Source organism: Paenibacillus sp. ALE3, from assembly GCF_054113405.1.
Genome location: NZ_CM134214.1, coordinates 4,592,672 through 4,650,342 on the forward strand (window position 1 = coordinate 4,592,672; position 57,671 = coordinate 4,650,342).

The following is a 57,671-nucleotide window of genomic DNA, read 5'->3' on the forward strand; positions in this document are numbered from 1 at the left end:
CTTATTACTCATGTAAGTGATTTGAATATGGAGTCCGAGCGTATAGCATTATCGGATTGGGTAACAACCAACTATCCAGAAGTAAATGTGTTAGTTAACAACGCCGGTATCCAACAACGCTTTAACGTTCTAAAAACGGATGCAAAAAACAATTGGGATTATTTCAGTAAAGAAATCACAACTAACATTGAAGCACCTTTCCATCTATCCATGCTGCTGGCTCCATATTTTGCAACAAAAGAAGAGGCGACCATCATTAATGTCACTTCTGGGTTAGCTTTTACGCCGTTTGTGATTGCTCCGATTTATTCAGCAACGAAAGCGGCACTTCATTCATTTACAATTAGCCTAAGACACCAACTTTCTGATACGTCTGTAGAGGTAATTGAAGTTGTCCCTCCGGCAGTGAATACAGATTTAGGTGGAGCAGGATTGCACACGCAAGGAGAACCATTAGATGACTTCGCAGATGGAATTTTCAAAGGATTAGAAGAAGGTAAAATAGAAATCGGATATGGTACTTCTGTGGCTCGCTTACGCATGTCACGAAATGAAGTCGACGAACACGTAGAAAATATGTACAAGGCAACGAAAAACTCAATTGAATAACTTGCTTAATGAGCCATCCTTTTGCGGGATGGCCCTTTCCTTTATTTCGCTTTTTATTGATTTACCTTGTAGAATTTGCTGGCACGTTATCATAATTCTCAAATCTCATTTCTCACGATTCGTCTTTGTCGAAATAATCATCTGGCAAATGTAGTTCTCGCAAACAACCGATAAATTTTTCTTTGAAATTCGGATTTTTTTTATATTCCGGCCATACCGCCTTATAGTAAGGCAGCAACTTCTCATGTGGAATAATGCCCCAGTATAAAATCATGTTTTTCAGAACCTGCGGGTCGCCCCCTATCAACATCTGTTCAATGATCTGCCAGCTTCCCTGCTTGTTTTCGCAACTACGCGCGGCATAGATGGCAGTGGTCTGCATTTTCGGGTCGGCGTGACACAAGAAAGGCGCAAAATTTCGGAGCGTAATCTCACCGTAATCCTCTAAAATATATCCTGCATAACGCAACGTTTCCGGGTCATGAACCCTGTCAAGACTTTGCAAAATCACTGGAATAAATTCCGTTAAATTTGCTGTTTTACTGGAAGCGTGCAGAATCATTAAAGCTTGCAAAAACTCCTCATGTTCATCCGATTGTAACAGCTCCAGAATATATTTCCCACCCGTATCAAAAGAAGTTTTACAGATTAGCCGAATGGCTGTGGCCCGATTTTTTGGCCTTTGCTCCGCAATATTTTTCAGAAAACCAAGGGTTGGCTGCGAGACTTTCTTAAACTTGAACATAGCCTCAAGTGCTTTGGCTTGGGTTTCTTCGTTTGGAGTGCTCTGGTAAATCTGGATCAGCGCATTCTCATCGCCTGGCATTCGACTGCCAAACCACCCGATATCATAATCCAGAATAATTTCATCCAGCCAGCGCTCGTACCAGTCCAGAAAGCTGTCTTCATAGACAAAGAAAAAGGGATGCTCGGGATAAAAACCGGAGGTGTACACAATTCTCCCCCTGTGTTTGCCTTCAAGTACGAGATACATGTCGTATTCGCAGCCTTGGGTGCCTATGCACAACATACCGCCCAGCACCTTATTACGGACGTCGTCGTATTCTTCATCAGGGATGTCCTCATCCTTGGTCAAGGGCTCAATCAGATGGTTCCATTCCTCTTTGGCCATCCCGGGATGCAGAACGGATTTTGCAAGGAGTGCCTGGTGCTCGGTATAGGAAGTTGCCTTCTCAATCGGATAAACTCCATAATAGGGTCCGGCACCTCCGTTGCCGATGTTTGTTAAAAACAGCGCGTAAGGCTCGGGTAGGGTGACTTGATTGTGGGCTTGCCAGTCCGCCAGCTCTTTTGCTGTAAGCTTCTCTTTAACCCTGTACTGATGTGAGGATGCTCCAAACACCGAGAAATCCTTGTCTTTGCGCATGGCCTGATTCAGTTTGTCTTTTATTCGATCCAGTTGCGTTTCTTTCTTCCCAAACCACATATCTGCACCCTCCAGTTGACTTAGCCAGTTTCCTTTATTTGCTTATCCAGCAATTTCATTCTTTATGGGTCTTACCTCTTTACATTGATATGTATCTTTAAGTAAGTTTTTATAATACGGTGGATACTGTTTAATTGAAGTATGAAAAGTGATCGCGCATAAAATGAGTTAACGTGTCCTCCAAATTGTGATGCTGTTTCATATATTGGAACAAGATGGACGAGGTGAGCATGATTTCAGAATCCTCGATACTAATAATCCATGACGGTGGCTCCTCAGGATTGTAACTGAATTCGCTAACGATACCGTATGCTACAGTTCGTCAATCAATAGATAGTTTAAAATCAACAATCGTTTGCTCAGCCGTAACCTCATATCCTAATCCTTTGTAAAGTTGTACAGCAGCCTGGTTCTCCTCCAGTACTCCCAGATAGACATCTGATGATAGCGTTCTACCCAGTTTTGTAAGTTGGCTCGTCAAGTGCTTTGCTAGTCCTTTCCCCCTGTGAGCAGGGCTTGTATATATGTTTCCGAGCTCTACGAGCTTAGAATCATAAAAGTGGAAGCCGCCTGCGGCAATAAAATGGCCACATTCTTTGATCCCAAGGAAAGGATAATGTTCGAGTTCGCTGCTCGTAAAAAATTTCATGCCTCCATTTCGTAAAAAATCCACTATATCTGAAATGTCATTTTCCTTAACTAACTCAGCCCAGTTTGAATCGAGCAGTTTCGATTGATCCCTATGCTTCATTGTTAAGAAACGTTGTGGGTTACCCGTTATGAGCCCATGAGACTGAAAAAGTTGTAGGTCACAATCACAGAGGATTGTACCACAAACGGTATTTTTCTTAAGTTGAATGGTTTCCTCAGTAAAAGCGATAAGAGCTAGAAAGTTAAGCTGCTCTCGGTTGATGCAGTGGAAAGAAAACGCAGGGAAAGGAAGCCCCCAAAAATATGCTAAAACCGCCGTCAGCTTGTCGTCTACATATTGACCAACGAATTTAGCCTGCTCTTTACGTTGAGTTAAATAGCTATAGAATAACAAGTGTTGATCCCTATGAATCTGATCCGTTAATTGATAAATAGTTTCATAGGTAAGCAGTCGATGAGAAATCATGTATTAGTCCCTTTCATTTCCATGTGGGTAATCTTCTTATGGGCATGATACCACAAATTGAAACTATCCTTCCCGCTTACCCCATATAGCGTTAATAATCTTGGGTTATACATTTCAAAAAATATATGAAGATTGCTTGCCACCAGAGTATAAAAATCCATAATTTAAGGATGATTTTCTCCGAAATTCATTGTATGGTTCCTGCCTCGCCTCTAATTTATGATGAAATTAAAGAGAGGTGAGGTGCCAAAAAACGAATACCAAATATTGAAAACGTATACAAATGAAGAAAAAACACTTAAAAGTGCAAGCTGGTCCTTAATCACCTGTCATCGATTACTTCACAGCGTACTTCATATGTACACAAAAATGAAAGCGTTTTCCGCAATGTATGTTGCAGGTCAATTGAGGCGGTAACAACTACTAATTCAAGGAGTGAGTCATATGCCAGATCCATGGAAAAAAAGGTTTTTCAGTATTCTCAGTTTTGTTCTCTTATCCTTTTTGTTGGTATCTCTTGATTTAATTCCAAGCTTTGCTAAAGCAGAATCAGCTCACTTGGTCACCGATGTTGAAGACCGAACGTTGATGAATGCAAGTCAAGATTCATCCACTAACGACAATTCCTCTTCTATCGTCGTCAGCTCCAAAGATGCAATTCTTCAAGGTTACGGTGTAGAAAAACGGGATACCCCCTATACCGGCGATACGCTTTATAAAGGCGATGGCTATGTATCCTTCTTTTATGACTACGACCCAAATTCCGGCAAGTCTGACGGGACGGCCACGTTTAAAGTGAACGTGCCTACAGCAGGTCTTTATAGACTGAGCCTCGGCTACTACATTCCGGCGGGCACTGGCTCCAAGGATACCAGCATCGAGGTCAATGGCACAATGGCTGAGAACATAACGCTGGCTGCTCCTCCGAAGGGTGCGGCAGTGAACGAGAAAATGTTAACCAAGATCATGCTGAATGCCGGCACAAATGAGCTTACTTTTGCAAGAGGCTGGGGATATTACGGGATCGAATACGTGAAGGTTGAATTCGCCAATCTGCCTGCTGCAATTAGCAAAATGGAAGCCGAAGACGGAGTCATTACTGGTGAGGTCAACATCGAAGCCGCTGATACAGGCTATTCGGGTAGCGGTTACGCAGCCTTCAAAAGCACAGGTTCGTTAACCTTTGCCTATAACGCACCTTCAAGCGGGCTTTACAATCTTGCAATCGGTTACAGTAACCCCAATGAAGACAAAAAGACCCAATTGGTGGTCAACGGCCAGACCAGCGAAATATTACTGCCGACAACAGCAAGTTACACAGAGGTATCTGGCGGTAAACTAATGCTGAATTCGGGAAACAATACTATACAGTTCAATGTCGACTCGGATCAATATCATATCGACTACGTCAAGCTATCAGCAGTGTCCCCCCCGAAACTGCATCAAATTGAGAAAAAGCCAGTAAACCCGAATGCGACTGCGGAAACCAAGGCACTCATGGGTTATCTCGTGGATAGTTACGGCAGCCACATTCTTTCCGGTCAGCACACTTTGGAGGATGCACAGTGGATTAAAGACCAAACTGGAAAGTATCCTGCCATGTTATCAATGGACATGATGGATTATTCCCCCTCTCGCATCGAGCATGGCGCCACCTCAACTGAGGTGGAAAAGGCAATTCAATGGGCCCAAGAAGGTGGACTTGTCACATTTGCATGGCACTGGAATGCTCCTAAGGGACTGCATGATATTCCCGGTAAAGAATGGTGGCGCGGGTTTTACACGGACGCTACTACATTCGACGTTCAATATGCACTTAGTCATCCCGAGTCGGAAGAGTATCAGCTTATCCTAAGGGATATCGATGCCATTGCTGCTCAGTTGAAACGCCTCCAAGACGCTCACGTTCCGGTGCTGTGGAGACCGCTGCACGAGGCGGAGGGCAAATGGTTCTGGTGGGGCGCCCAAGGTCCAGACTCTGCCAAGCAGCTGTACCGTATCATGTACGACCGGCTAACACACTACCATCACCTGAACAACCTGATCTGGGTATGGAACTCCGAGAGCCCCGAATGGTATCCGGGGGACGATGTCGTCGATATTGTAAGTGTGGATATTTACAACCAGGCGGCTAATTATAGCCCAAGTATTGGCAAGTACGACAGTTTGGTGAATCTCGTGCAGGGAAAGAAGCTGGTTGGTCTGTCTGAAAACGGCCCGATTAGCGATCCCGAATTACTTCAAACATATTCAGCGCATTGGCTCTTTTTCACGACGTGGACGGGCGACTTCATCCGCAATGGACAATATAACTCCCTGGATCATCTCATAAAAGTGTTCAATAGCGATTACGTGCTCACAAGGGATGAGCTTCCTCAAGACCTGTTTACTTTATCCGAAAATAAAGCGGAGTAAGGCGCTTTTATGGGAATTACCATATCCGTAACTATACCGTCCCGTCAGCGTCATGAAGTAACGAAGTAGCCTACTTTAAACAAACAGCGGCCACCTCTAAAATATCCGGGGTAGCCGCTGTTTGTTTGTGCCTTGAGCAAAAGTCTATGGCAAACCATTATGAAAAAGGACCGTCTCCTTTCCGGCAGGAAAGTGGAAGCGGCCCCGTTCTTTTATGTGAATCAAGTTAGTTAGTGGACCACAGCTTAATTCGGTCTTGGATATGCTTGGTAAAAGATTCTTCCATTTCTTGTACTCCGGCTTTCTCCAGTTCTGCCATATAGGCATCCCAAACCTTGTCGAAGTTTTCCGGCTTGGTCATGACAGCTTCCGGAATTCGTTTCCATGTAATATCCTTCATCTTGGCTCCGAGAATAACAGCCGGATCGTCATTGGGGAGAGACATCGTGTAAGCTGCTCCGTATGCTCTCGGTTGGAATTCATCTTCCTTCGGGAATAGATCCTTCCAGTGCTCAATCTTATAGCCCTTCAGAACTTCCTTCTCCGACTTGTTATAAGTCGCCGTCAGCAGTTCCGGATAATTACGAGTAAAATAGTTGCCAGTTGAGTCCTTGATGCCATCACCATAATGGACCATCAAGTTCCAATATAGACCGATTCCGGACTCTTTTTGGAAAGCCGCATTGTCATTGTTCATCCGTTCAAGTACTGCCGGAATAATCGTCCGTTTGCCATCTTTAACTGTGTAATGCTTGCCTTCAATTCCCCAGTTATTCAGGACTTGACCCTCTTCTGATGCCAGAAAGTCGAGGAACTTAATAGCGCGTACCGGGTCCTTGCACTTGCTTGAGATCGAAATTCCGTATCCCCCATCAAAACCAGGCAGCCAGAAGTTGGTATCCTTGTACTCCTTGCTCATGGTGACTGGGTAATGACCGTAAGTCTGGTCGAATTTGCCTTCCGCCTTCAGTGCATTTTGTCCATCGCCATAGTCCCATTCTGGATCGGCTAGACCCAGTACGCGGCCAGAAGCCACTTTTGCCTTAAACTGATCGGTCTTCTGCACGAAGCTTTCCGAATCAAGCAATCCAATGGCATTCATGTGATTTAACCAACGGAAATATTCCTTTTCTTCCGGTCGGCGGAAATGATAAGTCGCTTGGTGTGTTTTTTGATCAATGTAGTACTCGCCGTCGTCTGGTCCCCCGGTCGTTTGGAAGCCTGAGTTGGTTACCTGGTACATATGCCAATCGTCGGCATTTAGGGACAGTCCGATATTTTTGTTGCCATTTTCGTCCGTCGGATGCTTGGTTATATAGTCCTTAATGACTTTTTCGAAATCCTGTACTGTACGAATGTCCGGGAATCCCGCTTCCTTGACGACACGGTGCTGGAGTTTAAATCCTACGTCGGGTTTGATTTTTTCTTCTTCGACAGCGGACCAGGTCGGAATAACATAGATGGATTGGTCATCTAAACTGTACTTCGCCCGAACAAGCTTGTCTCCTAGCATTTTTTTGATGTTTGGTGCATGTTTGTCGATCAAATCCGTCAAATCAATGATTGCGCCAGCATCGACAAGTTTGCCGACATCCGCCTTAGCAGCGATTAAATCAGGATAGTTTCCTGTGGCTGCAATCAATGAAATCTTTTGGACCGGGTCGCCGACAGCGAATTCAGCATCTAGAGTTACTCCGGTTTTTTCCGCGATGACCTTGCCGACTTCATCCTTCATATTATTCCAATTCGTGCTGGAGTCTTCCGAAAAATAAGTAAGCGTGATGTCACCTGTAGTTACGGCCTTGGTAGCCTCAGACGGATTATTACCGCTGCACCCTGCTAGGGTAGCCACTAAAGTCAGTGACATTACGAAAGATACGATCATTCTGTTTTTTCTTGACTTCATGGAGCGAAACCTCCCTGTATAATGAATGTTTGCTGCTTCGTTTTAGCTTTTTACCGCTCCAAGCGTCATACCTTTAACAAAATATTTTTGTAAAAAAGGATAGACGATAAGAATCGGCACGGTAACAATGATGGTAATTGCCATTTTAACCGATTCCGGGGATACCTGTGCCATACGCTCCGCCATATTGGCAGCGTCCTGGGAATTGGTTGCGCTTGTTGTCGTACTTTGCAAAATTTTCATCAATTCATATTGCAGGGTCGTCAACGATTCATTGGACCCATTAAACAGATAAGTATCGAACCAAGAGTTCCATTGCCCAACGGCCAAGAAGAGCGCTACGGTCGCTAATGCCGGTTTGCAAAGAGGAAGTATAACGCGCCAGTAGATTGTGAAATCGTTGGCACCATCCAGCTTGGCTGATTCCTGTAACGCATAAGGCAGGCCGTCAATGAAGGAACGAATAATGAAGACGTTAAACGCACTTACAAGACCTGGTAAAATATAGACGGCAAATGTATCAATTAAATGCAGTTCCTTCATCAGGATAAAACCTGGAATTAATCCCCCGGAAACATACATAGTGACGGCAAGAAAGATGGAGATGAACCTTCTAGCTTGAAAATCACTTCGGGCAAGTGTATAGGCAAGCATCGAGCCGCTGACCAAACCCGCTACGGTGCCAATGATGGTCCGCAGAAAGGAGATCTTGAATCCAGTGATTAACCCCTCATAGGTGAAAATCAAATCGTAATTCTTCAACGTAAATTGCCTTGGCCAGATGGTGATTCCCCCTCTAATGGTGTCTACCGAATCGTTAAAAGAGATAGCCAGCACATTTAAGAACGGGTAGATCGTCAGAACGGTGACCACAATCATGAAAAGATAAACAACTACCCCCAGGATTCGGTCTTGTGGCGATTTCGCCTGAAGCTTGTTGTTTAATCCGCCGACCGGCGTAGTGCTTTTGACAGCCTCCATGTCCATTCTCCTCCTTACATAATGCTCTCGTTGGTATAGCGCTTAAAGATTCCGTTAGCCGCAAACAATAGGACTAGGCTGATCACCGAATTGAAAATATTAATGGCCGTTCCGAAAGAGTAACGTCCCATCGCCAGACCATAATTAAGCGCATACAAATCAAGTACTTCAGAGTAATCGATGACCAGGTGATTGCCCAGCAGAAATTGTTTCTCGAATCCCGTACCGAGCAGATGGCCAATAGACATAATCAGGAGAATGATAATGGTCGGCCGGATCCCCGGCAGCGTAATGTGCCACATTTGCTGGAATCGGCTAGCGCCGTCCACCCGCGCAGCCTCGTATAATTCAGGACCAATACCGGCGATAGCAGCCAGATAAATAATGGCGTTCCAACCGGTTTCCTTCCAGATGTCTCCGAAAGTTACAACCCACCAAAATAATTTACCTTGGGCCATAAACTGGACTGGCTGGTCGATGATGCCTAGACCCATGAGCATATCGTTTACGACACCGCCATCCGCTGAAAGCATTTTGGTGACGATGCCTGCAGCAACCACCCATGAAACAAAGTGTGGCAGATAAGATACGGTCTGAACAAATCGCTTTATCACTTGTATGCGAACCTCGTTGAGCAATAGAGCAAAGACAACCGGTACAATAAAACCAGCGACCAGTCCCATAAGACTCATAGCCAACGTGTTCCGCAGTACTTGGTAGAAATGATCATCTTGGAACAAAGTACGAAAATGCTCCAAGCCCACCCACTTCTGTTCAAAAAAACTCAAACCGGGTCTGTATTTCTGAAATGCCATTGTCCAGCCCCATAGCGGCAAATACTGAAAGACGAAGACCCAAATAACGAACGGAATAGACATGTAGTAAAGATACCTTTGGCTTTTAAATACCTTCCAAGCATTCCTCTTCGGTTTTTTGTATACGTTTTCCGAATTTGCTGTTACCGCTTTCATTTTCTCATCCCCTCTCTTAAAATCCATCATAAAACAGAGGAGAGTCAGAGCCCAGATAACGGATTTCGGGAAAAATCATCCACAAATTATGGATTTCTATATTCCGACGGTGAACAGCCTTCGTACCTTTTGAATTTGCTGTAAAAGTAGTTGACGCTTGTGTAGCCCACGCTTTCAGCGACTTCGTAAACTTTCATTCCCTGATCCAGTAGCTCCTTTGCCTTGTGGATACGGACTCTGTCCAGATAGGTGTTAAAGTACTCCCCTGTCTTGTTCTTAAAGAGCTGGCCCAAATAGGCGGTACTGTAGTTTAGTAGTCCGGCTAACGCTTCCAGCCTCAGGTTGTCTGCATAATGCTTGTGAATAAAGTCGATCATTTTTTTGAATTCCTGCTCCTTTCCACGAGGTTCGGAGTCTTTCGCCAAAGCTAGCAGGAAACGGTAGGTCTCTTCCAAAAGGTCATCTAGGTGATCATGCTGGTATATCCCATTCAAAAAACGGGAAACTTCCTCCGTCTCTTTCAACTCGATACAGAACCCCGCGGTCAGCTTGTGAATGATCGCATTGGATAGAAAGAAGAACGACTCTTTGATCGACTTTTCATCTTGCCCCTGTTGGAGAAAAAATGCTGCCACCTCGTTCAACAATGGTAGTATGACATTCTGGTTTCCTACTTCCAGACTGTAATACAGGCGGAAGATGAATTCCTCCATCGTTTCTTCAGCTTTATCGACAGACAATCCGGGGGAAGCCAGCGAAGGAGAAAAGAAAGGATACGGATCTAGCAGTCGGTTCTTCTCGCTGAAAAAGGATCGTTTTACCGCTTCCTGGGCCTTTAAAAAAGATTTGCAAATATCTTCGGGAGCAGTTACTCCCCCTCCGGTTGCAGCGGCGAACCGGACCTTATCCGCAGCGTTACGAATCTCGTTGTACAGAGTTTCGCGTCGTTGTCTTCCACGCAGCGGCTCGTTGAGCAAAAGGACCGTATACGGCGGGATTACTGTGACAAGTCCCATCATCTGCCCCTCGATCGTTGCCTTCAATCCATTCGAAAGCTGGTGTGCGATATCGGAACGGTCCACTTCGGAAACGCGCGGATACACGACCACAACTTCGTAGTGGGTCCACAACAAGTCTGCTTCTACTGCCTTACTTCTCAACTTGGTGGGATCTTCCGTCTTCTCTTGAGAGACGAGCAGGCTGTGCAGGTATAAATCCCGATTTATAACCTCCTTCTTACGCCACTCCCGTTGAAGGCGCTCCTCTTCGATCCGCTCGCGTACCTGCTTTAAACTGGCCGACATTTCAACAATGTCCACCGGTTTAAGGAGATAGCCGCACACCCCGTATTTGATCGCTTGCTTGGCATACTCGAAGTCGGCATATCCACTGAGGATCATAAAATGTAAATGATGACCGTCAGATCTCAAGTGCTCAATCAACTGTAAGCCATCCATAACCGGCATGCGGATATCGACGATTACGACATCGGGGGACTTTTCCTGGATGACTTCCAATGCTTCTTTTCCATTGGCTGCCGTAGCTGTAACGGTAAACCCAAGACTCTCCCATGGAATCAGCGTTTGAAGGCCTTGACGAAGCTTCGGCTCATCGTCAACGATAACTACCTTAATCATTTGGATTCACCCCCAGGTATGAAAAACTGAATACAAGTGCCTTTCCCCGGCTCGCTCTCAATGCTTAAGGCACTAGAGGTCCCATACAATAAGACAAGACGATCGTTTACATTTCGCAATCCAATTCGCTGGACCTCCTGCTCATGTACGGATGCAGCAAGCTCTTCTCGTACAAGGGCGAGACGATCACCTGTGAAACCGGCGCCGTTGTCACATACCATAACTCGGACCCCTTCTGGGATTTCCTTTACTTTCACTTCAATGACAGCTCCTTCTGCTTGATTATCCAGACCGTGTACAATAGAATTTTCCACCAATGGTTGGATAATCAGAGGTGGAACCAACATTTCCTCCAAATCCGGATCAATCGTTAAGCGATACTCCAAACGCTCTTCATACCGGAACTTTTGAAGATCAAGATAACAGCACACCCGCTCAAGCTCTTTACGCAGCGGAATCTTGTCGTTACCGGCCTCCAGACTGCTGCGTAACAACGCGCTCAACTGCCATACTGCTTTGGCGATATCGTCCTGTTTGCGAATGTGGGCTTCCATTCTGATGGACTCCAAAGAATTGAAGAGAAAATGCGGATTAATCTGGCTTGCCAGCATTTTAAACTTGATCTCGTTTTGCCTTTGCTCCACCAGACTTTTCTGACGATTCGTTTCTTGAACCTCCTGGACCAAATGGTTTACGTTACTGACGAGCGCGTTAAATTCTCTCGATAGTAGACCAACTTCATCTTTTCCGTCGATATGGAGATAGGTTTGCCATGAGCCCGCCCCTACTTGGGTCATATGCTTGCTCAAGCGGAGAATCCTTCTGGATAATAGCGAAGTAGAAGCATAGATAAGTAAGGCTGCAAATATCAGGCTGGCCGTGATCACGACTCCACCGAGCCATATCACTTGATTAGCATCTCGGGTAATCTCGGAAACGGAAAAAACGGAAATAATGCGAAGTCCATTCCAGCTGTTCTGTGGCGTTAGATTTGCGATCACCACTTTTGACGCTTTTCCGTTAATGAGTGTGTTGTAACTTCCCTCCTGTTGGAAAAGTATATTCTCGTCGGCATGAATTTCAGATAGATTCTTTCCGAACAACTCTGCTTCATTGGACGCGACGATCTGATTCCGGTTATCCACGATCAAGGTAGGGAACGATTCCTGATTCAGGATTGAATTTAATTGGCGCTTACTAACATTGATGACCAATACTCCTTTTTGCCCTAGTGAATTCACTGCGAATGAACGAATCAGGCTGAGATAATCGGCATCGTCCCTCTCATCCTTGATTAAGTTCCAGCCAGCCAATCCTTTCTGCTCTATAGCCTCCTTGTACCAATCTGCGGTTGTGATTCTTTCGTCCGGCTGAATAAATTCCCAGTTGTTCAATGCTCCAGGATTAGAGACATAGACTCGGATGCCGGATATCTCTTTGTACAATTGGAGGTAGTCACGAATACCTGTATACTCCCGATAAGCCTGAATGACTTCGATGTAGCTGTCATACTTTTGGCTAGCCACCATTTTCATCCGATTGTCATTGGTTAGCCGGTATGAGATGTCCAGCGGCACTTTAATCAATTCTTCTGTACGATTTCGGACCCGCTCGACATTGTTGGATACTTGCATAAAAGCGTCCCTAATGACGGCCTCTCGGAGCTTTCCCGTCAGAAACAGGCCACATAACAGCAAGGGAAGAACAGCTACCGAAATGAATGTAAGCGTCATCTTCTTCCTTAGTTTCATATCATTCATCATTCGTATAAAAAACATGGCTTGCCCTCCCCGATCAGTACGCTGATACGCGCAAAATACCCCTTTTCATACAAAAAGGGGCATGCATAACTCAATCAATTGTTTTCTATCTTTCGCCAATTGTACTGTTGTACTGATCCTTTAAGCCCTAAGCCTTGCTGGACCTTATGGCCCGAAGCCTGAACCATCCACTTTCATAGTCTTTCTGTCTATAGACAAGAGGGAGGCCCAACTTCATAAGCCTATCCCCCCCATGGATAGACTTTTGCCCGCTATTTCCTGACTGAACTTCATATTCGAGCTCTGGATTTAGTCCATCAAGGCGCAGAGCTCGCCAAGGCGCGTTCGGGACAGCCATCACTTGGAAATAGTAGACGATGGCATCCTCTTGGTCTTCGGAAACAAACATCCAAGCCGACTCGTTATGTTCAAACGGACTCTTTAAGCGATACAAGTCACCCTTCTGTACTAAGCCACGAATCTGCTTGTATGCTGTGACTTGACGTTTAACCGTCTCTTTTTCCTCATCAGTAAATTTCGTGAGATCAAGCTCATATCCAAAATTTCCAGACATGGCGACATCACCTCGAAAATCAAGGGGCGTTATGCGTCCAACTTGATGGTTCGGAACGGCCGACACATGGGCTCCGATGGCGCTTACGGGATAGACAAGGCTAGTTCCATATTGAATCTTCAGGCGTTCCACCGCATCGGTATTATCACTAGTCCAGACTTGAGGCATGTAGTAAAGCATGCCTGGATCAAAGCGTCCTCCACCACTTGAGCAACTCTCAAAAAGAATATGCGGAAATTCGGTGGTGACGCGCTCTAACAGCTCATACAATCCAAGAACATAGCGATGGGCAGTCTCGGATTGGCGTTCCGGCGGCAGATCAGCGGAACCAATTTCCGTCAGGCACCGATTCATATCCCACTTCACGTAAGAGACTGGAGCGCTGGAGAAAATGGCAGCCAGCGAATCGTAGATGTAATCGCGCACTTCCTTGCGAGTATAGTCCAGTACCAACTGCCATCTGGCTTCGCTACGCCGCCGTCCTGGAACGTGAAGGCACCAGTCTGGATGCTTGCGGTACAATTCGCTGTCTGGAGAGATCATTTCCGGCTCGAACCAGAGCCCGAATTTAAGCCCCAATTGATTGATGCGTTTCGCGACATCGGCCAGTCCGTCTGGCAGCTTCCGACGATCCTCGTACCAATCACCGAGAGACGAATTGTCAGAATCCCGTTTGCCGAACCAACCGTCATCCAAGACAAAGAGTTCGATGCCTAGCTCAGCCCCCTCTTTCGCTATCGATACCAACTTATCCGCATCGAAGTCAAAATAGGTAGCCTCCCAGTTATTGACCAGAATAGGGCGTTCTTCATCCCTATATGTCCCTCGGCAAAGCCGAGTCCGATACAAGCGATGATATGTACGCGACATTTCTCCCAGTCCTTGACCGGAATAAACCATAACGGCTTCTGGCGTTTGGAAGCTCTCCCCTGGATTCAGTAACCATGAAAAGTCAAACGAGTTTACGCCAATGCTAAACCGTGTAGAGCCAAATGAATCTAATTCTGCTCCCGCCTCAAAGCCTCCGCTGTACACAAGGCTAAAGCCGAATGCCTCACCCTGGCTTTCCGTGGTCTCCTGCGTGACTAATGCAGTAAAAGGATTGAGTTGATGGCTGCTCATGCCCCTTTTACTATCAATTCGGGTTTCACCTTGAAGAATCGGTTTGCGGGTAATATTCCCTTCCCGTGCCCATGCTCCCGAAAGATACATGAACTCTAAATCGCTTTTCCCCGCGAAATCGACACTGGCGCTTAGTGCACGGAGGAGCCGAAGATTTTGTCCCCCCGCATTACTCAAACGAGCCGAACGAGCGATTACATTTCGATCCGCGAAGACGGTGTAAAGAAGAACCACTTTAAGACCTGAAAAGGCATCTTTTAATTCCAGTTCCAACGTATCCGCTTCAGCTTCATTCTCGGTATAAACGGCCGGAAGCCCGGGTAAAGATGGCTTTCCCTTAATGATCCGGTAACCATCGTACTTTAACTCCGTGATGCGTGTTCCATCCTCAAGCTCTACTTGATACGCCGGTGTACGGAAGTCTCCACTCCCATACTGCGGGTATTCTTGCGGCAGCCGATCTAATCCAGCCGTCGCTGGAGTGTGAAGCAATAGATCAGCCATGGGTTCGCGGTGCCTCAACCTGTCTCCCCAGTATACATGTACAGGAAATCCATCGACAATCTGAATAATATAACTCATGCCCGACGACTGCAAATGAAACAGCCCCGGTTGCTCTTGAACAATGATACCCATTGGGAAAATAACCCCTCTCTTAGATAATAATCATCGGAGATCCACACCTAAAATGGCACTTAGAACAACCCTTTTGTAACAGCCATCAACTAAGTCCATATGGTGTAAAGCTTGATAAGATTCAATGATATAGCAATAGGTTCTATAGAAATCATATATTAATTTTAGATATGAAGTACATGGCATGGTACTCACTATTTATGTTATAATGCTTGATAATTTACATAAGGGGATTTTACCGTGATAGAGTATTTGCCACGTAGTAAACAACACTCTGAATTGTATTTAACTCAGTTTGGCATAGAGGAATGCATACCCGGTCACTTTTTTGGACCTGCTATAAGAGATCACTACTTGCTCCATTATATTTTGGACGGAGAGGGTACCTTTGAGGTCGGTGGATTCAGCTACCGCCTGCGGAAAGGTCAGTGGTTTCTAATCTGCCCGCAAGTCATCACTTATTATCAAGCCGATGCCGTAAATCCTTGGTCTTATTGCTGGTTTGGTTTTAACGGGGCACTGGCAGAAACACTCCTCAAGCAGGCAGGCCTGACGATGATGTCCCCAATCCTCTACTTTGAAGGAGAGCACTTGATTTATCAGTATTTGCAGCAAATGAACGAATCAAGTGAGTATCATAAAGCTCGGGAAACCAGACTGACCGGTCTGCTTTACTCAATGCTATCGGAGCTAATTGAGTTCAGTCCGGCAACGTTCTCTGGACAAAAGGAAGGTCGGGCGGAAATTTACGTTGAAAAAGTGAAGGATTTTATCGAAATGAATTATGCTCAGAAAATTACCATTGAGCATATTGCAAATTTTATCGGACTCAATCGGAGTTATTTATGTTCGTTATTTAAACAACGAGTAAACACAAGCATTCAGGACTATCTGATTCGCTACAGGATCAACAAAGCTTGTGAAATGATGGGTAACGCTGAACTTTCGATAGGCGATATTTCCCGTTCAGTCGGCTATAATGACCCTTTACTCTTCTCAAAAATTTTTAAAAAGGTAAAGGGATTCTCTCCCAAACATTATCGAGCCGAAACCCATGCTCAAATGCAAAACGACTACTGAAATTACCAGTAGAAGCCTCTAACGAATAAAAGAGGTCAACCAGAAAGGGACTGACCCCCGTTTGTGAGACAGGGATCAAAACACCTTCCAAGTTTAAGCAGCCAGTTGTCGGAAATGAACCGGCGACTGGTTGTTTAGTTTTGTTTGAATGCGAATTGAGTTATAGTAAAGGATGTACTCTCGAACGGTCTGCTCGACGATTGCCGTCGTCGTACAGGTTAAACCTTCGAGGTAGAACGTTTCAGACTTTAGTGTGGAATGAAACGATTCGATGGGGGCATTATCAGCAGGCGTTCCTTTACGGGACATACTCATGGTCATGCCTTTTCCTTTTACAGCTTCCTGGTAGGCCAAGGATGTGTAGACGCTGCCTTGATCGCTATGAAGTATTACACCTGGTAGAGATGGCAACTGACCAAGGGTATCGAGCACAAATGCGGTGTCCTGCTTGTCAGCTATACTGTATGCCACAATCTCTCCGTTAAACAAGTCTAAAATACTCGACAGATACAACATTCTTCCTCCAAATGGCAAATACGTAATGTCCGTTACAAGTTTTCGCATAGGCGCATCTGCTTCAAACTGTCGCTTTAGCAGATGCCCCGCGATATGAACGGGTTGCCCAGTAGGTTTCCGTTTCTTCGCTTTGACACGACATTGTAGCCCTTCACGCTGCATAATCCGTTGCACGCGTTTGTGGTTTACCGTATACTCCCTCCGAAGCAAGGCGGTGATTTTCCGGTATCCATAACGATATTTATGCTGGATACAGAGTTCGCGGATTTTCTCTACCAAGTGGTCCTCAAGTTTGCTCGCATACTCCGCCTTCCAGCGATAGTACGTGGCGCGAGAGATTCCTATCCATGCACAAGCTTGCTTCACACTCACTTCCCCTCGGATCGACTCTATCCACTCCATTACGATCTTTGACGATACCTCCTCTCCAGTACCCTGTACTTTTTTAGCAACTCTAGTTGTTGTCTCAAAAACCTGTTCTCAGCCTGGACCTTCTCTAATTCCGAAGTGTATTCGGGTCCTTTGCCGTAGCTGTATTGTTTACCTACAGGCTGCTCTAAACGGTTCTGCTCGCCATTATGGTACCATCTCATCCAAGTTTCCACTTGTGTCTTGTTTCGTATGTTTAATTGCTCCATGATTTCTTTGACCGGTATACCAGCCATTCTCATTTCAATCGCCTTCATTTTAACTTCTAATGGATAACTGACTCTTGTTGCCAACGAAAAAACACCTCCAAGGTTGTCTCCATATCTTACGACATGGTTGCATTCTCTTGAAGGTGTTTTGATTTGTCTCACGTTAAGGGGTCAGTCCCAAAACTGGCTGACCTCTTTTATGTTTATTTTGCAGTTTGTCCTTCCAAATAAGAAACAGGTTCTTTAACCTCTACTTTGGTACCGCCAAATTCATCCTTAATGTACTTTTGAGTATCCTCGTTATGATAGAGATCCGCTAATTTTTGTAGTCTCTTATCGTTTGCCTTATCCGATGAAGTTACCAGAACGTTAATATTGTTCTTTGTTGCCTGACTGATCTCTTCGTGGAACAAGGAATCCTTCAGTACGTTCAGACCGCCTTCTAAAGCAATCGTGTTCCCGATCAACACCAAGCCTACATCTTGAATCACGCGCGGACCAGTTTTGTCGTCGATGAGTTCAAATTTCAAGTTTTTAGGGTTACTCGTAATATCATTGACTGTACCTAAAGCATCATTAAAGTCAGCTTTAAGTTTAATCAAACCGGATGCTTCTAACAGCTTCAAACCTCTTGCTGTATTCGCTGGGTTGTCCGCCAGAGCCACCAACGCTCCGTCGGTCACTTCATCGATGCTTTTGAACTTTTGCGAATAAATCCCCATCGGCTCCAGATAGGTAGTGGCTATCGCCTTCAAATCGGCTTTGCTCTCTTTGTTATAGCTCACCAGATACGCCCACGATTGGAATGCATTCACGTCCACATCGCCTTGTTTAGTCGCATTGTTCGTTTCGATTCCACCGTTAATTTCCTTTACTTCAATATCCAGCTTGGCATCCTTGGCGGCCTGGGATTGAGCAATATGCTTCCAAATCTGCGCGTCAGACCCCATGGAGCCAATGACTACCTTTTGTGTTTCCGCACCGGAAGCGGAGCTGGAGCCATTACTGTCTGTACTTTTATTACCGCATCCTGCAGCTACGAGTAATAAACTAATCCCTAATAGTAAAACGAACGATTTCTTCATGTTGTTTTCCCCCAGATCATGCTAGTATGCTAGTGCATCGTCATTCCACCTGTAACATTAATCGCTTGTCCTGTCATATATGCGGAGAGCGGACTTGCCAAAAACAGCACCACATTGGCGACATCCTCTACCTCGGCGGTTCTCCCCAATGGTACCTGCGAACAATCTTCTTCATATATCTCCTGGGCGGTCATTCCGCGAATGACGCCCCCTTCAATCCGCTCACGATGCTTCATCGGCGTTTCTACGATACCTGGACAAACCGCATTCACCAAAATTTGATGCGGAGCAAGCTCAATGGCCATCACCTTGGTCAAGCCGAGAACCGCATGTTTGGATGCACAATATCCGCCCATAGCCCGATATCCATTTTTTCCAGCCTGTGAAGCAATTTGGATAATTCGCCCCGGTTTACGCGCATCCACCATTTCCTTGGCAAACCGTTTGGACGCTACATACAGCCCGGTTGAATTGATTGAAAATACTTTCTCCCAATCAGCCAACTCACTATCAATGACATAATCCATCGTAGAAGTACCTGCGCAGTTCACCAATATGTCAGGAACTCCCGTTTCGCTGATTAGCAGATTGCACCATCTTTCGATATCATCCGGCTTGGATATGTCCAATTGAGTTTCAACCAACTGTGAATTGATCACTCTATACGGCTCTTCATATGAAATATCAGCAGAAATCACCTTAGCTCCACTTTGAATAAAAAGCTCTACAATCCCCTTGCCTATACCCGACTTACCGCCTGTCACTACTGCTGTCTGATGAGATAGGTCTATTGAAATCATAGATTTTAAAATACTCTTTTGAAAGGATCGCGGCTAATGCCAGCCTCCAACACAATCTTCACATATTCCTGCGCGGAGAAAAGAGAATGGTCCTTATAGTTCCCGCATTCCAAAGCAGTAACAGCCGGGACTTCTGTCGTTTCCAGAATTCTCTTCAACGTTTTTTCCAAAGCAAGTGCAATTTCCTCAGGCTCGTGTTCATTCCATAAAATCAAGTAGAATCCCGTTCTGCAGCCCATTGGAGAAATATCAATAATTCCCTTGATTTCGTCTCTCAGATACGTCGCCAATAAATGCTCCAGCGTATGTACAGCAGCTGTTGGCAGTGCGTCCTCATTCGGTTGCAGAAATCTCAAGTCATACTTTTGTACCGTGCTTCCTTTTTCATCATGCTCTACTCCCGCTGCTCTGACATAAGGAGCCTTTACAATCGTGTGGTCTAATTGGAAGCTTTCTACTTTTGCCATTTTTCTCATCCTCATTTTCTGTAATTTTTATTTTTAGTCTAATGACGACTACTCAACATTTGTGCTATTTTTTTAAAAATTTAATGCTTTAAATCAGCATTTTTGCAATTATACATCGGATTACTCGGTTTTACCACTATAATTATTATTTTATTTCTCATTTCTTTGTCCGTCTCTCCTTTGCCTGTACGTTTTGACATAGTGTACAATATATACGGTAATCCATCTTTACGAAATAGATCGAGGACATCGTAAGCCTCATTTAGGAGAATGCTCTGTGAATGAACCGGATTGGAAGCACTTGAATGCTGTCCCTTTGCCCTTGCAGGAATTTCAGCTACAGCTGGACCAGAACAGTGTGGACGCCAAGCAACTAGAGGAGTGGAAAAAAATCCCCGTCCTTTATCAACTAGCTCTGGAGGAATTAAAGAACAAAATTAAGCTGATCCAGACGGAATGGAAGCTGATAGATGGTTTTAGCCCGATTGAGCACATTAAAACCCGGATCAAAGAACCCCACAGCATTGTGGAAAAAGTTCGGCGCAAAGGGCATGAGGTCACCCTGGACAATATATTGCGTGAAATTCATGATATCGCAGGCATGCGCGTGGTATGTGCTTTTGTCAAAGATATCTATCGTCTGATGGATCACCTCCGCACACGGGAAGACATTCGCATACTGGAGGTCAAGGACTATATTGCCCATCCTAAGCCCAACGGCTATCAGAGCCTACATGTTATTGTGGAAATTCCACTGATTCTGTTTGAGGGCACACGCTGGATTAAGGTCGAAATTCAATTGCGCACATTGGCTATGGATTTCTGGGCCAGTATGGAGCATATTTTGTACTATAAGTTTGATAAGAAAGTGCCCGAACATGTCGTTAACGGATTGACCGAAGCTGCACGTGCAACCTACGAACTGGATCAGAAAATGCTCAAGCTGCGCGGGGAAATTTTATCGCTTAGCGAGGAACAGAATGTGGAAGAGTCTCCAGGGAAACGAGCTGAAGAGTCAGCTTTGAAGGCACTTTCCCTCCCTGCAGATCACGCCACTTCTCGGTCGCAGACGTGCTAGGCATACAGCCACAGGATAACTAAATCATTCATTCTAGGCTGTTCCCCCTCGTGCTGGAGCTTAGGAACTTATGTATGATGTATAAATAAAGAGCCGTCAACACCACTATGATCATGGTTTTGACGGCTCTTTTACACTTTTTTTCAATCAAATCAAATATTACTGCTTCTCATGAATCTCTGTGCTGATTTTCTCAACGATGTCCGCAATGCTGAATGACCCCAGATCGCCTTCACCCCGTTTGCGCACGGCTACAGTACCGGTTGTTTTTTCATTTTCCCCGATAACGAACATGTATGGAACCTTCTCCAATTGCGCTTCACGGATTTTATAACCGAGCTTCTCATTCCGAGTATCCACTTCGACGCGCAGACCCGCTTTCAGCAACGCTTCCTGCACCTCATTGGCAGTCTCAATATAGTTCTCGGATACAGGCAACAGCTTCGCATGAACAGGAGCCAACCACAATGGGAATGCACCTGTAAAATGCTCAGTCAGGATGCCCATGAAGCGGTCAATTGAACCGTAGATGGCACGGTGAATAACGACCGGACGGTGCTTCTGGTTATCCTCGCCCACATAAGTGAGGTCGAATTTTTCAGGCATTTGGAAGTCCAATTGGATCGTACCGCACTGCCAGCTGCGTTTGAGCGCATCGAGAATGTGGAAGTCAATTTTCGGACCGTAAAATGCTCCATCTCCCGCATTAATACGGTAGTTGATGCCCAGGTGATCCAGCACGTTTTGCAGAGCTTGTTCCGCTTGATCCCACAGCGCTGGCTCGCCCATAAAGTCATCTGGACGTGTGGACAATTCCACTGTGAAGTCAAAGCCAAACACACTATACATTTCGTTAATCAGCTTGATTACGTCCGTAATCTCTTTTTCAATCTGACCTGGTGTAACGAAAATATGCGCATCATCCTGACAGAATGTACGAACACGCATCATACCGTTCAGCGCGCCGGACAGCTCATGACGATGCACTTGTCCAAATTCGGATATACGAATCGGCAGATCGCGGTAAGAATGAAGTTCATTTTTAAATACAAGCATATGCCCCGGGCAGTTCATCGGTTTCAGAGCAAATGTAGTTTCATCTACTTCGGAGAAGTACATGTTTTCCTTGTAATGCTCATAGTGTCCCGATTGTTCCCACAGACGGTTGTTCATCATCAGCGGTGTACGTACTTCCTCATAGCCATGCAGACGTTGAATGTCACGGGAATAATCTTCCAACGCAGTACGCACAACCATACCTTTAGGCAGGTAGAACGGCATACCAGGTGCTTCTTCGGAGAACATGAACAGCTCCAGCTCTTTACCCAGCTTGCGATGGTCGCGTTTTTTTGCTTCCTCCAGCAAGTGCAAATGCTCATCCAGTTGTGCTTTTTTAGGGAATGCTGTTCCGTAGATACGTTGCAGCATCTTGTTGTTGGAATCGCCTCTCCAGTATGCACCCGCTACACTTAACAGTTTGAAAGCCTTGATACGGCCAGTGGACGGCAGATGCGGGCCACGACACAGGTCAAAAAATTCGCCTTGATCATAAATCGTAATTTCCGCTTCTTCTGGCAAATCACGGATCAGTTCCAGCTTCAATGGATCTTCCAGTTCACCAAAAATACGAGTTGCTTCCTCACGGCTAACCACACGACGTGTAATCGGCAGATTTTCCTGCGTGATCTTCGCCATTTCCTTTTCGATCTTCGCCAGATCGTCAACGGACAGTGGGTTTTCGATATCAATGTCATAATAGAAGCCGCTGTCGATGACTGGACCAATACCCAGCTTCACATTTTTCTCACCGTAAATGCGTTTGAGCGCCTGGGCCAGCAAATGCGCTGTGCTGTGACGGTAAATTTCCAGACCATCTGCACTGTCCAGCGTAACAATTTCAAGGTCAACGTTCTGATCCAAAACGGTGTTCAGATCGACAGCCTTCCCGTTCACTTTACCTGCTACTGCATTCTTTTTCAGCCCGGAGCTGATCGAACCCGCCACGTCGGCGATAGTTACGCCCTGCTCGTACTCACGTACGGCTCCATCCGGCAATTTCACTTGAATACTCACGATTAAAGCCTCCATTTCAAATTGTGTGCTATATCAAAATTGAACGCAAAAAAACGCCTCTCTCCCTCAAGGGACGAGTGCGTTCAGCTCGTGGTTCCACCCTAGTTCGGCCCGCTACTGTACATACATTCATGTTCATCAAAACATGCTCATGCACGACCTGCGTGGCCCTCCATTGGTATCCGTTAACGGGGATAAATCGGTGGGCGCTTACTGATGTCACTGCCAGCTTGCACAGTTGCACGTTCAACGTCACAGCTACAAAGGGGTAACTTCACATGCGGTTGCCGGAAAAGCTCTCAGCCTCGTCTTTTCTCTCTGAACGGCCCTTCAAGGAAATCATGTCTTTGGTCAATGCCTTGAATATTACTATATGCTACAGCATTATAGATCAAATTTGCAGGTATTTCAAGTGGACGTTTATGTAAGTTTACAGAAGAACAATGTTATTGCCGCGTCCATCATTCATGCGGCAGCAGATGAACGGATCAGAGAGGTGTTAACCCAGATGTTCGGCAAGACAAAACGGGGAGATTTCATGTTTTATCTGCGCAAGCTGTCATTGAAGGATGATAGTTACCGTGCCTTACTCGATGAAGTTGAACAGATGAGAATGGAGTTTATGAAAGAGCTTTTAATCCAGAAGGGAATGCAGCAAACAGATTTGCTCTTTAAACCCTCCAAAATAGGGACATCAATTGTTGCCTTTTTACTAGCTTTAGCCGCTTGGTTCGTCCTGCAGCTAGGGGGAGTTGCACCAATTCAGTTTTTCCATTTCTTCTATTTCTACGGTGCAGGCTTGTTGTCATGTTTATTTATTTTACGTTCTATAGGAGATTTCAAATGGGTAGGGTTCTTCAAGAGAAAAAAAGGAACGGTTTTTGCAAAATGCGATACTGTGCTCTATTCGCCCCTTTGTTTTCTCTTGGGAACAGCCATTTTAATGATCATGCTTTTACGTACGGCATAGCTCAAAGCTGATCTTTACCCGATTTGTTTCTTTCGTACGTCTCCACCAGTTTCTTTCTCAGTGAAATAGTACAGTAAAGCCAGCACAGGCAAAATGACTCCAATCAGAGCGCTGAAATTCCAACCACCCAACGCATAAGACCAACCACCTAATGATGATCCAATCGCTCCACCTATGAAAAAGATAGACATGAATAATCCATTCAGACGCCCTCTCGCTTCACTTCCCAGGGAGTAAATGACACGCTGTCCAAGCACCAGGTTTCCCGATACAGCCATATCCAGTGTAATCGCTGAAACAAAGAGAAGGATGAGCGCAGCCGTCGAATGACTTTGGAAAATATAGATGACCAAAAAGGACAAGGCGGCAATGACCATAGCTAGCCCGGTTAAACCTTTGCTCCAACCTTTATCAGCCAATCTCCCGGCAATCGGAGCTGCTATTGCGCCCCCTACACCTACTAGAGCAAACAGTGCAATTCCTTGCTGGGACATGCCGAAATCATCCGCCAAGCGTAGAGGAACAACCGTCCAAAACAGGCTGAAAGCACCAAATAGGCAGGCTTGATATAAGGCACGGCGGCGCAATACAGGCGTTTGTTTGAAAAGAGTACCTAGCGAGAGAATCAGTTTACTGTAAGATACCGTAGGTACAGGCTTGCGCTCTGGAAGAGCCCGCGAGAGAAGAATCGTCAACAATGTCAGAACGATGGCTGACATAATAAATACGGCTTGCCATCCCCAAATGCTGGTTATGAAGCTTGCCAATGGACGTGCGAACATAATGCCTAGCAGGAGTCCACTCATGACATTCCCGACAACCCGGCCGCGCTGTTCTTCGGATGCTAAATAGGTAGCGTACGGTACTAGTATTTGGGCTACTACAGATCCAACTCCAATGAACAAGGATGCGGTCAGGAACGACGTGGCATTGGGGGCAAAGGCAGCAACAAGCAATGCACAGACTGTAATGATGAGCGATACGACCATGAGCCGTCGATTTTCAATAATGTCGCTAATGGGTACGATAAACAGCAGGCCCACAACATAACCGATTTGAGTTAAAGTGACAATGAAGCCCGCTGTTGTGGAAGAAAGACCCATCGCTACATGAATAGGTCCTACCAGGGTTTGAGCATAGTAAAGGTTGGCAACAATAAGGCCGCATGCCGCTGCCAACAGAAACATCATCCAATTTGAAATACGGTTACCTTCTACGGCTTGTTGTTCTCTTTGCATGATAATCCTCCTCAATAATTTAAATACTGAACGTATAGTTCTTTAATTCGATAATCAAATAATATACTGAACGTTTCGTTTTGTAAATAGGCAAATTCAACTTTTTATTCTTACCTGATATTTGATATACTGAACGTATAGTTTATTTTAATGTTTTCTTATATCTATGTAAGAAGGTGAGCATTCCAGTGCAGAGTAAAAGAGGACGTCCGCGTAATGTCGAGTCGCAAAAATCTATCCTTACCGCCTCTTATGATCTACTGTTGGAGCAAGGATTTGGGGCTGTTACGGTAGAAAAAATTGCTGAGCGAGCAAAAGTGAGCAAAGCCACCATATATAAATGGTGGCCTAACAAAGCTGCCGTAGTGATGGATGGTTTCCTGTCAGCTACCATGGCAAGATTGCCCGTGCCCGACACGGGTCGTGTATTGGACGATATTCTCATTCATGCTACGAATTTAGTGCGGTTCTTAATAAGTCGAGAAGGTAAAATCATTACGGAGTTAATTGGTGAAGGGCAACTTGATGCAGGGTTGTCAGAGGCATACCGAACCCGGTATTTTCATCCACGGCGACTTGAAGCCCGGCATCTTATTGAGCGGGGAATTGAGCGCGGGGAATTGAGGGAGCATCTGGATGTTGAATTATGTATCGATCTCATTTATGGGCCGGTTTTTTATCGATTGCTGGTAACCGGTTATCCATTAGACGATGCCTATGTACGACAATTAGTCATGAATGCGTTCGAAGGGATTAGCTTGGACTGAATTGCGAATGCCATATAGCGGGGCTGGCAGCCACCACAGAGTATTCTCCGTGGTGGCTGCTTATTTCTTTTTTCCTTTTTCTTTTACCCGTCGATCCTCTATGCTAACTCCTGCTTTATTTATTCGTCAGGATCTATACTAATCTTTTGCAGTAAGTCGATCAGAAGGTCCTCTTCCTCTTCGGATAAATTGTGGACAAGACCGGCATTGAGCTCGTCCAGTATTGCTTGTAGGACAGGAGCGAATTCTAATGCCTTGGCCGTGGGAGACACAAGTTGAGAACGACGATCATTCGGATCCGTTTTACGTTCAATGTAGCCTGATTCCTCTAATTGTTTTACAGAGCGTGCCGTGGTTGCCTTATCAAATTTAAGTTCATTCGTCAGCTGCTCCTGTGTAATACCTGGCCGCTGCAAAATAATCTTTAAAAAACTGTGTTGCCCCCCACTGCCGATTCCGTAAGGAGCCAGTTTTTTGGACAGTATTTTTTGATTTCGACGGTACAGGTGGGAAATTAGCTTTCCAATCGGTTTTTTCCTCATTAAATACACCTCATTGGCTTGAAAATGGCAATCCCCAGCTGGGACCAAAACAAAGTTTACAATAATATTGTTGCGCACGCAACTAATTTGCTGTAAACTAGAACCGTTCATTTAGTTGCGTATGCAACTAAAGAGGAACTGTCAACGATAAAGAGGTGTTAATGATGAATTCAACTGCTACAACTGCTGCAACCTATCAAGAGAATATCGAAGTTCAGAAGAAACGTTGGATGATTTTGATTGTTTTAAATCTGTTTACGTTTATGTCCACCTTGGATGGAAGTATTGTTAATATTGCTCTTCCTGTGTTGTCTCGCACGTTACATTTACCTGTGGCACAGATTGAATGGGTGACAACCGCCTATTTAATGGCGATATGTACCGCTATTTTATTTTTTGGCAAGCTAGGGGATATGGTCGGTAAAATCAAAATATTCAAAATCGGCACCATCATATTCATTCTTGGCTCCCTATTGTGCGGTCTTAGCTCTTCACTCTCCCTATTGCTGATTTCGCGCATCATTCAGGCAATTGGAGCATCCATGACCATGGCGAACAGCCAAGGGATCGTAACAGATATCTTCCCGTCTACTGAACGGGGCAAAGCGCTTGGCCTCATCGGAACCTTCGTTTCTTTGGGTAGTATCGCCGGGCCGAGCTTGGGCGGTATTATTGTCTCCTCGCTGGGTTGGCAATACATTTTCTGGGTCAATGTACCGATAGGCCTGATCGCTGTCTTTCTGGGCTGGAGGCTTCTGCCTAAGGATCTGATCAAGGTGAAGGATAAGATCGACATTCCTGGCAGCCTGGTGTTTGCTATTTTTATTCTCACTTTATTCGTCGGATTGTTGCTGGGACAGCAGGTCGGGTATGGAGACCCACGTATTAATGCTTCGCTGGTGGTGGCCGTAGTTGCTTTTGCCATATTCATTTGGTTGGAATTGCGTCGTCCACAGCCGCTGTTACAGCTCGCTCTATTCAAAAATCCGTTGTTTTCACTCAGTATTTTGTGTGCTTTTCTGGTGTTTGTCGCTAACTTCTGCTTTAACATCATTTCGCCTTTCTATGCACAGAATATGCTGAACTTGTCGCCTTTTTATGCCGGATTTCTGCTGATGTTGTTCCCCATCTCTATGGTTATTGTGGCCCCGCTCAGCGGCGCGCTTTCCGATAAAATCGGGTCTGAACTACTCACCTTCGCCGGGCTGGTGGTTATGGTCGTTGCCCAAATCGGATTAGCGGAGCTGCATGCAGGTAGCTCCATCCCGCTCGTCGGTCTGTGGATTGCCATGCTGGGTATTGGCAGTGGTTTATTCCAATCGCCGAACAATTCGCTGATTATGTCCAAGGTACCCCGTACACAGCTTGGCTCAGCCGGAAGTGTTAATTCACTGGTGCGCAACGTCGGGATGGTTGTAGGGATCACGCTGGCCACAACCATTCTCTTTAATGTTATGAGTAAAGAGGCTGGTTATCGAGTCACCGGATTGGTTCCGGGTCACCCTGAAATTTTTCTGGAAGGAATGCATGTAGTCTTTATGACGTCTGCCTCCATCTGTCTTGTGTCGGCATTGTTAACAGGCTGGAGGCTGATCGGAGCTAAACGGGCAAGAACGCAGCAAGAAAAGAGATAGAGCCTCCTTACACTTCTACTAAACGTCCGTTCTCTCTCCAGGATTGCAGTATTTTCTCAAGTACCCACTGATTGTTGTATCCGTCATCGAACAACGGGGCTCGATCCACGAACTCCCCCCTTGCCAGCTTAACAAAATCGCCATCGGCTGTATGATTATAGATTGGTGGAACAGCCCAAGTCTCGTATTCGGCATCCGGGTGTTCTAGGTCACGCAACACAATGCGAATACTTTCCGGATTATTGAGACTTGCGTGCAGCGTACCGAGTTCGCCGTAGATATCCACTTCGATATCGTGACGTTTGCCGATGGCATTTTTGTGAGTGATGAAGGTACCCACAGTATTATCGCCAACGATGCCATGAAAGGCGGCGAGATCTTCCACATCCACTTTTACAGGCAGACCCGTGACCGGATCGGGCCGCTCAGGTGTAATGATATGTAGCAGCGCCGCGACGCTTTTAAATTCACCAATCAGAAAACGGGCCAGATCAATAATATGTGAGGCCGTATCCCCCACTACTCCAGAGCCAGCCTTGGCTAAATTGTGTCGCCATGTATACGGATGCTGACGATACGGTGAAAATGCATCCATTAGATAACGAAATTGAATATTATAGATTTTGCCCAGCTTGTGCTCATCCAGCAGTTGCTTGGTATATTGGAAGGCCGCGCCGTAGCGATGCTTGTAGTGAACCAGCAAAGGCACCGGATTCGCGGTATACAGCTTTTTCAACTGACCTGCCTCCGACCACGTTAGTGTCAATGGTTTCTCTGCCAGTACAGCTTTGTGTTCTTCCAGCGCAATCCGAATAATGTCAAAATGCACATCATTGGGTGTCAGCGACAGAATCGCATCTACCTCTGGGTCACGGATCAATGCTTCATAATGGGAGTACCGCTTGGAGGCAGGCAGTTGCAATTGCTCTCCGATGGCTTGAAGGCGGTTCGCATTTACATCACTAACGGCCACAATCGATACCCCCGACATGCTGTGTAATGATCTGATGTGATATTCAGCGATCAGGCCCAAGCCGATGATACCCATCCGAATGGGTAGGGTTGGGGAGGTAGAGGTACTCATATGTTCAGAATTCCCTTCTCTACAATTTGGTTTGATATCTGGAGCACATTCCTTTTTGCTATGCAGTATCACCCGTACCTTTGTAGAATAGTCCCCATCAGAAGTGATCATCGTAAGTTTTACTTCCACAGACAGATAGCAGACAGTGAATACAATTCCCCATAAAAAAAGGATCTGCAGCTCCGTTGTCCGGTTTTGCAGATCCTTTATGCTTCTTCTTTATATCGACTACATCGACTACATCAAAAATGTACCTACGACAAAAGATACCCCGATGATGATTGAGCGCAACAGCTGTGCCAGAGCTACATTGCCTTTGGCAATTTCCTCGCACACCTTGGTGCGCGGCGTCACCAGATCAAAAATCACATACACCAGACACAGCACTACAATGCCCACGGCCGACCAGGTCAGCATATCGAGCCATGAATGGCTGCTATACGATACCATTCCCACGATGATACACAGACCTAGCAGCTTTGCACCCATATAGATGCCTGCCGCTTCATTGCCGCGTGCGATTTCCTGATTATCGTTATAACGTGTCAGCAAGCTGAACACAAAATAACCTACGATTAAGATGGCAAACAAGATAAGCAGGCCGATACCTACATTACCCAATGCGTTGCCCAAACTGATATGAGAGTCCAATTTTTTTCCTCCTTATGATACTTGTGAATAGGAACGGATCTGTTCGAATATTTTACATTTTACAATTCAGCTTATACAGCGGGTGGATTAGAAGGTTCGTTGGCAACGGCGGCAGCGCAATAGTAGGCCATATCGCCTGTTACCTTTTCGCCGATTCGCGGCAGAACCCCCGCAAAACGCCCCCCGATCACGAATATACCTGTCAGTACGTAGCCGTGAAATAGCCCTTCCTCAGTCTGCACCTCTGCGCTCTGCATGGGCCACAGCCGCTGATAAATCTTAGGCTGTCCCTCGTAATAAGCGGCAATATGTGCGGCTTCCTCCTGTTCAGGTGTTAGTGGAGCATCAGCTTGATGATGCAGATCAGGCTGGTCAGCCTTCGCATTTTCATCCACTCCCAAGACACCTTCCAGTCTCTTCTCGGGTTCAGGCTGCTCAATCAAATGCGTGCCTTTACCCTCTCGGCCCCATATGCCTTTGGCGACATAAGGCTCTTTATTTTGCAGAAACACGGATGGCTCAAAATATGTAGGTAGCAGGTAGGTTCGTATCACCTCCAGCTCCCGTTCGTCAAACAAACGAAAACCGCAGAACGCTGGTGTCTGTTCATTGCGCTCGTACAGCGACCATACGGTTGCGGTGAACCCTTTGCTCTGCGTAATGATATGCTGCGGCGGATTGATTAGTCCTATTTTTCCGTCTGCCACCATATCCATTAACGCCTGCCCCACCTCAAGCCCTGTGTCCTCTTCCCGATCTTCAATCAGATATTCCAGCGGATACAGGCGATAGAGGATGTGAATCTGCTCTCCCCGGTGATACAATCCTTCATTCGGGATAATTTCCAGTTCTTCCAATGGCGCATAAACCACTTCAAACCCGGCTTGTTCACATAAACGCATGATATATTTGGTATTCGTCTGATCCTCGATATGCCATTCATAGCAAGTGAAATACACCTTTGTCCCCAAACCCTTACGACTATAAAAATGAATGAGCTCCGTCAAGGCAGACTGAATCGCCTCATCCATTCCTGATGAGGGTCCATGTAGAGCAATGTCATCCCCTGACATTCTCTCACCATGCAGCACTTCCAGCAGCTTTCCTTCGAGATAAGCCACCTCGGGAATCCCGGTCGGGGTATCGGTGTTATTCTCAATGCACTTGATCCCCGCTTCCCCCACAATCCAGTCCTGTCGGGTGATCCCATCCGGCGCGGCTTCCATCCGTGCAGCACGCAGCAAGCCTGGATGAATCCCCAAACGCTCTACCAGATATTCATCCGGCATATAGCGCTGGATAAATTGCTGGACCTTGCGATAAATACGATGTACCGCCTCAGAAGCAGCCTGAAGCTCTGCCAGCTCGCTTTCCCGATACACCGTTAAGGCCGGCACGCAGTAGGACTTGCCGTACATGCGATGATACGGAATCATATGGCTGATTTCACCCTTAAAAAGCTCGTCATGTTCATAAGGTAATTGCCGAATCGTACGCATGCTCATCTTAGCCCCCAGAAAAAAAGCCGCTGCGTGAGCCACTGCTGCCAAAACCACTGTGTGAATTGGAAGATGAGGACGAGCTTTTGCGATAAGAGCTGGAGGAAGAACGGCTGCTATGATATGAGGAGCCTCCACTATAATAGGTCGATCCGCCATAATAATACCCGCTGCTCCCTGAATCCTGACAGGCCGTTTGCTCCGATACAGGGAGCTCGTCGCAGTCATAATACTCGTCGTCACCGCAACCCGTCAGAGCGGCCGGGACAGCCAACATCAGGGCAAAGGCCGCCATCCGTGCACGAGAGCCGGGCTTGGATTTCATGGTTTCCCAAGAATGCTCCATCACAGATCGACCTCCTTCACAAACAAATGCACCTTTTTCAACTGAGGGTCCAATACCGAATATATAAATTCGTATGTTTTGCCACCCAATACCGTATAGTGATCCAATAGCCGTTGGGCTAAGTCTAAGGTAAATACCGAGCCTTCCCGCTGATCCATGCTACGGAACGCAGGCTCATGCCATACCCAGTACAATGCGCTGAATGTGGACGTATAGCCTCCCTCACTGGCTAGCACGAGGTCCGTGATCGACGCGCCGTAAGGCTTTGCACGTTCCCCTGTAAATTCGGTCACATAGACGGAATGATCCGTATGCTCCTCACTTTCATTCGAGGTATGCGCCCATAGTTTGTCATGGAGACGCGTTGCGTCTACAAGCTTGCGCAGAAACAGCTCATCTCCCGATACGGATTCCCGTGTCAGGCTGCGCAGTTCCTTTTGAGTGTCTTCTGACCATTCGCGATACGTTAATGAATAATAAATGATGATTCCCTTCCCTTCCTGTACGCTTCTGTCATGAGGTTTACTATAAATTCAAGCTTCTGTCGTCGTTCACTATACGAGATTCTACCTTGAAAAGGTTCAATTTGGAAGAAGAATACGACAAAAAGCCGCAATCCCCAGGATTACGGCTTGGTTGCAGCGCCTATAGCTTGATATTGTTTTCGTCGAAATATTCCTCCAGCGTCAACCCTTGCTTGGCTACATCCTCTGCAATGTCTACTCCCACATAACGGATATGCCAAGGCTCGTACACATAGCCGGTCACATCTTCCTTACCCTGCATATAACGAATAATAAATCCGTATTCCGGTGCATGTTGTTCCAGCCATTGACCTTCCTTGGAAGCTCCGAACGATTGCTCCAGCACATTGCCTACGCTGGGGCTGGATACGTCAATGGACAATCCCGTCTGATGCTCGCTCGTACCCGGTACAGCGCTGACTTTAGAGGCATATTCCTGCCCCTTTGTCTTTACATTGTTGTCGAAAATAGACACCTGACGCTTATAGGAACGGTATCCCGATACCGCACGTAGCTCAATGCCGTCCTTTTTCGCACCGTCGAACAGCTTCTCCAGTGCCTCTGCCGCTTCCTTACGCAAATGCCGCTTCTCATGCGGTCCCTCAAAGGAAAAAGGCACCTGCGGCTCTACCAGATCATCCGGGACGTAGCCCACAGGCAAGCTGCGCTTTTTGTTCACAACGACTGTATCCGAAGTCGCATTGGTGACAACCGCAGTTCCATCCTCTTCCTTAACTGTGGCCTGCAGTGCACTTTGGCTTCGCAACGCCATCACAGGATCAGCCTGTCCACTTCCTGTATCCGCAGAGGCTTGTCCAGCGCTAGTACTGCCATTCCCCGCATCCGTCTGGGTGGAAGGCTGTACATTCTCCTGTACCGTTGTGGATGATTTTAATGGCTCACTTTCCTGTCCACCTGATCCTCCTTGCTGGCAAGCTGCCAGCAATAGCCCTGGCAAGATCAGCCCCGGAATGAGCGCTTTGGTCCATCGCTGAGATGTGCGCGTCTGTTGTATATGTCGTTTCATGCTGGTATCTCCTCCAATATTGCAATTGATACATGACTTGCAGTGACTTTTCCGTTCCCTCATTGTAACTGAACTTTGGGCACTCTTCGAAGCCGTTATCCTATCCAATGAGGGTGAACAGACTCGAAAAAGAAAGCATATACCCGAATTATTACGGATTATGACGTTTTTGCGGGATTGCAGCCTGGGCTCGCTCGGCTACCCGTTCACGTATGAGTTTCAATGCTTCTTCGGCACGGGGTAACCCTGGCAGCAAGGACGTAATATCGGTCTCCTTTTTGGAAGCAAGTTTCTGCGGTAGGCGGATTTCAATGGCATGAAAGCCTGCTCCGGGACGATGTAACGCTCCTTCAGCTGCAGATTCTGCAATCCACTCGCTAATCGCTGCCGTTCCGCTGCGTCCGCCCTCCGCGCGTGAGGTAGGCTCAAGCGCGGGGGATGTTCTCTGCATATGGGATAACTCTCCAGCCCAAGCACTAAACACGTATTCCAGCAGCTCTTCCTGCGTCATTCCGATCAACGCCGGACAGTGTTGTGGCTCGTTTTCCAGTCCGGCCTGAAGAGCTTTCTTCACGTCTTCGACTGCACCCAGCCCATTCTCTCTGCTGGAGATGGCGGTCTCAGCTGCGAGTTGAACAATCTCATCCAGCGACAGGCAAGCTTCCCCTTTCAGAAGACGGTAGATGTCCAAAGGCTCCGCTTTTAACTGCTCCAGCCATGCCCCTCGCTGTTCCAGGTTCAGTACAGGCACTGGGCCAGTCCATTGAACGGGATGTGCGAAAGGTACACCCGTCGATTTACCTTCTGGCCCATTGCCGTCTAATTCCACGATCCATCGACCGTCAGTTACTTTCAGCTTCACTTGCGATCTCGTCATCGCCTTCATCCTTTCTCTGCTCACTCGATCCATACGTCATTTTGCAACGCAATCAGACCACGCAGTTCATCATCAGACATTTCGGTGAGCCAATGTTCTCCAGAGCCGACAACCTGCTCGGAAAGGGCCTTTTTGCTCTCGATCAGCTCGTCGATTCTTTCCTCCAGTGTCCCCTGACAAATCAGCTTGTGCACTTGTACATTGCGACTTTGGCCAATACGGAATACTCGGTCTGTCGCCTGATTTTCCACCGCAGGATTCCACCAGCGATCATAGTGAATGACATGGCTGGCACGCGTCAGGTTCAGACCCACGCCACCTGCACGCAAGGAAAGTACGAATATATTCGGCCCTTTTCCCTGCTGGAAGTTGTGAACCATTTCGTCCCGTCTGGTTTTCGCCAGTCCTCCATGCAGGAAATATGGCTCTTCTCCCAAAATCTTGGCCAAACGGGATACCAGCAGTTCTCCCATCGACACATATTGGGTGAAAATCAGCGCCGATTCATCGTTCTCGCGAATGGTTTCTACCAATTCCAGCAGTCGCTCCATTTTACCCGAGTTTTCGGTTTTACTGCTGTCAGCACGTCCTGGGATGATCAAACCCGGATGGTCACAGATTTGCTTCAACTTGGTCAGCGATGACAGAACAAGCCCCTTGCGGGCCATACCGACCTGCCCATCCAATGTTCCCAATAATTGATCCACCACACCGCGGTATAATCCGGCCTGCTCTGGTGTCAGTACACAATAGGACTTCAACTCCAGCTTCTCTGGCAAATCCTTGCGAATATCCGGATCGCTTTTGAGCCGACGCAGCATGAACGGGGAGACGAGACGATGAAGCTCACGCAACACGGACCCCCGCTCCTCTCCTGCCAGACTGTACCGCTGGCGGAATGAAGATGCCGTACCGAGGTACCCTGGATTCAGAAATTGAAAAATAGACCACAGCTCGCTTAGCCGATTCTCTACCGGCGTGCCCGTCATGGCAATTCGATGCGGGGCGGACAACTTCATGACGCTTTGTGCCTGCTTAGTGCGTGCATTTTTTATATATTGCGCCTCATCCAACACAATGGAAGACCAGTAGACCGCAGATAAATCGCTGCCGTCCCGGCCCGCCAAATGATAGGTAGTGAGGACGATATCATACTCTCGTACATTTTCCTGAAACAGCTCACCGTGGAGTCGCTGGTTGCCATGGTGAATATAAAGCGACAAATCCGGTGAAAAACGCTTCAATTCCCGCTGCCAGTTGCCAAGCAAAGACGTCGGACAGATAATTAACGCCGGACGCTGATCATCTGCGCCGATGCCACCATCGAGCAAACAGGTAATAACCTGAATCGTTTTACCCAGCCCCATGTCGTCGGCAAGACACACACCAAAGCCCAATCCGCGCATCGCAGCCAGCCATTGAAAGCCACGCTCTTGATACGGCCGTAGTGCACCATGCAGCGTCTCCGGCACAGGCCGCGGCTCTACGGAACGGAGTACCCCGCCCTCAGCCAACGAGGCAAGCAATCCGGCGGATTCCGCGCCAAAGATGGACAAGCCCTTCCACGAGGCCTCGCCTGCACTTTCATTTTCCGCAGCCAAATGCATCCATTCAGACAAGCTCATTTCACCGTTTTCTCCGCGCTTGATAAAACGCAGCACCTGACGAATTTCCTTGGGATCTACCTCAATCCATTCCCCTCCGAGACGTACATAAGGCAAATTGGCCGCGACGATGCTTGCCAATTCCTCCATCGTCAAGGTCGTATCCCCCAGCACAGCCTCGGCATCAAACGAAATCATGCGGTTAATGCCAACCGACGATGTATCGGCGATCACACCATCTGGCTTGGCACCCTGCTCTGTCGAGCGCATTTTAAGCCGCAAGCCTGCACGTCTTCGCCCCTCCCGGCTCCAGCGTGAAGGCATTTGCACAGTGATACCATTCTTTTGTAAAGAAGGTACGGCTTCCGTCAGGAAGCGGAAGAACATCTCCGGCTCCAGGGTCAGTCCCTCGGGATAAGGGCGGTTTAATGCTTCCTGCAATATAGGTGCCGCTTCAGCCGCCTGTCCGAGCCTCGTCAGCAGTTGCGCCTGTACTTGACGGTACACAATTTCACCGCGAACCAGATCACGTTCCGGATATGCCCACAATGCCAAAGCAGGCAGTCGTAATCCGGGCTCAGCATCGCTTTCTGCCCAAAAGGTAATGCGCCATTCCTGGATACTCTCTTCCAAAGAAGGCTCCAAACGAAGGCACAGACGCAATTGCCCTTCAACGGGTTCCTTGGCTTCCCGTTCCGTTATAGGCATCGTGCTTCCCTTAAGAGAGGACGCCTGAAGCACCAGCTCCTCCATCTCAGCAGGCGTTCCCTGAATCGCAACCTGACGCGAACCTGTCAACAGACTGTTCCACCACAGCTCCGCCAGTGGTGATCCTCCGCGCCGATAATCTGCCCGATATCGTCCCAATTCACGATCTGACGCAGCCAGCACCGCGGTCGTTTCTGCATGAACGACCGCACACAAGAAGGAATACAGCACCATTCCAGCTGCATCCTCACGTGTTTCTGGCTCCTTGCCCGCAAAAACGGCCGGAGCTGCCATACAAACAGCCGGCATCGCAGCTGCCAGCTCATGAAAGCGGCGGATGTCCTCCTCTTCGCGAAGCCGAGGAATCCACACCCCTACCGCCGCATCCGGGCCGCGCCGTCGCGGTCCAGATGGACGCGCCTCTGTAAGTGATGGCACGATTTCGCCCCGCTGCATCAGCTCCAGCGCAAAATAAGCAGCCTTTTGCCAATATTGCATTTCCTCGCCAAGCGTAATGCCCGATGCCGCACAGCCCTTCTCGTCCATGCGAGTCAGCAGAGTCATCGTCTCGCGGGGTTCCAGTGCCAGACCCTCCAGCGTACGCCCCAGCATGGAACGTCTCTTGCCACCTCTGCCTGCGGTTTCCACGCGAGCATTGTTAGGTATCCGCACCTCGGCAAGACGCAACGCAGCCTGCCGAAACGGCCGAAGGTCTCCCTTTAGCGTCAGCCTGCGGATTACACTGCTCCACGCATCAATACGTGGTTCCGACGTCTCACCAGAAAAGCAAAAAAACACATCTCCGAGCCATATTCCATAAAGCGGTTGATTCATATCTGTCTCCCGTCCAGCCTTTTGAATTATTACTCTTCATCATATACGAAAACGGGCTCATTTCAAAACTTTATCACAAAAATAAATGGAAAGTCATACGTTAATAACCTTAAATATTCATGTGATTAACTATAAGCACTGCCTCTTATTCTTCATCATCCTTCAGATAAGGATTCAGGCTGTCTTGCAGCAATTTCCTGACCAGCATACGCAGTTCTTGCGGATATACGACCTCGGCTTCTGGCCCATACTTTAACAAAAGTCTGGATACATACCTAAACTCTTCAACGGGGATATGTCCGTGCCATTCCTGACCCAGGCCTTCCTGATGGGAGACATTGTGGAAGAGGGTATCTGATTCGGCCAACCTAGCACCCAATGCGGTAAATTTTATTTTGGACGGAATTCCTACACGGGAATCCTCTGAAGCCAACCATGCTTGAAGGGTGGGGAGGCTGTCCAAGGTTTCATCTAGTATCGTGATGGTGATCACCCGATCTGAACGGTACAGAATGATGCGGTCTTTGTTATGCGCTGGCATATACCAATATCCGTGATCAAAATAAAGCCCAATCGGATATACCTGGGTCCACTTTGCCCCGGAAGCGGAGCGGTAGTGCATGTTCACCCTGCGCTTGTTTAGTGCAGCCTCCAAAATGAGCGAGGTGTAGGGTGAGTCTGCGTGAGTAGGTATCATACGAAAAGAAATGTAATCCTTTAATTGGTCAATGCTGTCCTGTACATCCTGGGGAAGCTCGGCATAATAATGCTCGGACAAATGTCCACGAACCGATCCAAAAGGGATATCCGGAATGTCTTCCAGCAGTTGCAGCATGAGAAAAAGACCCAGTGCCTCGTCGCGCGCAAGATGAAGGGGAGGAAGAAGCCGATTGGGAAGTGCCCGGTATCCGCCATGAGGGCCCGTCTCGGTATACAGGGGCAACCCGGTTTGCTGCAGATAATCGAGATCTCTTTGTATCGTTCTGACGGAGACGCCAAAGCGTTCGGCCAACTCACGCGCCGTATATTTTTTTCGGGAATCCAGTATCCTCATAAGAGCAATTCTGCGTTCGTTCATAAGGTACTCCTCTAATCAAAAATAAAGTTTAGACGATCATTTAACTACGACAAAGTATGTCATAAATAGATTGTAACATAGAGATAAAAAGGAGTGATGAACGATGAAGGATTTGAAATCAAATGAAGTAGTGCTGTATATCGCCATGAGTCTCGACGGGTATATTGCGTTGCCTGACGGGTCGGTGGACTGGCTGTATGATGTCAAAGGAGATGGCGGGGACAATGGATACGCTGATTTTTACGATACTGTAAGTACAGTGCTGATGGGCAGGCTGACGTATGAGGAAGTGTTAAAGCTTTCGGATGATTTTCCTTATGCCGGAAAGCCGTGTTATGTACTCACCCGGTCATTGACGGAGCAACAGCAGGCACCACATGTTACATTTACGGACGAGGCTTTGTCTGAACTGGTTCCGCGTCTACAAAAACAATCGGAAGGTTTGGTATGGTTAGTAGGTGGGGGTCAGTTAGTTCAGGCCTTCATGCAGGCTGGGCTACTGGAAAAGGCGATCATTGCGATCATTCCCAAAGTACTGGGACAAGGAATACCCTTATTCCCAGAAGGAACGCTGCCAAGTACTTTTGAACTCCAAGAAATCGAACGCCGCGGGGATATTGTTCTACTTCATTATCATTTATAATTATGTTCACAAAAAAACCTTCGTATGCTCAGGATCATGCAATCTCCCTGACATACGAAGGCTCTACTGCGTATTTCATTTCATTATTTGGTCTTTAAATTATCCCATGTTCTCTGGAAATCCTCGAACAGCTTCCCGGCATCCGATTTACCTGCCACATAGGCTTGCATCTGACTTCCGAATTCTTGCTGTGCTCCTTCAGGATAACGGCTAAAGAACCAGCCCAGCAGTTTATTTTCCTGACTATATTTCACTACTTCGGCACCCAGTTGACCCATATCGGCCTCGTCGCCTTTGATGCTCTTGAACGCCGGAATGAACTTAAACTCCTTGGTGATATACTTTTTCCCCTGCTCGGATGTCACTATCCAGTTTAAGAACTCTTTGGCCTCAGCTTTGACAGACGAATTTTTATTAACCACCCAGTTATTGGCAACCCCTACAAACAGCTTATCTCCGGCTGTTGCGTCTTCACCAATCGGCATAGGCAGGATACCCAGATTCAGCTTCGGATTAATTCCGTCAATTTGGACCTGAGTCCAGTTCCCTTGCTGCATCATGGCAGCTTTGCCAGTGGCAAAGTTCGTTACCTGCGTATTGTAATCAGTCGTGAGTGGCTTCGAATTGCCATACTTGAGCGTCAGATCGAGCAGCTTAATCCATTCGGCGAATACAGCATTGCCTGGAATTTTGGCTGTACCATCATTCAGTCCCTTGACGAAGGCCGAGGGGTCTGGCTGATTGGCAAATGCCACGTTCAGCAAATGATTACCCAGCACCCAAAACTCCTGGTATCCATTGGAAAAAGGTGTGATCCCTGCGGCTTGCAGCTTTTGCGCAGCAGCCTCCAGCTCGGATAGTGTTTTAGGAGGCTCGGTGATTCCAGCCTTTTTGAACAAATCCTTATTGTAAATAAAGCCGTACCCTTCCAGATTCATCGGCTGACCGTACAGTTTGCCTTCCTTGGTCATCGGTTCTTTGGCGACATCGACCACATCACCAACCCAAGGCTGGTCGGACAGGTCCTCCAAATATTCCAGCCACGTATCCAGCTCACGATAACCGCCGACGTTAAAAACATCCGGCTGTTCGCCAGAGGCAAACTTGGCCTTCAACGCCGCCCCATAGTCACTACCCCCACCTACGGTCTGAATGTCGAGCTTAATCCCCGGGTGAGTCGCTTCATACTCCCCCTTCATGCGATTTAGTGCTTCTGCAATCTCTACTTTAAACTGAAAAATGTGAATGGTTTTCTCCTTAACTTCCTCATTGCTTGCATCTTGCCCCCCACTGCTGTTACATCCCGCCAAAACCAGAGCAAAAGCTGCAAAAAGCAAAATCAGTGCTTGGGCTTTCTTCTTAAAAGTATGCGTTTTCATTTTGATGTTCCTTTCTATTCTAGGTTTCATAGCACCATAATCAACACTCAACCTTTAACCGAGCCTGCCATGATACCTTGTATAATATATTTTTGCATGGCCAGAAAGAACGCGATGACCGGCAAAATACCCAGCACCAGAGCTGGCAAAGCCAAATCCCACTGCTTCGTGTATTGTCCGAAAAAGGCATAGGTTGCAATCGGAATGGTGCGCAATTCAGCCTTTTGCAGTACCAGAGAAGGCAGTAGATAGTCATTCCAGATCCAGAGTGTATTCAAAATAATAACCGTTACCATCATGGGCAGCATCAACGGATATACAATCCGGAAAAACACCCCGTAAGGCGTGCAACCGTCCACTGTAGCTGCTTCTTCCACCTCAACAGGCACACCTTTGACGAATCCGTGAAAGAGAAAGATGGACATAGGAGCCCCGAATCCCAGATAACAGATTACCAGACCACTAATACTGTTCATTAAATCCAGCGTACTTACAACCTTGACCAAAGGAATCATCACCGATTGGAAAGGAATGACCATCGCAGCCACGAACAGGCTGAACAGCACCCGATTGTAGCGTGTTGGATGCCGAACCATTCGATAAGCAGCCATTGAGCTGATCAGTACGAGCAGCAGATTGCTGACCACCGTAACCACGAATGAGTTCCATAACGCTTCAGGAAAGCGCGTAATGCTCCAAGCTCTAGCATAGTTGCTCCATACAAACGTCTGTGGCCAGGCCGCAGAATCAGTAAGCAGGTCACCAAAGCTTTTGACCGAATTCACGAACAAAAAGTAAAACGGGACGAGGAATAACAATGCGACGAGGATCATCACCAACTCGGTCGCCCAGGTTCCAACGCGATAGCGATTGTTTGTTTCCATTTACGATTCCACCTCCCGGCTTTTCGTCAGACGTACCTGAAGGCTCGTAACGAGAGCAACAATGATAAAGAAAATGAGTGCTTTAGCCGTTCCCAACCCATAACGATTATTGACAAACGCTTCATTGTATATATTGAGCGCCACTGACTCTGTAGAACCAAAGGGACCACCCTTCGTCAATGACAGGTTGAGATCGAACATTTTAAACGACCATGATATCGCCAGGAAGAGACATACCGTAATGGCAGGCATGATCAAAGGCAGTATAATCGACCGCAAGATTTGCATCCGACTCGCCCCATCAATCTCGGCTGCCTCCAGCATATCCCGGGGCACATTGGTAAGGGAAGAGATATAAATCACCATTAAATATCCGGCTGTTTGCCAGATAAACACGATCACAATGCCCCAAAAGGCCGTAATCTCATCTCCCAGCCAGGACAGGTTGAAGAAGGATAACCCCGTACTCTCGCCGATCGCTGCAAATCCCTTGACGAAAATAAACTGCCAGATAAAACCGAGCAACAGACCTCCGATCACATTAGGCATGAAAAAAATAGTTCGAAGCACATTTTTTGTTTTTAGCGGCTTGGTTAGAAAATACGCCAGCAGAAAACCAAAAATATTGGCAGCTACCACTCCAATCACCGTAAAACGGACGGTAAACCAGAAAGCTGTCCCGAATTTGTCATCATTAAATAAAATGTGACTGAAATTATCCAGCCCGACCCACTTTGCCTGATTGGCTACCCCATTCCACTCTGTAAAAGAATAGTACATTCCTAGCATGAAAGGGATTACAATAATGATAACGAAAAATAACGTCGATGGCCCTACAAAAATCCATTGCTGGAGCCATTGCGACGACTTGGCGCGATTCAAACCGATCCCCCCTTTGTTCTCTTTGGTGTCTGGAACGCTCCTCTACGGCATCCTTGCAAGCAGTGTGGACGTTGAATCCGTATGGATATGCGATTCACATGTTCATTATGTCGAATAAGCGCTCTGGAGAACACGCAAGATCGTGAACCATTAGGGGGGAAAATATTGACCTCTGGCTTGCCTTGAATTGTGAAAGGAGCTACCTGCATGAAATTTCATAGCATTCGTTCTCGTCTAATCTGGTTTCTACTCATTGCGGTCACTCTTCCGTTGCTGCTTTCAATGACCATGACCTTCATCCTCACCAAGCAATCCTTACGGGAACAGGCCACCCAAGAAAACGAACGGCTTATTTTTCAGGGAATTACGAATCTGGATAACTATTTACAGGGATTAAATCGTGCATCGATCGGAGTCTATAATGACCCTCATTTTCTGCGCAACCTGGCTAAAATTCCGGATGATTACCGGGCCGTTGCCGAGATTTACACCACACTGCAAACCATGATGAATGCTTCCTCAGGCATTGACCAGGTGTACTTGCATTCGTTTGAGGCTGGGCAATCTACACTGATTACCAGCACGGTCCCTCTACGGGAGTTCCGGCTGGAGCCCTTCACCGGTTCTATTCATTACGGCCCTTCTGGGCTGTTCATGCAACCCTCGCACATAAAGCATTTGTACGGCTTTTCAGCAGTTTCCTATGCTGAGCAGAATACAAAGCGGCAGGTATTTACACTCCACCGGGCGATTCGGAACATTCCGTCTTCAGAAACGCTTGGGGTACTGGCTATAGATGTTGATCTGGAGCCGCTGCGCAGTATTTGCCGTCAGTTGTATGATGCAGATACAGAGGAGCTATTTTTAATTGATCGGAACGGAACGATCATATATAGCGGAAAAGAATCATCCATTGGAACACACTGGAAGGAATCTGGCCTACTCAAGCGAATTTCTAAAGAAGACGAGCACGGTGTAATTGAAGATGATACAGCACTGCACGTATATGGCAAACTGGATGCCAATCTGTCAGGCTGGACGCTCGTCAAGAAAATCCCTCATCGGACGCTTTATTTGCGGGCTACCCAACTGACCCAGATCAATGCGGTCATTACAGGCGCAGCGTTGCTGCTCGTTATTGTTGCCACGTTATGGATTTCAATAAAAATTACGGAACCTATTAAACGGCTGACTCGCTACATAAACCAGATTCAGTCCGGTCAGCTGGATGTAGACATCCGGGCCATGAGCAACGATGAGATTGGAGTGCTGTCGCGTCGTTTCAGACAGATGATGGATACCATCAATAACCTCATTTTGCGGGAATACAAGCTGGAACTGGCTAACAAGACACACCAATTGAAAGCGCTTCAGGCACAGATTAATCCTCATTTTTTATATAATACGCTACAGTCTATTGGAACACTGGCTCTACAGCATGAGGTGCCGCGAATCTATTCTCTGCTCTCTTCCCTTGCCAAAATGCTGCGCTACAATATGCGGGATCACACAGTTGTAACACTCAAGGAAGAGGCTGAGCATGTAAAACAATATCTTGATTTGCAAAAAGAACGCTTCGGTGAGCAATTAGAGGTCACCTATCAGTGGGATGATGAGGTTCTGAATGATCGGGTGCCTAAAATGATTCTCCAGCCGTTGGTGGAAAACTACTTTAAACACGGTGCCGATCCCCGGCTGGGGCCTGGTAAGATTCGTATTACAGCCTGCCGAATCCGGGAAGGCATTGTGAGGATTGAAGTGGAAAATAACGGCGCGTCGATTCCACCAACCGAGTTGGAGCAGCTCCAGCAAATGCTGAAACGTCCGCTGAAAGCCCACGAAGAATCAGACACTAGCGAGCAGAACTCCATTGGTCTTCGTAATGTTCTATTACGTATCCAACTTCACTCGGAGGATGGTTCTAATACCCTGTGTGTAGACAATATTCTGCCTCATGGCGTTCGTTTCACACTTGAAATTCGCACCGAGCCCCATACAGAAAATCATATTAAGGGAGAGTGATCTGTCAATGAAGGTCCTGATAGTGGATGATGAAAAGCATGTACGTCACGCCATTCGGATGCTTGTACATTGGGAAGCTTACGGTGTGACCGAGGTGATTGAGGCTGAATCGGGCGATCAGGCGATTGAGGTCATTACCGCACTTTCCCCGCCCGTGGTACTCACAGATATGCGAATGCCTGGTAGAGATGGAGTAGCCTTGATGGAGTGGATTCAGGCGAATTCTCCAGCTACCAGAGTCGTGGTGGTCAGTGGCTACGATGATTTTGAGTTAGTTCGGCAGGCCATTCGCCGGGGAGGTATGGACTATATTCTTAAGCCTGTAGATCCGGTAGAGATCAATGAGGCGCTCAGTAAAGCTACTCAAGCTTGGCGGACAGCGGAGCAAGACCGGAACAGGCAGACCATGCAGGCTATGGAGGTCAACCGGATGAGGCCGCACTATGCTGATAAACTCCTGACCGAGCTCATTTCCGGTACATCGCTCTCCATCACGCCTTTACGTGAGGAGCTGCGTCTCCCGCCAGCTATTCAGGTATGTAATGCGGCAGTGATGAGTACCACTCAACTGGATGCCGATATACTCGACAAATATAAAACGCGTCGCGCGCTTCTAGGCTTTTCCCTCATGAACATCTGCAACGAATTTCTGGGTACCTCTCAGACCGGAGTTGCATTCCGTCATCTGGAGCGTACGGACGAAATTATTCTGCTATATTGGGGGGAGCCGGCTCGTTGGCCAGTGCTCTTGCAGGACATTCACGCAGGGATTAGAACGGCGCTGCGATGCTACATGCACATCGGGATTGGTTCTTTCGGAACCTTTCCCGTGGGGGCAGCCACAGCCTACCAAGAAGCACGGCAAGCACTGTGGAAACGGGATGTGCTACAGGCCACCAACTGGATGCACGAGAGTTCTCCGGCCCGGCAGACCGTTCGTCTTCCCCAGTTGTCTGAAATGGAAGAAGAACTACGGCTTAGTGCGCTCAGCTGTAATGCCAGTCGCGTATCTATGGCGGTAAGCAGCTGGATGGAAGCCGTAGCCGTACTGCCTTCGGTTACAGCAGAGCAGCTAGCCGGCTGGAATCAAGAGCTGGATTGGATGCTGGCTCGCTGGCTGAATGACAGACCTGGAGATACCGAAGGCGAGGAACTGACGGATGAGTCGAGCACCATTCCTGCCTTGCCGGTCGACAATCGCGGCATGCTTTCCCTGCCTTTGTGGAAAAAACAAATCGAAAATCGATTGTTGGCAGCTGGTCAGGCACTTACACCAAGCCATAGCCCAAACAATCCGACGATCCATGATATTGCCCGCTATCTGGATGCTCACTACGACGAGGACATTTCTCTACAGGATATAGCGAGCCGCTTTTACCTCAGCCGAGAATATATTTCTCGTAAGTTCAAGCAGGAGTACGGGGTCAATCTGTCCGATTATTTGTGCCAGATCAGGATGGGCAAGGCAAAGCTGTTACTGCTGAATGACAAGCTGCGGCTTCATCATATTGCCGGTATGGTCGGATATCAGGATGAGAAATACTTTGGCAAAGTGTTCAAAAAGCTTGAGGGTGTCACGCCTGGCGAATTCAGAAGGCGCCATTCTGCAAATCCTCAGCCGTCATCGCATATAACACATGATCTTCCCACACACCATTAATCTTCAAATAGTTGAGAGCCAGCCCTTCGCGGCGAAATCCCGCCTTTTCCATCACTCGATGGGAGGGCGTATTTCTTGGCATGACTCCAGCTTGAATACGGTGTAATTCCAACTCATTCAAGGCATAGTGCACAATATCCTTCACTGCGGAGGTTGCATAGCCTTGTCCATGATATGCAGGATCTACGAGGTAGCCCAGATTGGCATTTTGGAAAGGACCTCTGGCAACACCAGACAGCTCCATTCTGCCGATTAGCTTGTCATTTTCCGGCAAAAAAAGTCCGAACGTATATCCCTGTCCAGCTTGTGCGGCTTCTAAGCCGTTGGAAATCAGACGCGCCTGTTCTTCCAGGGTAAAGTAATATTCAGGTCGTTCTGGCTCGTACGGCTTGAAGAAATCAAAATTTTCACGTCTGATCTCCAATAAACGTTCAGCATCACTTACTTGTAACAATCGAATCTGTAACCCCAGATGGGTGGACCTCATCGAAATCACACCATTCGTTTCATGAAACATTATTATTACCTTCTTTCTATGTTATTCCTATATAATTGTAAATCACGGTTATGAGACAAGAAAATACCCTAGGCGCATGAACGCAGCCTAGGGTATTATTATTCAAAATTTAGTCCGTAACCGGCATCCAGCCAGGGATGGTCGTCAGTGCACCCCACAAATAATCAGGAATGACCAGCTCCTGCTGGGCTTGCTTGGATAATGTCGTGCGAATGGTATCTTCTGTGCCGTTTTGCACCTTCTGAACCCATTGCGGCTCCATCAGCAACGGACGTCCCAATGAAACAAGCGGTACACCTGTCTCCAGTGCTGCAAGCGCCTCATCCGGTGTATTCAGTGAACCAACGCCCATGACTGGCACACGGTTCCCAACCTTTTCATGGATGAGAACCGTACGTGACCGTTCGTCACTACGGTCACGGAACGAACCGCCGAAGAAATGATTTACGGAAATGTGCAGGTAATCCAGCCCTTCATCTGCCAGGCGGTCTACAAGCACCATCGTATCATCCAGCGTGATGCCTGGCGTGTGTCCTTCCTCAGGAGACAAGCGGTATCCGAAGATGAACGGACGCTTCGCATGTTCTGCGATCACTTTCTTCACTTCGTGAACAATCGCCAGCGGAAAGGTCAAGCGTTTTTCAAGGCTTCCTCCCCATTCATCCGTACGAATGTTGGAATGTGGGGAAAAGAACTGCTGCACCAGGTAGCCGTTCGCTCCGTGAAGTTCCACACCATCATAGCCTGCTTCAATCGCGCGGCGAGTTGCTTCGCCATAGGCACGGATGACGCGGTGGATATCGTCAGATGTCATTTCACGCGGCACAGGTGCGCCTTCTTTTTCCTCGGCTACTGCGCTTGCACTAATTGGTTGTCCGTCTGGAATTTGATCCGGCGGACACAGACGGCCACCATGATAAATTTGCAGGATCGCTTTCGCGCCCTCCTGATGAATCGTATCTGCCAGACGGCGTAGGCTAGGAATCATTTCATCCTTGTCCGCACCAAACTCATTAACAAATCCTTTACCATCTGGAGTTACATACACACAAGCGGTAATAACCGCGCCCACACCACCGGAGCGTTCACGGTAGTATGCCAGTTCCTCATCACTGACTTCGCCATTTTCGTGGGAAGCAAAGTTAGTCATAGGGGCCATCGTAATGCGGTTCTTCAATGTAACACCGGATGGCAGAGTAAATGCTTCAAATAAAGGATTATATTTCGGATTCATTCGTTCTCTCTCCTTCAGTTTAAGTCAGAACAGATCATATAAGGCTTTTGAGCATGAAACGATTGCGAATACGAATTCGATATCATTTTTCTTCCATGACAAAGCCTATCTACCGTGCTTACTTAAATACAGTGGTTATAATAACCACAGTATAATGATCCGCCCCTACAAAGTCAAATCTATCCTTTCTGATCTCCCTTAAACTGTCCGAAAAAACCGAATTTCAGCCACTTGTCATTAGCTATTGACAGTCGCTTAATTGCCTCCGGCTATGCTATCTTTCTCCTCTCGGCGGGAGAACCAGGTCGCCAGCAACGAGCCGGAAATATTATGCCACACGCTAAAAATCGCACTCGGTACAGCAGCAATCGGATTAAAATGAGCTGCTGCCAACGCAGCGCCCAGCCCGGAATTCTGCATTCCCGTTTCCAGCGTAACGGCCTTACGTTTGGAAAGATTCATGCCAAACAGCTTGGCAAACCAATATCCGAGCAGAAAGCCGATACCGTTATGCAAAATAACCACAGCAAAAATAATCGGGCCTGTCTCCAAAATCTTGCCTTTGCTGCCTGCAACCACAATAGCCACAATGAGTACAATTGCCAATGTTGAAATGAGCGGCAGCGCCTTAACACTCGCTTCCGCCTGTTTGCGAAATAGCGACTTGACGATTACACCCAACACGATCGGGACAATAACTACGATGAGAATATCCATGATCAGCGACTTTGCATCAATATTCATCCAGCGTCCGGCAAGCAGACTAATCATCGCCGGGGTCGCCAGTGGAGCAATCAGCGTCGACACTGAGGCAATCGATACGCCAAGCGCCACGTCGCCTTTGGATAAGAGCGTCATTACGTTGGATGCAGTTCCACTCGGGCAACAGCCGACCAAAATAACACCCACCGCAATATCCGGTGGAAGCTGTAATACTAATGCCAATACAAAAGCGAGAAATGGCATGATCAGATAATGCCCGACCACTCCTATAGCCACATCCACTGGACGCCGGAATACTTCACGAAAGTCAGCTGCAGATAAAGTCAGTCCCATCCCGAACATGACAATGCCCAGAAATAGCTGTATGTATCCTTTCAACCCTGTAAACGCCGTAGGAAAGAAAAATCCCAAACATGCAAACAAAAGCACCCAGATGGAAAAGGTCCCACCTACAAATTTACCTGCTTTCTCTAATCCTCTCATTCTACTAATCCCCTTATTTCTATATAAGCTGAATTTAAGTAAATTCACATCGGAAGCATCTTCCGTCTGCGTATTAGCTCCCCAATGTGAACTCTTCATTCAGCTCATATAGTGCTTAAAATTTTTACCATTGTACTACATATGAATGTATATACATACAACTTTTTATGATTATATTGGGTTCAAGAAACTTTTTCCCGTTCGGACATATTTGAAAGCAAAGTGGGTATATTCATAGTAGAAGATAGTGACCAGTCGGTCATTTTGAACATCATTCGTTGAGGAGGAGTTATTCCTATGTCACGAAGCCATCCGTATAAATGGTGGAATATTATCGCATTCATCGCTGTCGTTCTCGTTAACATTCTGGCTTCTACACTTCCTATTGGCGGAAGAAGCACTGCTGCTGTATCCAACATGTATCCTACCTTAATTACGCCAGCAGGTTACGCTTTTTCCATCTGGTCGGTCATCTACGTGCTGCTCGCCTGTTTTGCCGTGTACCAAGCTACATCTACAGGGCAATCCAAGACAAGCGTTCAGTCTATCGGTATTTTCTTTATTTTGAGCTGTCTCTTCAACATCATCTGGATTTTCCTATGGCAGTATGTATACGTAGAGCTGTGCGTGATCGTCATTATTCTATACTTGCTCTCCCTATTCGTCGTATATACACGTACCCGTACACCGCAACCAACTCGCGGAGAAATGTGGTTCGTCAAGCTACCTTTCAGTCTGAACCTCGGTTGGGTATCTGTGGCTACCCTCATCAACATTGCAGTAGCACTGGAAAAGAATGAATGGAGTGGCTGGGGGCTCAGCGATACGATATGGGCGATCATCATCCTGCTTATTGGCGCCGCATTAGCCATCTTGGTCAGCTTTCCTTATCGTGACAGCATCTACCCACTTGTATTTGTATGGGCCTATGTCGCTATCGCCATCGAGCATCCGAACAATGAAAATGTACGGCTGGCTGCATGGATCTTGTCGGCAATCATCCTGGTATACGCGCTATGGCTATTTTTTGCCCGTAATCGAGACCGGGATTAAAGTCAACGAATATAATCTCCTAACAAGCACAAGCGAGCATGGGTCTGAATTATTTAGCCCAAGCTCGCTTGCTTCGTTTTTTATTAAATATGATCAGGCATAGACTTTTTTTATTCAACATCTCCACCTCCATTTTGTATACAAATGGACAACACTCAATACATTTAACAACCGGATGCCACTATATAGTGACACCCGGTTCTTTACAGAATTTCTTTATTTAATAAACGAACCCTGGGTAACTTATTCGCCCTTCAATGCAATGACTTCAATCTCCACCAGTGCATCCTTAGGCAGACGAGCTACCTCGACCGCACTGCGCGCTGGATACGGTTGCTCAAAGAAAGAACTGTACACCTCATTGACGCTGACAAAATCGTTCATGTCCTTCAGGAATACAGTCGCTTTCACAACCTGGTTCATGTTGCTGCCTGCCGCTTCCAGAATGGCTTGTACATTGTTCAAGGACAGGCGAGCCTGCTCCTGTATATCCTTGCCAAACTCACCTGTTGCCGGATTCAGCCCAAGCTGTCCTGAGGTGTAAATAAACCCGCCTGCCTCTACCGCTTGGCTATAGGGTCCGATCGCACCGGGTGCTTTTTCAGTAGCAATTGTTTTTTTCATAAGGGTTGGATTCTCCTTCCTGATACTGGTTCACCGTATTATAGCATGTGAAGTCCAAAGCCACTATTCCGTGCGACGGTTTGACACGTTGGGCTTCTTTAAAGACACCCTGTTGCGATGGTGCTACATTTTTTTATTTCCGCTGTAACCTTTAACGCCCATGTAACATCTAATTCCTGTAACCTGCTACACAATAGATTGTACAAAATCAAATACAGGTACAAGTACAATGATTATAGCTAGTAGTATAGACGGGAAAGGAGTACCATCCTTTGAATCTCGAAACAATTTTACACCAAGCAAGGAATGGGGACCGCAAGGCGTTCGTCGCCTTGATGAAACATATGGAATCCGATATGTATGGCATGGCGCGTTCCATTCTTCGCAGCAATGAGGATTGCGCGGACGCAATGCAAGAAGCGATGCTCAAAGCATACAAGTCTCTGGGTGAGCTACGTGAACCTCGCTATTTTAAAACATGGCTGCTTCGTATTCTCATTAATGAATGCCATCTCATTATCCGCAAGCAAAAACGGGTTGTACCCGTCGCGGAATTTATAAAGGAACCGTCCACCTCGGGCGGATACGAAAAAATCGAACTGCGCGAGGCCATCGACCATTTGGAGGAATCCATGCGAACCGTGATTTCCCTGCACTATTTGCGCGATATGCCGATCAGGGAAATATCAGAGTTACTGGATCTATCAGAGGGTGCCGTCAAAACACGATTGCACCGTGCTCGCAGAACATTAATGGACCTGCTACAAAATCGCGGAGAAAGGAAGGTGACCTTTCAATGAATCCTTCAGGGTTTGAAAACCAGGATCAAGAGCTGGATGAGAAATTACAATTGGAAAAGGAAAACTTGGAAGCAAAAATGGTAGTAATCCCTGATTTGGTAAGGCAACGCCTAGATGCATTTTATGCACAAATGGAATCGGATCCGGAACTGCTACCCAACCGCCCATCCTCCCATCTTTCCGTTAAAAGGTTTTTTCGGGGAACTGCAATTACCGCTGCTTCTGCAGCGCTCATTGGCGTTATGATCATTGGCAGCGCCTTTGTTTCGCCTACAATGGCGGAGTCATTGAAACAGGTCCCCCTTGTTGATAGTGTGTTCAAGCTAGCTGGGGATCTTGGGCTGCAAACCGCTGACCAGAAAGGGTTGGCCACTTCCGTAAACCTTAGTGTTACCCATAGCGGTATTACATTGAAAGTACCTCAAATCATATTTGACGGGACACGCTTGGTCGTGGCGTTGGAAAAGAGTGGTGGGGATTCACCACATGAACCCCTGTATCCAACTACCAATACGCAAGGACAGGAAGAGGATATGGTGGAGAAAATAGACCTGTTCATCAATGGGACGTCAGTCAACAGCAACAGTAGCGCCTTTAATCTCATGTATGGTCGTCCGGGCAAAGACAATAATTCTATGCTGATTGCGTATATGCGTGACCCTGCCAGTGGTAAAGCCGCCTTACCAGATCAGTTTGAGCTAGAGGTATATGCAAAGTTAAAAGGTGTACCCGAGCCGTTCCGCATACAAACCACGGTTCACAAAACTAAAATAAATAACAAGATACTTCAGCCGCAAATGAGCAAAACTAATCCGTATCTTGCATTTACGGTAGAAAAGTTAGAACTTACCTCCATCACAACCAAGATCACAACGTCATTCAAAATGCTGACCGATATTGCACATATGCCAGATGAGTACACTGTAGAGCGTGAGTACAATAACATGAAGAACGGACACACGATCCAGTACAGCAAAAGGGAATTGGATATACTCGATTATGCTGTATTCGACGAGCAGGGAAGAGAACTTCAATTGCTGAGCGGTTCTGGAGTTCCCCATACCCAAGAACGTGACAGCAAAATGATCACACTGTTTACTCCTTTTGTGGACACTCCCCAGAAGATCATCTTCAAGCCGTATATCTTGCCAACCCAACCAGGAGGTAGTGCCCTACTCGATGCTAATGGCAACTGGCCACGCCATTACATGGATGAATTAGAGATTACGATCGATGTGCCGCAAAATACAAACCACCCATAAAACACGAATAACGCCGCTGCTACCCGAGTCATTGGGCAACAGCGGCGTTATTGTCATTTTCTGATCCTAAGCATGGTTTTATACATTGTCATCAGGAGTCGTTCCTGTACCAGGTTCCTCATCATCGGAGGTTAGTTCCGCACCGATGACCCGAATGATGTCGTTCGGATAAATATGTACACCGCTCGCCTGCGCGAGAGCAATTCGGACCATAGCTCGTGCGATGAACGAAGCGGGGATAGCGCGGTAGGAAGCGAGCCTGCCTGTCATCAGGCCGTCTAGCGCCTTCATGACAACCGTGGCGGCGGCTTCGCCAAAACGCCGTTCAGACCTCGCTCCCAAAATGAGCGATGGACGGAACAAATGCAGTGCAGGCAGCCCGATCGCGGCAAGCGCCTCTTCAGCTTCACCCTTGGTACGGTTATAAAACACACGTGAATCCGGATCAGCGCCCATTGCAGAGACCGCAAGCATTTGTACCGCTCCAGCTTCTTTGCCCAACTGGGCTGTCAGAACGGGATAGTCCAGATCCACCTGTCGAAATCGCTCCTTGGAGCCTGCCTTTTTCATCGTTGTCCCAAGGCAGCAAAACACATCATCCACCCCTTCGAGGGCGAAGGCCGACTTCTGTGGTTGTTTCCAGTCGATTAACGCCTGCTCCAGCTTGGGATGCTTGATGTCCAATGGACGCCTGCCCATAACCATGACGCGGGTGTATTCTTTTTGCACCAGCAGCTCACGTACAACATAACCCCCGACAAGCCCTGTGCCACCCACAACGACCGCTTTACGTTCCATATATACCTCCTAACGCTCCTTGTTCCCATGATTGCGATCAGGTTAATTTAAACGGCTGTTCGTCCGCCTCCTTGCTGTCGGACGGACACATAGGCAGGTACAGGGAAAAAGTACTTCCCTTGCCCTCTTCACTCTCCAGACGGATAAACCCGCCTAACAAGCGGGAAAAATCACGGCTGATGGACAACCCCAGCCCGGTTCCACCATATTTACGATTAATCGAACCGTTCGCCTGCTGGAATGCCTCAAAAATAACATGTTGCTGAAGCTTGGATATACCGATGCCTGTATCTTTTACAGCAAATACAACCCAATCTCCCTCCTGGCCTTTTCGATCCAAATGCTGTGTGCTGATTTCCAGCAATACACGTCCTTTATGAGTAAACTTAAAGGCATTGGACAATAGATTGCGTAAAATTTGCTGTACTCGTTTGGAATCGGATCGGATTTCATCCGGTATATGTTCATGCACTTTCAAGTTGAATTCCAGGTTTTTATCCTTCGCTGTGACTTCAAAATGCATCATCATCCCCTGCGCAATCTCACGAACACTGACTGGCTCACTTACGATTTCCATGTGCCCAGCCTCGACCTTGGATAAGTCCAGAATGTCATTGATCAGTTGGAGCAAATCATGCCCCGAGGCATAGATTAGATCACTGTACTGGTATAGCTCGTCCTCATCCAGCTCTTTTCCCTGCTCGTTGATAATCTGTGCCAGGTTAATAATGCTGTTAAGTGGTGTGCGTAACTCATGCGACATCGTTGCCATAAAATCCGATTTATACTGGGAAGCCATCATGAGCTGCTTGGCGCGTTCCTCTAAAATAACCTTTGCCTTCTGCAGCTTATCACGCTGCTCTGACAATAACTCATTCGCCTGTTGAATCTGATAGTTTCGCTGCTGCTCCATCTGAAAATCACGTAATATCAGTGCAAATAAAAAGCTGAGGATCACGCCGATAGGCAGTGTAAGAGGAACAACCTCTGTTACATAATAGCGCCAGGGAATGACGCCCAGGAAAGCAATATTTAACGTATTTACAATATTAACCGCTAAAATGGTTACGGATGCCTTAATAATCAAGCGCCAGGTGGAGCGGCGCATCCAGTAGTTCAATCCGGCGCACAATACGCCCAAAATGCTCATATTCAGAAAGCCAACCCATGCCGCCATATTCAGACCGAAGGAAAATCTTGTGAGACCGATCGCTACCCCAATAATAATTAGCGTGTAGGAACGGGGATACACCAACGCTGCGATAATTAGCGGAACAAAACGCAGATCAAAAATAACGGTTTCATTGAAGTTAAAACCAAAGCAAGAGCTGACCCATCCGCCAAATACCACCAGCAACACCGAACTGACATATTTGAACCGCGTAGACGTACGACTCAAACCATATTTATAAATCACGTTCGCCACATAGGCAACAGCAATCAGCATCCCCAAATTCATTAGAAACATCATTGAAAATTGCATGGATTCACACTCCCATTGCGCAAGAAATTGGATGCCAGGCCTATGCTAGCCGATTTTGCCTTACTCGTACATCATAACATGAAGCCCCATCTTTCGACATATCCAAAGAGGCTTGCGTGTGTGTATAAAAAAAGCGAACCGCAACGGCTCGCCCTAGTGGGAGTATCTATAGAGTCAGCTTAGAATGCCTTTGTTCCGGCGCCACTCCTTGACAAATAATTCGGCAAAGTAAGGGTCCCACTGGGTTCCTTTACCCTCTTCCAATATCATAACCGCCTTCTCTTCCTTCATCCCTTTCCGATAAGGGCGATCCGACGTCATCGCATCATAGGCATCTGCTACGGCTATGATTCGCCCAAATAGAGGAATATCTTCCCCGGAGAGCTGATCAGGGTATCCCTTGCCATCGTAACGCTCATGATGCGAGCGTACCCCAGGCAGATAAGGGGCCATAGCATAAGCCGGCTCCACTTGCCGAAGAATACTCTCCCCCATAACCGGATGCATTTTAATCTGGTCAAACTCCTCGTCCGTCAGCTTGCCATCCTTAAACAGCACAGCGTCAGCCACACCGATTTTACCGATATCATGCAGCAAGGCTGTTTTACGCAGCAAGTCAAGGTCCGTCTCGCTCAAACCGCCCTTTCGTCCAATGAGTACAGAGTATTCAGCCACGCGCAACGAATGTCCTGCGGTATAGGCATCCCGCGCATCCAGCGCTGCAGCCAAAGTGGCAAAATAACTGTCTAATAGCTGACCGTTCTTTTCCTCTCGTTCCTTCAGGCCCTCGATCATCATGTTAAATCCTTCGACAAGCTCCGCAAATTCGTCCGAATACAAGTCACTGGCGTTACTATTCAGGCGGCCTTCCTTCACTTCATTCATTTTTTCCAACAAGTGATGGATGGGCTGTTCAATTTCACGGGTCAGCAATCTGCCCCCCAGATAAGCAAAAGCTACACCAAATATTAAAATCGTACCCGCCCATGCCCAATAGGAGCCGGAATCCGTCGCTTCCAAACGTTCCAGCCGAATCTGTGTAGCTAAACAAAACAGAAACAGAGGAAAAGCACCAATTAACGTTGCACTTAACTGAAATTTATGCCGCAGTGATAGCAGAACTCGACCTCGCAGGGACAAGCTCAATCCATATTGCTGGTAGGTTCGATCTCGAATTTCCTCCAGTAGCGGTTTGATTGCTCTCATGGTCAGAAAAAATTCAACCAGTGCATGCATGGAAGCGACCAGACAAGCTCCTATACAGGCGATTCCTACATAATAAAAAGGAAAGGTAAGTTGTCCAGTATGTATCATCCATAATGCAATAACGGCTGCCGGGATAGAGAAGCCTAACAAATGCGGCCCAACAATACGCAAAACTGACAAATTAGGCAGATGGTGAACCCGAATGTACACCGCTTCTACATCCTTGAGCGTCTCCTGGTTTCCTTGAAAAAAACGATGAACAGGTCTTAAATGCATTCGAAACACTATGGTTTCACAAACAATCATAATGACGCTGGAAAATGCAACAATTTTGACAAGACCCAGAAGCTCATAGTGGGCTACATTTAACGTGGAAAATACAAAAATCATACATACCAGTAGTACAGCAATAAATGAACCTATAATATAGTTCAGGATAACATGCTGAATAAAGCGCTTATAGATCGGCAAAATGCTACCCCTTCTTTCATCCGTACGCTCATAAGATATCTTTGTATTCAATATCGGAGTTCAGCCGTCAAAAGTTAACCTTCTTGCTTGAGCAATTTGCATAAATCCTAGGAAAATAACACTAGCGAACGGTCCGCATCGGATTGCGGCTTTCGCAGGGCACCTTGGTCTGGCAAAGTCCGCAGCCGGCACCCGATTCAGCCTCACCGCCGTTTAACACGGCCCACTTTCGGGATTCCTCACCATACACAAATTTCATGCAGGCGATTTTGTCATGACCACCTTCCTTGCTGATGGCCTGCACAGGGCAGCGAGTAATGCACACACCGCAAATGCCTTTGCTGCACAGCAGGCAGTTTCCGGTATGGCTCAGGTTCGAGGACACCCTGACATCAGGCGGCACCTGCAGATCCGTTACAACAGACAGCAGGCGGATGGCAATTCCTTTTTCGGTGATGAAGCCATCGTTGATACTGAAGGTGCCGAGACCGGCTGCATACGCGACATGTCTTTCCGACCAGTTAGAGACTGGTCCACCTGTGGCACCGTGGATGTTGTACCAATCCGTATCCAGTGGTGCCACCGCTCGGTAACCAAGTCCATTCAGATATTCCGCCAAATGCTGCCTTGCCGACCGCACAAAATATTCATCGCCAAAGGTCCGCAGCAGCGCCCACTCTCTGGAGGCTCTTGCTTTTTGCACACGGTTGGCCTTGCGGATCGTCTCACTGATCGGCAGCACAACACTGACAACGGTGCCTCCATCAAAGCTTCCTGTGCCGAATGTCCGTTCGAAGGCCTCCTGCGGCGTAGCATGGTCGGAGCCCACCACTGTTTTATACTGCTCAAACAAAGGATCATTGGCCTCTGCAAATTGAATAATAGGTTCCTCGTAGTACGGGCTCTGTAATTCTTCGCAGAAATTGCCCTTGTCTTCACTCACATAGGCTTTCATCTCGGCTGCGATAAGTTCTTTCATGTCCGGTACGGGCGTTACCATCCTATCCACATCCCTCTTCTTAAGTTATTGTGAATTCTCTCGACTTCCTGGCGGATACCTGTTGACCGATGAATGGCTGCGTTACACATCTGAACCCTTTTCCGTGTATATACAAGAATAAATCAGTATGCCTCCCTTATTAGGCGAAGGCTAATCACAGTCTCAGTTTTTCAATTTTAGATAACAGTGCGGTCAATATCTGCAAATCGGCACTTCCCAGTGACTCCTGTAAAAATAACTGCGCCTCCTCCC

Annotated in this window: 49 protein-coding genes (2 of these 49 running past the window's edge); 13 read left to right on the forward strand and 36 right to left on the reverse strand. The window is 47.1% G+C overall.

Going from position 1 to position 57,671, the window contains the following annotated elements:
* Positions 1–609: the 3' portion of an SDR family oxidoreductase gene (locus tag ACXHJ2_RS20435; RefSeq protein WP_165084233.1), read on the forward strand. The gene continues 153 nt to the left of window position 1, outside the view; only the last 609 of its 762 coding nucleotides appear in the window; the start codon falls outside the window, past its left edge; the stop codon is at positions 607–609.
* Between the two features lie 112 nt (positions 610–721).
* Here ACXHJ2_RS20435 and ACXHJ2_RS20440 read toward each other — a convergent pair whose 3' ends face one another.
* Positions 722–2,056 carry an SMI1/KNR4 family protein gene (locus ACXHJ2_RS20440; protein WP_165084231.1) on the reverse strand — a complete coding sequence of 445 codons (1,335 nt, stop codon included), beginning with the start codon at positions 2,054–2,056 and terminating at the stop codon, positions 722–724.
* Positions 2,057–2,378: 322 nt separating this feature from the next.
* Positions 2,379–3,173, reverse strand: coding sequence for a GNAT family N-acetyltransferase (locus tag ACXHJ2_RS20445; RefSeq protein ID WP_165084230.1), 795 nt, complete (start codon positions 3,171–3,173; stop codon positions 2,379–2,381).
* Positions 3,174–3,617: 444 nt separating this feature from the next.
* Between ACXHJ2_RS20445 and ACXHJ2_RS20450 the strand changes: the two genes are divergently transcribed.
* Complete coding sequence (locus ACXHJ2_RS20450; protein WP_165084228.1) at positions 3,618–5,588, forward strand: glycosyl hydrolase; 1,971 nt, start codon at positions 3,618–3,620, stop codon at positions 5,586–5,588.
* Between the two features lie 226 nt (positions 5,589–5,814).
* Here the strand turns inward: ACXHJ2_RS20450 and ACXHJ2_RS20455 are convergent, their stop codons facing one another.
* The 6 genes from ACXHJ2_RS20455 to ACXHJ2_RS20480 form a co-directional block, all read right to left on the reverse strand.
* The gene (locus ACXHJ2_RS20455; RefSeq protein WP_165084226.1) at positions 5,815–7,494 is read right to left on the reverse strand and encodes an ABC transporter substrate-binding protein; all 1,680 of its coding nucleotides are present in this window, start codon (positions 7,492–7,494) and stop codon (positions 5,815–5,817) included.
* Positions 7,495–7,536: 42 nt separating this feature from the next.
* Positions 7,537–8,475 carry a carbohydrate ABC transporter permease gene (locus ACXHJ2_RS20460; protein ID WP_016819521.1) on the reverse strand — a complete coding sequence of 313 codons (939 nt, stop codon included), beginning with the start codon at positions 8,473–8,475 and terminating at the stop codon, positions 7,537–7,539.
* 14 nt (positions 8,476–8,489) lie between these two features.
* A complete protein-coding gene (locus ACXHJ2_RS20465; protein WP_016819520.1) occupies positions 8,490–9,446 on the reverse strand; it encodes an ABC transporter permease in 957 nt (318 codons plus the stop codon).
* A gap of 86 nt (positions 9,447–9,532) precedes the next feature.
* Positions 9,533–11,083, reverse strand: coding sequence for a response regulator transcription factor (locus ACXHJ2_RS20470; protein ID WP_165084224.1), 1,551 nt, complete (start codon positions 11,081–11,083; stop codon positions 9,533–9,535).
* Positions 11,080–12,861 carry a cache domain-containing sensor histidine kinase gene (locus ACXHJ2_RS20475; RefSeq protein WP_165084222.1) on the reverse strand — a complete coding sequence of 594 codons (1,782 nt, stop codon included), beginning with the start codon at positions 12,859–12,861 and terminating at the stop codon, positions 11,080–11,082. The genes ACXHJ2_RS20470 and ACXHJ2_RS20475 overlap by 4 nt, the downstream gene beginning before the upstream one ends.
* Before the next feature lie 130 nt (positions 12,862–12,991).
* Entirely contained in the window at positions 12,992–15,175 is a 2,184-nt protein-coding gene (locus ACXHJ2_RS20480) for an alpha-galactosidase (protein ID WP_165084220.1), read from the reverse strand.
* Positions 15,176–15,415: 240 nt separating this feature from the next.
* Between ACXHJ2_RS20480 and ACXHJ2_RS20485 the strand changes: the two genes are divergently transcribed.
* Entirely contained in the window at positions 15,416–16,255 is an 840-nt protein-coding gene (locus ACXHJ2_RS20485) for an AraC family transcriptional regulator (protein ID WP_165084218.1), read from the forward strand.
* Between the two features lie 93 nt (positions 16,256–16,348).
* On the opposite strand, the gene ACXHJ2_RS20490 is transcribed toward ACXHJ2_RS20485, so the two are convergent.
* The 4 genes from ACXHJ2_RS20490 to ACXHJ2_RS20505 form a co-directional block, all read right to left on the reverse strand.
* Positions 16,349–17,493 (reverse strand): IS3 family transposase gene (locus ACXHJ2_RS20490; RefSeq protein WP_457874326.1). Its coding sequence is split into 2 segments (ribosomal slippage): positions 16,349–17,220 and positions 17,220–17,493, totalling 1,146 coding nucleotides; the frame shifts between segments, so codons are not numbered across the junction.
* 119 nt (positions 17,494–17,612) lie between these two features.
* Positions 17,613–18,494: a MetQ/NlpA family ABC transporter substrate-binding protein gene (locus ACXHJ2_RS20495; protein ID WP_165083526.1), complete on the reverse strand. Its 882-nt coding sequence runs from the start codon at positions 18,492–18,494 to the stop codon at positions 17,613–17,615.
* A 29-nt stretch (positions 18,495–18,523) separates the two neighbouring features.
* The gene (locus ACXHJ2_RS20500) at positions 18,524–19,294 is read right to left on the reverse strand and encodes an SDR family NAD(P)-dependent oxidoreductase (protein ID WP_016819514.1); all 771 of its coding nucleotides are present in this window, start codon (positions 19,292–19,294) and stop codon (positions 18,524–18,526) included.
* Positions 19,295–19,299: 5 nt separating this feature from the next.
* The gene (locus tag ACXHJ2_RS20505) at positions 19,300–19,761 is read right to left on the reverse strand and encodes an S-ribosylhomocysteine lyase (protein ID WP_013369209.1); all 462 of its coding nucleotides are present in this window, start codon (positions 19,759–19,761) and stop codon (positions 19,300–19,302) included.
* Positions 19,762–20,038: 277 nt separating this feature from the next.
* On the opposite strand from ACXHJ2_RS20505, the gene ACXHJ2_RS20510 reads away from it, so the two are divergent.
* Positions 20,039–20,839: a GTP pyrophosphokinase gene (locus ACXHJ2_RS20510; protein ID WP_102163370.1), complete on the forward strand. Its 801-nt coding sequence runs from the start codon at positions 20,039–20,041 to the stop codon at positions 20,837–20,839.
* Between the two features lie 159 nt (positions 20,840–20,998).
* Here ACXHJ2_RS20510 and thrS read toward each other — a convergent pair whose 3' ends face one another.
* A complete protein-coding gene (thrS, locus tag ACXHJ2_RS20515; RefSeq protein WP_137077749.1) occupies positions 20,999–22,912 on the reverse strand; it encodes a threonine--tRNA ligase in 1,914 nt (637 codons plus the stop codon).
* A gap of 373 nt (positions 22,913–23,285) precedes the next feature.
* On the opposite strand from thrS, the gene ACXHJ2_RS20520 reads away from it, so the two are divergent.
* On the forward strand, positions 23,286–23,882 hold the full coding sequence (locus tag ACXHJ2_RS20520) for a DUF3995 domain-containing protein (RefSeq protein WP_457874328.1): 597 nt from the start codon (positions 23,286–23,288) through the stop codon (positions 23,880–23,882).
* A 14-nt stretch (positions 23,883–23,896) separates the two neighbouring features.
* Here ACXHJ2_RS20520 and ACXHJ2_RS20525 read toward each other — a convergent pair whose 3' ends face one another.
* On the reverse strand, positions 23,897–25,120 hold the full coding sequence (locus ACXHJ2_RS20525; protein ID WP_165083524.1) for an MFS transporter: 1,224 nt from the start codon (positions 25,118–25,120) through the stop codon (positions 23,897–23,899).
* Between the two features lie 188 nt (positions 25,121–25,308).
* Between ACXHJ2_RS20525 and ACXHJ2_RS20530 the strand changes: the two genes are divergently transcribed.
* Positions 25,309–25,887 carry a TetR/AcrR family transcriptional regulator gene (locus ACXHJ2_RS20530; protein WP_165083522.1) on the forward strand — a complete coding sequence of 193 codons (579 nt, stop codon included), beginning with the start codon at positions 25,309–25,311 and terminating at the stop codon, positions 25,885–25,887.
* 119 nt (positions 25,888–26,006) lie between these two features.
* Here ACXHJ2_RS20530 and ACXHJ2_RS20535 read toward each other — a convergent pair whose 3' ends face one another.
* On the reverse strand, positions 26,007–26,429 hold the full coding sequence (locus ACXHJ2_RS20535; protein ID WP_025675684.1) for a MarR family winged helix-turn-helix transcriptional regulator: 423 nt from the start codon (positions 26,427–26,429) through the stop codon (positions 26,007–26,009).
* 164 nt (positions 26,430–26,593) lie between these two features.
* Here ACXHJ2_RS20535 and ACXHJ2_RS20540 point away from each other — a divergent pair, with 164 nt between their 5' ends.
* Entirely contained in the window at positions 26,594–28,063 is a 1,470-nt protein-coding gene (locus ACXHJ2_RS20540; RefSeq protein WP_165083543.1) for an MFS transporter, read from the forward strand.
* A gap of 7 nt (positions 28,064–28,070) precedes the next feature.
* Here the strand turns inward: ACXHJ2_RS20540 and ACXHJ2_RS20545 are convergent, their stop codons facing one another.
* The 9 genes from ACXHJ2_RS20545 to ACXHJ2_RS20585 all read right to left on the reverse strand — a co-directional run bounded on the left by ACXHJ2_RS20545 (position 28,071) and on the right by ACXHJ2_RS20585 (position 38,295).
* Positions 28,071–29,147 carry a Gfo/Idh/MocA family protein gene (locus ACXHJ2_RS20545; RefSeq protein WP_165083520.1) on the reverse strand — a complete coding sequence of 359 codons (1,077 nt, stop codon included), beginning with the start codon at positions 29,145–29,147 and terminating at the stop codon, positions 28,071–28,073.
* Positions 29,148–29,384: 237 nt separating this feature from the next.
* Entirely contained in the window at positions 29,385–29,798 is a 414-nt protein-coding gene (locus tag ACXHJ2_RS20550; RefSeq protein ID WP_016819503.1) for a DUF350 domain-containing protein, read from the reverse strand.
* A gap of 71 nt (positions 29,799–29,869) precedes the next feature.
* Positions 29,870–31,303 carry a glutathionylspermidine synthase family protein gene (locus ACXHJ2_RS20555; protein ID WP_165083518.1) on the reverse strand — a complete coding sequence of 478 codons (1,434 nt, stop codon included), beginning with the start codon at positions 31,301–31,303 and terminating at the stop codon, positions 29,870–29,872.
* A gap of 1 nt (position 31,304) precedes the next feature.
* Positions 31,305–31,643 (reverse strand): hypothetical protein, encoded by a 339-nt coding sequence (locus tag ACXHJ2_RS20560; RefSeq protein ID WP_165083541.1) that lies wholly within the window; start codon positions 31,641–31,643, stop codon positions 31,305–31,307.
* Positions 31,643–31,936: a hypothetical protein gene (locus ACXHJ2_RS20565; RefSeq protein WP_235329958.1), complete on the reverse strand. Its 294-nt coding sequence runs from the start codon at positions 31,934–31,936 to the stop codon at positions 31,643–31,645. The genes ACXHJ2_RS20560 and ACXHJ2_RS20565 overlap by 1 nt, the downstream gene beginning before the upstream one ends.
* A gap of 352 nt (positions 31,937–32,288) precedes the next feature.
* Positions 32,289–33,194 (reverse strand): M15 family metallopeptidase, encoded by a 906-nt coding sequence (locus ACXHJ2_RS20570; RefSeq protein ID WP_013369192.1) that lies wholly within the window; start codon positions 33,192–33,194, stop codon positions 32,289–32,291.
* Positions 33,195–33,345: 151 nt separating this feature from the next.
* Positions 33,346–34,071 (reverse strand): phosphoribosylglycinamide synthetase, encoded by a 726-nt coding sequence (locus ACXHJ2_RS20575; protein ID WP_165083516.1) that lies wholly within the window; start codon positions 34,069–34,071, stop codon positions 33,346–33,348.
* A 20-nt stretch (positions 34,072–34,091) separates the two neighbouring features.
* Entirely contained in the window at positions 34,092–37,217 is a 3,126-nt protein-coding gene (locus ACXHJ2_RS20580) for a DEAD/DEAH box helicase (protein ID WP_165083514.1), read from the reverse strand.
* Between the two features lie 145 nt (positions 37,218–37,362).
* Positions 37,363–38,295, reverse strand: coding sequence for a helix-turn-helix transcriptional regulator (locus ACXHJ2_RS20585; protein ID WP_165083512.1), 933 nt, complete (start codon positions 38,293–38,295; stop codon positions 37,363–37,365).
* 103 nt (positions 38,296–38,398) lie between these two features.
* Between ACXHJ2_RS20585 and ACXHJ2_RS20590 the strand changes: the two genes are divergently transcribed.
* Positions 38,399–38,938, forward strand: a complete 540-nt coding sequence (locus tag ACXHJ2_RS20590; RefSeq protein WP_040102242.1) for a dihydrofolate reductase family protein — start codon at positions 38,399–38,401, stop codon at positions 38,936–38,938.
* An 83-nt stretch (positions 38,939–39,021) separates the two neighbouring features.
* Here ACXHJ2_RS20590 and ACXHJ2_RS20595 read toward each other — a convergent pair whose 3' ends face one another.
* Genes ACXHJ2_RS20595 through ACXHJ2_RS20605 form a run of 3 tightly spaced genes read right to left on the reverse strand, consistent with a single transcriptional unit; the run spans position 39,022 to position 42,083 of the window.
* Complete coding sequence (locus ACXHJ2_RS20595) at positions 39,022–40,317, reverse strand: ABC transporter substrate-binding protein (RefSeq protein WP_165083510.1); 1,296 nt, start codon at positions 40,315–40,317, stop codon at positions 39,022–39,024.
* Between the two features lie 47 nt (positions 40,318–40,364).
* Entirely contained in the window at positions 40,365–41,201 is an 837-nt protein-coding gene (locus tag ACXHJ2_RS20600) for a carbohydrate ABC transporter permease (RefSeq protein ID WP_165083508.1), read from the reverse strand.
* Positions 41,202–42,083 (reverse strand): carbohydrate ABC transporter permease, encoded by an 882-nt coding sequence (locus tag ACXHJ2_RS20605; protein ID WP_013369185.1) that lies wholly within the window; start codon positions 42,081–42,083, stop codon positions 41,202–41,204.
* A gap of 207 nt (positions 42,084–42,290) precedes the next feature.
* On the opposite strand from ACXHJ2_RS20605, the gene ACXHJ2_RS20610 reads away from it, so the two are divergent.
* Both ACXHJ2_RS20610 and ACXHJ2_RS20615 read left to right on the forward strand, forming a co-directional pair.
* Complete coding sequence (locus ACXHJ2_RS20610) at positions 42,291–44,105, forward strand: sensor histidine kinase (RefSeq protein WP_165083506.1); 1,815 nt, start codon at positions 42,291–42,293, stop codon at positions 44,103–44,105.
* A gap of 7 nt (positions 44,106–44,112) precedes the next feature.
* Entirely contained in the window at positions 44,113–45,765 is a 1,653-nt protein-coding gene (locus ACXHJ2_RS20615; protein ID WP_165083504.1) for a response regulator, read from the forward strand.
* Here the strand turns inward: ACXHJ2_RS20615 and ACXHJ2_RS20620 are convergent.
* From ACXHJ2_RS20620 to ACXHJ2_RS20630, 3 genes are all read right to left on the reverse strand, one after another.
* Positions 45,695–46,282: a GNAT family N-acetyltransferase gene (locus tag ACXHJ2_RS20620; RefSeq protein WP_165083502.1), complete on the reverse strand. Its 588-nt coding sequence runs from the start codon at positions 46,280–46,282 to the stop codon at positions 45,695–45,697. The two genes, ACXHJ2_RS20615 and ACXHJ2_RS20620, sit on opposite strands and share 71 nt — an antisense overlap.
* A 109-nt stretch (positions 46,283–46,391) precedes the next feature.
* On the reverse strand, positions 46,392–47,516 hold the full coding sequence (locus ACXHJ2_RS20625) for an NADH-dependent flavin oxidoreductase (RefSeq protein ID WP_058710976.1): 1,125 nt from the start codon (positions 47,514–47,516) through the stop codon (positions 46,392–46,394).
* Positions 47,517–47,771: 255 nt separating this feature from the next.
* The gene (locus ACXHJ2_RS20630) at positions 47,772–48,722 is read right to left on the reverse strand and encodes a bile acid:sodium symporter family protein (RefSeq protein ID WP_040102248.1); all 951 of its coding nucleotides are present in this window, start codon (positions 48,720–48,722) and stop codon (positions 47,772–47,774) included.
* 297 nt (positions 48,723–49,019) lie between these two features.
* Here ACXHJ2_RS20630 and ACXHJ2_RS20635 point away from each other — a divergent pair, with 297 nt between their 5' ends.
* A complete protein-coding gene (locus ACXHJ2_RS20635; protein WP_064964278.1) occupies positions 49,020–49,775 on the forward strand; it encodes a tryptophan-rich sensory protein in 756 nt (251 codons plus the stop codon).
* A 243-nt stretch (positions 49,776–50,018) separates the two neighbouring features.
* Here ACXHJ2_RS20635 and ACXHJ2_RS20640 read toward each other — a convergent pair whose 3' ends face one another.
* Positions 50,019–50,399, reverse strand: a complete 381-nt coding sequence (locus tag ACXHJ2_RS20640) for a RidA family protein (RefSeq protein WP_165083500.1) — start codon at positions 50,397–50,399, stop codon at positions 50,019–50,021.
* Positions 50,400–50,671: 272 nt separating this feature from the next.
* Here ACXHJ2_RS20640 and ACXHJ2_RS20645 point away from each other — a divergent pair, with 272 nt between their 5' ends.
* Together ACXHJ2_RS20645 and ACXHJ2_RS20650 are read left to right on the forward strand one after the other, a co-directional pair.
* Positions 50,672–51,199: an RNA polymerase sigma factor gene (locus ACXHJ2_RS20645; RefSeq protein ID WP_014599431.1), complete on the forward strand. Its 528-nt coding sequence runs from the start codon at positions 50,672–50,674 to the stop codon at positions 51,197–51,199.
* On the forward strand, positions 51,196–52,461 hold the full coding sequence (locus tag ACXHJ2_RS20650) for a DUF4179 domain-containing protein (protein WP_165083498.1): 1,266 nt from the start codon (positions 51,196–51,198) through the stop codon (positions 52,459–52,461). The genes ACXHJ2_RS20645 and ACXHJ2_RS20650 overlap by 4 nt, the downstream gene beginning before the upstream one ends.
* 78 nt (positions 52,462–52,539) lie before the next feature.
* Here the strand turns inward: ACXHJ2_RS20650 and ACXHJ2_RS20655 are convergent, their stop codons facing one another.
* The 5 genes from ACXHJ2_RS20655 to ACXHJ2_RS20675 form a co-directional block, all read right to left on the reverse strand.
* Complete coding sequence (locus ACXHJ2_RS20655) at positions 52,540–53,259, reverse strand: NAD(P)H-binding protein (protein WP_165083496.1); 720 nt, start codon at positions 53,257–53,259, stop codon at positions 52,540–52,542.
* Between the two features lie 37 nt (positions 53,260–53,296).
* Positions 53,297–54,742, reverse strand: coding sequence for an ATP-binding protein (locus ACXHJ2_RS20660; protein ID WP_165083494.1), 1,446 nt, complete (start codon positions 54,740–54,742; stop codon positions 53,297–53,299).
* 174 nt (positions 54,743–54,916) lie between these two features.
* A complete protein-coding gene (locus ACXHJ2_RS20665; RefSeq protein WP_025676220.1) occupies positions 54,917–56,419 on the reverse strand; it encodes an HD-GYP domain-containing protein in 1,503 nt (500 codons plus the stop codon).
* A gap of 121 nt (positions 56,420–56,540) precedes the next feature.
* Positions 56,541–57,419 (reverse strand): (Fe-S)-binding protein, encoded by an 879-nt coding sequence (locus ACXHJ2_RS20670; RefSeq protein ID WP_165083492.1) that lies wholly within the window; start codon positions 57,417–57,419, stop codon positions 56,541–56,543.
* Positions 57,420–57,573: 154 nt separating this feature from the next.
* Positions 57,574–57,671, reverse strand: partial view of a MarR family winged helix-turn-helix transcriptional regulator gene (locus ACXHJ2_RS20675; RefSeq protein ID WP_058830601.1) — the 3' end only. The gene runs 358 nt beyond the window's last position; only the last 98 of its 456 coding nucleotides appear in the window; the start codon falls outside the window, past its right edge; its stop codon occupies positions 57,574–57,576.

Excerpts from the sequence above, each read along its gene's own strand:
- ACXHJ2_RS20440 (WP_165084231.1), bottom strand. The coding sequence starts at position 2,056 with ATGTGGTTTGGGAAGAAAGAAACGCAACTGGATCGAATAAAAGACAAA.
- ACXHJ2_RS20445 (WP_165084230.1), bottom strand. The coding sequence starts at position 3,173 with ATGATTTCTCATCGACTGCTTACCTATGAAACTATTTATCAATTAACG.
- ACXHJ2_RS20450 (WP_165084228.1), top strand. The coding sequence starts at position 3,618 with ATGCCAGATCCATGGAAAAAAAGGTTTTTCAGTATTCTCAGTTTTGTT.
- ACXHJ2_RS20455 (WP_165084226.1), bottom strand. The coding sequence starts at position 7,494 with ATGAAGTCAAGAAAAAACAGAATGATCGTATCTTTCGTAATGTCACTG.
- ACXHJ2_RS20460 (WP_016819521.1), bottom strand. The coding sequence starts at position 8,475 with ATGGAGGCTGTCAAAAGCACTACGCCGGTCGGCGGATTAAACAACAAG.
- ACXHJ2_RS20465 (WP_016819520.1), bottom strand. The coding sequence starts at position 9,446 with ATGAAAGCGGTAACAGCAAATTCGGAAAACGTATACAAAAAACCGAAG.
- ACXHJ2_RS20470 (WP_165084224.1), bottom strand. The coding sequence starts at position 11,083 with ATGATTAAGGTAGTTATCGTTGACGATGAGCCGAAGCTTCGTCAAGGC.
- ACXHJ2_RS20475 (WP_165084222.1), bottom strand. The coding sequence starts at position 12,861 with ATGTTTTTTATACGAATGATGAATGATATGAAACTAAGGAAGAAGATG.
- ACXHJ2_RS20480 (WP_165084220.1), bottom strand. The coding sequence starts at position 15,175 with ATGGGTATCATTGTTCAAGAGCAACCGGGGCTGTTTCATTTGCAGTCG.
- ACXHJ2_RS20495 (WP_165083526.1), bottom strand. The coding sequence starts at position 18,494 with ATGAAGAAATCGTTCGTTTTACTATTAGGGATTAGTTTATTACTCGTA.
- ACXHJ2_RS20500 (WP_016819514.1), bottom strand. The coding sequence starts at position 19,294 with ATGATTTCAATAGACCTATCTCATCAGACAGCAGTAGTGACAGGCGGT.
- ACXHJ2_RS20505 (WP_013369209.1), bottom strand. The coding sequence starts at position 19,761 with ATGGCAAAAGTAGAAAGCTTCCAATTAGACCACACGATTGTAAAGGCT.
- ACXHJ2_RS20520 (WP_457874328.1), top strand. The coding sequence starts at position 23,286 with ATGCTACAGCATTATAGATCAAATTTGCAGGTATTTCAAGTGGACGTT.
- ACXHJ2_RS20525 (WP_165083524.1), bottom strand. The coding sequence starts at position 25,120 with ATGCAAAGAGAACAACAAGCCGTAGAAGGTAACCGTATTTCAAATTGG.
- ACXHJ2_RS20535 (WP_025675684.1), bottom strand. The coding sequence starts at position 26,429 with ATGAGGAAAAAACCGATTGGAAAGCTAATTTCCCACCTGTACCGTCGA.
- ACXHJ2_RS20540 (WP_165083543.1), top strand. The coding sequence starts at position 26,594 with ATGAATTCAACTGCTACAACTGCTGCAACCTATCAAGAGAATATCGAA.
- ACXHJ2_RS20545 (WP_165083520.1), bottom strand. The coding sequence starts at position 29,147 with ATGAGTACCTCTACCTCCCCAACCCTACCCATTCGGATGGGTATCATC.
- ACXHJ2_RS20555 (WP_165083518.1), bottom strand. The coding sequence starts at position 31,303 with ATGAGCATGCGTACGATTCGGCAATTACCTTATGAACATGACGAGCTT.
- ACXHJ2_RS20560 (WP_165083541.1), bottom strand. The coding sequence starts at position 31,643 with ATGGAGCATTCTTGGGAAACCATGAAATCCAAGCCCGGCTCTCGTGCA.
- ACXHJ2_RS20570 (WP_013369192.1), bottom strand. The coding sequence starts at position 33,194 with ATGAAACGACATATACAACAGACGCGCACATCTCAGCGATGGACCAAA.
- ACXHJ2_RS20575 (WP_165083516.1), bottom strand. The coding sequence starts at position 34,071 with ATGACGAGATCGCAAGTGAAGCTGAAAGTAACTGACGGTCGATGGATC.
- ACXHJ2_RS20580 (WP_165083514.1), bottom strand. The coding sequence starts at position 37,217 with ATGAATCAACCGCTTTATGGAATATGGCTCGGAGATGTGTTTTTTTGC.
- ACXHJ2_RS20585 (WP_165083512.1), bottom strand. The coding sequence starts at position 38,295 with ATGAACGAACGCAGAATTGCTCTTATGAGGATACTGGATTCCCGAAAA.
- ACXHJ2_RS20590 (WP_040102242.1), top strand. The coding sequence starts at position 38,399 with ATGAAGGATTTGAAATCAAATGAAGTAGTGCTGTATATCGCCATGAGT.
- ACXHJ2_RS20595 (WP_165083510.1), bottom strand. The coding sequence starts at position 40,317 with ATGAAAACGCATACTTTTAAGAAGAAAGCCCAAGCACTGATTTTGCTT.
- ACXHJ2_RS20600 (WP_165083508.1), bottom strand. The coding sequence starts at position 41,201 with ATGGAAACAAACAATCGCTATCGCGTTGGAACCTGGGCGACCGAGTTG.
- ACXHJ2_RS20610 (WP_165083506.1), top strand. The coding sequence starts at position 42,291 with ATGAAATTTCATAGCATTCGTTCTCGTCTAATCTGGTTTCTACTCATT.
- ACXHJ2_RS20615 (WP_165083504.1), top strand. The coding sequence starts at position 44,113 with ATGAAGGTCCTGATAGTGGATGATGAAAAGCATGTACGTCACGCCATT.
- ACXHJ2_RS20620 (WP_165083502.1), bottom strand. The coding sequence starts at position 46,282 with ATGTTTCATGAAACGAATGGTGTGATTTCGATGAGGTCCACCCATCTG.
- ACXHJ2_RS20625 (WP_058710976.1), bottom strand. The coding sequence starts at position 47,516 with ATGAATCCGAAATATAATCCTTTATTTGAAGCATTTACTCTGCCATCC.
- ACXHJ2_RS20630 (WP_040102248.1), bottom strand. The coding sequence starts at position 48,722 with ATGAGAGGATTAGAGAAAGCAGGTAAATTTGTAGGTGGGACCTTTTCC.
- ACXHJ2_RS20635 (WP_064964278.1), top strand. The coding sequence starts at position 49,020 with ATGTCACGAAGCCATCCGTATAAATGGTGGAATATTATCGCATTCATC.
- ACXHJ2_RS20640 (WP_165083500.1), bottom strand. The coding sequence starts at position 50,399 with ATGAAAAAAACAATTGCTACTGAAAAAGCACCCGGTGCGATCGGACCC.
- ACXHJ2_RS20650 (WP_165083498.1), top strand. The coding sequence starts at position 51,196 with ATGAATCCTTCAGGGTTTGAAAACCAGGATCAAGAGCTGGATGAGAAA.
- ACXHJ2_RS20655 (WP_165083496.1), bottom strand. The coding sequence starts at position 53,259 with ATGGAACGTAAAGCGGTCGTTGTGGGTGGCACAGGGCTTGTCGGGGGT.
- ACXHJ2_RS20660 (WP_165083494.1), bottom strand. The coding sequence starts at position 54,742 with ATGCAATTTTCAATGATGTTTCTAATGAATTTGGGGATGCTGATTGCT.
- ACXHJ2_RS20670 (WP_165083492.1), bottom strand. The coding sequence starts at position 57,419 with ATGGTAACGCCCGTACCGGACATGAAAGAACTTATCGCAGCCGAGATG.